Below are 56,178 nucleotides of genomic sequence, written 5' to 3' on the forward strand. Positions count from 1 at the left end.
GGGGTGGCGCTGGTGACCGGCTGCACGGCCACCGGCGGGGACGGCGACCCCGCGCCCGCCCCGCCGTCGTGGACGCGCGCCGGCACGATCGACCTCGACACGACCGTCAACGCCGACGTCCGCCCGCACGACCTCGCGGCCGACCCGACCGGCGGTGTCGTCGCCCTCGTCGGCAGCTCCGACCGCAGCTGGCTGGTGCACCTCGGCGACGACGGGTCGACGGTCCGCCGGGAGATCCCCGCGGCCGGCCCCGACGCCGAGGTGGCGGTGACCCCCGACGGCACCGCGGTCGTCGCCGGCATCCGGGACGGCGTGCTCACCGTGCTCACCGTGCCCCCCGGCGACGCCGAGCCGACCCCCACCACCGTCGCGACGGCGGCGACCCGCAGCACGCTCGCCCTCTCCCCCGACGGCGGCACCCTGGTCGCCGCGCTCCCCGCGGAGGCCGGCCCGGCCGAGCTGGTCGCCGTGGACGTCGCGACCGGGCAGGTCGCCGCCCGGACCGCGGCCGACGTCTCCCCCACCCACCTCGTGACCGGCGCCGACGGCCTCACCGCGCTCGCGGTGCGCGACGGGCAGCCGGTGCTGGCCCGGTTCACCGCCGACCTGCGCCCGGCGGGCGACCCCGTCGTCCTCCCCGGGGCGCCGGCGGCCCCGGCCGGGCTGGCCCTGACCGCGGACGGTCGCGCGGTGGCCAGCGTCGCCGGGCCGACCTCCGGCCGGCTGGTCGTCGTCGACGGGGCCGAGGTGACCACGGAGGTGGAACTGAGCGGCACCGAGGACTCCGGGCTCGACCTGGCCGTCGACGCCGACGGCCGGTACGCCTACGTGCCGCTGGCCGCCTACCAGGTGGAGCCCGGCATCGTCACCGTGGACCTGGCGACCGGCGAGCGGATCGGCCGCACCGTGCTGTGCCCCGGCGCCGGCAGCCTCGGCGCGATCGCCGCGTCGGGCGACACGCTGGTCGCCACCGGCGTCTGCCTCGGCAGCGGCCTGACGACGACCGCCTTCCTGCTGCGCTGACCGGGTGCGTCGCGGGGTCAGCCGGTGGCGACGCTGGAGTTCCAGATGTCGATGGCCCACCTCCAGCTGCCGTCCCCCAGCCGCCGGTGGAGGACGACGTACTTCCCGCGGTCGATCGTCTCGTCCCCGGCTCGCAGCTCGTAGCGGCCCTCCTCCACGGCGAGGTCGCCGGACTCCTCGAGCGACACGGTCTCCAAGGTCCCGCCGGTGACCCCCTGGTCGATCGCGCCGCGCCAGAAGTGCTCGATGCCGGCTCCGGTCTGCGGCTCGGCGCCCGGGGGCAGCAGTCGCGCGTCCGGCGTGTAGACCGACGCCATCGCCGCGGCGTCCCCCCTCTCCAGCGCCTGGACGAAGGTGGCGACGGTGGCGTCGACGTCACCGCGGGCCGTGCCGGTGCTCACCGTGTCACTGCGGGTCATGGCGACCTCCCCTGGTCGGTGGCGCCCAGGGTCGGGCGCTGCCGGAGGTCCGGGCAACGTGCTGGGCCGCGGCAACGCGCCGGGCGGCCGGCACCGGCACGCTCCGCGACCGCTGCCTCACGAGGTGGTCCCCGCGCCGGAGGCCGCCGGCGGGCGCGCACCCGTCCCGGGGTCCTCGTGCTCTGCGTGCGGGGGGCACGGGGAGCGGGGAGGCGACGTGCCGGCTCTCGGGCAGGGAGGATCGGGCGTCGTGACGGGGACGACGGCGGGCACGCCGCTGCGCAACTGGGCCGGCAACCACACCTACGCCGCGCGGGTGGTGCACCGGCCGGCCACCCTCGAGCAGGTGCAGGAGCTGGTGGCCGGCGCCGGGCGGATCGGCGTCCTGGGTTCCCGGCACTCGTTCACCGCGATCGCCGACTCCACCGAGCTGCTCAGCCTGGAGCCGCTCGCCGACGGGACCGGCTACCCGGCCGACGTCGTCGTCGACCCCGGCGCCGGCACCGTCTCGCTGGGTGGTGGGGTCACCTACGGGCGGCTGGCCGAGGCGCTGGCACCGCACGGCGTCGCGCTGCACAACCTCGCCTCGCTGCCGCACATCTCCGTCGCGGGCGCGGTCGCCACGGCCACGCACGGCTCCGGCGTCGGCAACGGCAACCTGGCCACCGCGGTGGCCGCGCTGGAGCTGGTCACCTCCGACGGCGCGGTGCGGCACGCCCGGCGCGGGGACGCCGACTTCGACGGCCTGGTCGTCGGTCTCGGGGCGCTCGGCGTGGTCACCCGGCTCACCCTCGACGTCGAGCCCGCCTACGAGGTCCGGCAGCGGGTCTACGAGGGCCTGTCGTGGGAGACGCTGCAGGCCGACCCGGACGCCGTCCTGTCCTGCGGCTACAGCGTCAGCCTGTTCACCACCTGGGGCCGCGACGTCGACCTGCTCTGGGTCAAGTCCCGCACCGACGAGCCCGACCCCGGGGACGGCGAGCTGTTCGGGGCCACCCCCGCCCCCGTCGACCGGCACCCCATCCCCGCGCTCGACCCCGCACCGTGCACCCCGCAGCTCGGCGTGCCCGGCCCCTGGTCGGACCGGCTGCCGCACTTCCGGACGGGCTTCACCCCCAGCGCCGGGGACGAGCTGCAGTCGGAGTACCTCGTGCCGCGCCGGCACGCCGCGGCCGCGCTGGAGGCGGTGCGCCCGCTGGCCCCCCGCATCCGGCCGCTGCTGCAGGTGTGCGAGATCCGCGCGGTGGCCGCCGACCGGCTCTGGCTGAGCACCGCCCACGGCGAGCCGGCGCTGGCGCTGCACTTCACCTGGCGGCCCCGGGAGGACGACGTCCGCGCGCTGCTGGCGGACCTGGAGGCGGCCCTCGAGCCGTTCGGCCCGCGCCCGCACTGGGGCAAGCTGTTCCGCGCCGGCGCCGCCGAGCTCAGCGCCCGCTACCCGCGGCACGCCGACTTCGTCGCCCTCGCCGAGCGGCTCGACCCGCGCGGTGCCTTCCGCAACGACTGGCTGGAGGAGCACGTCCTGGGCTGATCACCCTCGGTCGGGGGCGCCGGCCCCCCTCTTGGCGGTGATCATGGGCTTCCGGCCGGCCGCCGCGGCGTGTCGGCCCGTGTCGCGTGCCAGAACCCCATGATCACCACGGGGGGCCGGAGGTCCGGGGGCCGGGGGCCGGGCTGCGGGTCGGTGCTGCGGGTCGGTGCTGCGGCCCTGCGCCGCCGCCCCTTCCGCCGGGCCCGGCCACCCGCCAGGCTGGGCACGTGCCGGACGCCCCGGCCGTGGACCGCACGGCCCTCGACCGCACGGCCCTGGACGACACGGCCCTGGACGACACGGCCCTGGACGGCATGGCCCTCGCACTGCGCCTTGCGACGGCGGCCTCGTCGGCGGCGACGCCCGAGACCGCCGCCGGCGACGTGCTGGGAGAGCTGTGCGGCCTGCCGGAGGTCGTGGCTGCCGCGCTGGCCACCCGCGAACCGCTCTCCGGCCGGTCCACGGCGCTGGCCTGCTCCGGCTACCCGGCGCCGGTGCTGGCGCACCTCACCGGCCCGGGGTTCCTGGTGGCCGACGTCGGTTACCGCCTGCTGGTCACCGACCCCGGCCGCCGCGCGCGCGGATGGCGGGACGTCGACGGCTACACGGCCACCCCGTCGGTCCGGGAGGTGTTCTCCCCCGCCGGTTACTGCGGCGGCGCGACCGCCCGGCTGGTCACCACCGACGGCCGCTGGACCGGCGACCTGCACGTCAGCACGACCACCGACGGAGCGCCCGGCCCCGACGTCGTCGCGGCGATGCACCACGCGGCCCCCGCGCTGGCGGCCGCGGTGGACGCCACCCGCCGGTTCAGCGCGCTCGCCGCCGCCCTCGCGCCGGACGAGGCGGCGTCCGTGGTCACCCCCGACGGGCGGCTGGTGCCCCTCCCGGGCCGTCCGCCGCTGCTGCCCGACGACCCCGCCCTGCTCGCCGCCGTCGTGAGCCGGCGCGGGGAGGGAGCCTGGTGCTGGCACGGCCCGGCGGGCTGGACCCGCATCCGGCTGGTGGCGGTCGCCGGCGGCATCCTCGTCGTCGGCCGGCCCTGCGACCCGCCGCACGGTCTGTCGGCCCGGGAGCTCGAGGTCCTCACGCTGCTGGCCGAGGGGCTGTCCAACCACGCGCTCGCCCGCCGGCTGGGCATCAGCGAGCGGACCGCCGCCCACCACGTCGAGCACGTGCTGGCCAAGTGCGGAGCCCCCAGCCGCGCCGCGGCAGCGGTACGGGCGGTCCAGGAGGGCTGGCGGCTGCTGCCGGGGCGGTGACTCGACCGGCGGTGACCGGCCGGCCCCGGTGCGCGGGCCGGCCGGTCACCGGCGCCGTCAGGCCCCGGGCACCCCGTCGACGAGCGGGCGCAGCGCGTCCACGACGTCCTTCTGGTGCGGCTGCAGGTCCATGCCGCCGATCGCCGACAGGAAGTCCAGGAACGGGTCCTCGACCTCGGTCCGGACGCCGCTGAGCTGCTCGATCGTGGCCAGTCCGCAGAAGGGCACGTAGGCCGCGCTGTAGCCGCCCTCGTGCACGATCAGCAGCCGGCCGCCGGCCGTCTCGGCCGCCACGTCGCCGATCATCCGGGTCATCTCCCGGTAGGCGCCGGAGTGCAGCATCTGCCGGCCCAGCGGGTCCAGCGCACTGCTGTCGAACCCGGAGGCCACGAACACGAAGTCCGGGGCGAAGCGCCGCAGCGCCGGGAGCACGACCGTCTCCATGGCGTAGAGGTAGCCGCCGACACCCGTGCCCGGGGGCAGTGGGACGTTGATGTTCGCGCCGGCCCCCACCCCCTCCCCGGTCTCCTCGGCGGCGCCGCTCTCGTGCGGGTAGTAGGAGTCCTGGTGCAGGGAGACGGTCAGGACGTCGGCGTCCCCGTAGAACGCCTGCTGGGTGCCGTTGCCGTGGTGGACGTCCCAATCCACGACCGCGATGCGCCGGACGCCGTGCGCCGCCTGCAGGTGGCGGGCGGCGATGGCCACGTTGCCGAACATGCAGAAGCCGCGGCCGCGGTCGCGCTCGGCGTGGTGGCCGGGTGGGCGGGTGAGCGCGTAGGCGTTGTCGACCGTGCGGGTGTGGACCGCCTCGGCCGCGACGATCGCGCCGCCGGCGGCCAGCACGGCGATCTCGTAGCCGCCCGGCCCGAAGGGCACCAGCTCCCCGGCGTCCCCGCCGCCGGAGTCGGACATCGCCTTCATGGCGTGCACGTACGCCTCGTCGTGCACCCGGCAGAGCTCCTCGACCGTGGCCGGGCGGGCGTCGAGCCACTGCAGCTGCTTGGACAGCCCGGAGGCGTCGAGCAGGTTCTTCAGCCGGCGCTTGGTGCGCGGGTTCTCCGCGTGCTCGTCGGGCTCGATCCAGCCGCCGGCGGGGATGAACGCCCCGGCCGAACGCGTGTCCCACCACATGTACCGCTCGTCCCACAGTGCCCCGGTCGCCATCGCCGTCCTCCCTCACGGATGCCTGGTGCCGGTAGGCAACCGCGCGGCGGCGCCCGGGCTCAATGGGCGCTTCTGCCCATCGGCACGGACGTCGGCCCGGCCCTCTCGCGGGTGATCATGGGGATGTGACCGCCCGCCGCGGCGTGTCGGCCCGTGTCGCGTGCCAGAACCCCATGATCACCACGGGGGGCCGGAGGTCCGCGCCGGCGACCCGTAGCGGTGCCGGGGACGGCTCGGCTCGCCGTCCCCGGCAGTCGACCAGCGACCTCACCGGCCCGCACCTGCGTCGTTGCTAGCGTGCTGGGCATGGCTGTCGACCCCCGCGGTGCCGATCTCAAGCGCTACCTCCAGGAGGACCCGGGCGGTCCGGTCGTGATGCTCAACCTGCTGCGGTTCGCCGAGGGCGGCCGGGAGTCCTACGCGCGGTACGCGAAGGCCCTCTCCGAGACGTTCCTGCCGCGCTACGGCGGGGAGGTGCTCTACGCCGGGGACGGCGGTACCCCGCTGGTCGCCGAGCAGGGGCAGGACTGGGACGCCGTGCTGCTGGTCCGCTACCCCTCGCGCGAGGCGTTCAGCCGGATGGTGGCCGACCCCGAGTACCAGCAGGTCACCCACCTGCGCACCGAGGCGCTCACCGAGGCCGTGCTGCAACCGACCCGTTCCTGGTAGGTGCCGCCCGGGGTCGGCCGGCGAGGACCGAACGGGCGGCCGCGGTGAGCGGGGTCAGCGCGGGCGCCACCCCGGGTCGCGGCCGGTGAGCCCGAGCAGCCGGGCCAGCGGCGGGGCGTCGTCGGGCACGGGCACCGGCGGGCCGAACAGGCCGGGCTGCGGGTCGGCGGCGGACTCGGCCGCGAACGGCAGGCACGCCTGCACCGCGGCCGGGTCGGGGTCGTAGGGCTGCCCGGTGGCGACGGCGAGGTCCCAGCCGTGCACCAGCACCTCGTCGAGGGCCACGAGCCCGGCCACCGCGCCGGGCATCTCCACCCCGCCGGCCGCGGTCTGCCCATCCCAGGCCGCGGGGTCGCGCCAGGCCGCCGCCAGCGCGTCGAGCCGCGCGGGGACCTCGTCGCGCCAGTCCGGGGGCAGGGCCGCGGCGTCCGCCCTGGGCCCGCCCTCGGCCGGCCGCTTCCCCGCGGCGAGCCGGAAGGCCACGGCCAGCCCCGCCAGGTGGTCGAGCAGCCCCGCCACGGACGTGCCCGCGCAGGGCGTCGGGCCAGTCAGCTGGTCCTCGCGCACACCGGCCACGACGCGGGCCACGGAGGCCGCCGTCGGGCCGAGGTCGATCGTCGTCTCCACGGCAGGGCAGACCCCCGCCGGCCCGGGAAGTGAGTGCTGACCGACCGTCTTCGTATGATGACGGTCCGCACACAGGGGAGAGCGCAGCACCATGTCCGAGTACCAGCCGGACCCGTGGGCCGACGCGCGCGTGCCCGGGCCGGCCGACGCGCGCGGGCGCTGGGCGACCGGCGTCCGCGGGCGCTGGGCGGCCGACCCCCGGCAGCAGCCCTGGGTCCCCGCACCCCCGCCGGGTGGCGACGCCGTCCCCGGCGACCCGGAGCGGCGCGGCCGGCGCGGGCGCCGCGGGCTGCGGCTGCTCGCCCGCACCCTCGCCGCCGTCCTCGTGCTGCAGGCCCTGGTGGTCCTCGCGCTGCGCTGGGTGGACCCGCCGACGACGGCCTTCATGGCGGCCAACCCGGGCGGCGCCGTCCAGCAGTCCGTCCCGGTCGAGCACGTGTCGCGCAACTTCCTGGCCGCGGTGATCGCCCACGAGGACCAGCCGCTGCCCTACCGCTCCGGCGCCTTCGAGTGGGACCGGCTGGTCGAGCGGGCGCAGGCCCACCTCTCCGGCCAGGAGGACCCGCACGGCTCCACCATCCCGCAGCAGGTGGCCAAGAACCTCTTCCTCACCCAGGGCATGAGCGCCTGGCGCAAGGCGGTCGAGGCCGGGCTGGCCGCGGAGCTGGCCCTCGCGCTCGACGACCGCCGGATGCTCGAGCTCTACGTCAACTACGCCCAGTTCGGGCCCACCCTCTACGGGGTCTGCGCGGCCAGCTGGTACTACTTCGACACCCCGCCGTCCGACCTGCCGGTCGACGACGCGGTGCGGCTGGTCGGCCTGCTCCCCTCGCCCGGGCACGTGCAGCGCGCACCCGGCGGCGGGATGGACTTCGAGGTGGCCGACGGCATGGGCTGGCTGTCCCGCTCACACGTGGTCAACGCCCAGAACCGGGTGCCGCGGCACATCGCGGCGCGCGGTTTCCAGCCGGTCGAGGACGCCGGCATCACGGGGCTGGCCGCCGACCAGCCGGCCGCCGCCGACGACTGCTCGCAGCGGCCGCAGGCGGTCGCCGACCTCATCGCCGCCGAGGGCACCGCCTGACGGCACCGCCCGGGGGTCAGTACCGCTCGCCGCCGGCCGCCGGCGGCGGACCGGCGCAGCGGAACCGGCCGGGTGCGGTCCCGGCGCGGACCTCGGCCAGCAGCCCGCGCAGGAAGTCCTGGTAGGCCGCGGGCAGGTCCAGCGCGCGGGCGGCGGTGACCATCCGCTGCAGGTAGTCCGGCCGCGGCACCTGCTCGACCGGCGCCGGCTCGACGACGACGTAGGTGAGCGCCTCCCCCGCCCCGCTGCCGGCCCGCACCGGCACGACCGCCCGGCGGTACCAGCCGTGCGCCACGCCCTCCTTGGCGTCGAGGAAGGCCAGCGCAGCCTCGTCCACCTCCAGCAGCTCGCCCCAGACCGTGCAGCCGGCGGCCGGGACGACGTCGGCCGCGCCGGCCTGCCAGCGCAGCGACGCGCGGCCGAAGCGCAGCCGGTGGCCGGGCACCGCCGCCGCACCCAGGCTGCGCACGCCGGGCAGGCCCCGCAGCGCCGGGTTGGCCATGTTGCTGCCGTAGGCCAGGTAGCGCCCCGGCGCGCGCACGGTCCTCCGGCCCATCGCCGCACCCCCTCCCCGGTGCCCCTCCTCCCTGCCCCGGCCGGCACGGGGGGACACACCGGCGGGTCAGCCCTGCCCGCGGCGCACCTGGTCCGGCGTGCACCCGAACGCGGTGCGGAAGCCGCGGCCGAAGGTGGCGGTGTCGCCGAACCCCCAGGCGTGCGCGACCGCGGCGACCGTGGCCGCCGTCCCCCGCCGCGCGAGCTCGCGGCGCGCCCCCTCCAGCCGCAGCCGGCGCACGTAGCCGGCCGGGGTGGTGCCGCGGGCGGCGCACAGGGCGTAGAGCGAGCGCTCGGAGACGTAGGCCGCCGCGGCGATCGAGGCCGGGGTGAGATCCGCGTCGCGCAGGTGGGCGGCGACGTGCGCGACCACGCGCGCCCAGGCGGCGTCGTCCGGCGGCGGTGGGGTGAGCGCCCCGGCCAGCAGGTCGACCAGGGCGTCGGCCAGCGACCCGCCGAGCCGCGCGTCGAGGGTGCCGGCGGCGCCCAGCGCCGTCCCCACCAGGCCGGCCAGCAGGGCGGCGGCGGCCGGGTCGAGCAGGCCGTCCGGGACGTCCTCGGGGAGCCGGGACGCCGGGACCAGCAGGGTCCACTTGTGCAGCCGCCCGGGCACGTGGAAGCGCGCCGGCCGGTCCGCCCGCCACACCAGCGCCGCCCCGGCCGGGACGACGACCCGCCTCTCCCCCAGCTGCACCAGCTCGCTGCCCTCGCGGACGAGCAGCACCCCCACCCGGTCGCCGTCGGTGGCGGCGAGCTGGGCGCGGCCGCGGGAGCCCGCGCACGGCCCGCACCGGCAGTCGACGAGGGCGAGGTCGCCGACCCGGTAGCGGGCCAGCTCCACCGGCCCCGGCGCCGGCTCACCCGGGGTGAGCGACCAGGGCAGGTGGGTCTCGCTGACCGCGGCGCGGAAGGCCTCGACCCGCTCGGCGGCCGGTACGTCGGCGGGGCTCCAGCGCTCGGCGACCAGTGGCATGGGGACCTCCCGCCGCGGAGCCAACCCCGCGGGGTGGCGGCGGGCAAGGGGTGCGGGCACCGCCGCACGTCGTGCGGGGATCGCCGCGACCGGCCGGTGCCCGCACGGCGACGGTCGGGGCATGCGAGAGGACATCGAGTTCGCGACCGAGGACGGCGTCACCCTGCGCGGGTGGCACTACCCGGCGGAGGGGGTGGACGGCCCGGCCCCGCTGGTCGTCATGGCCCACGGCTTCTCCGCCGTCAAGGAGATGCACCTGGACGACTTCGCGGCGCGCTTCGCCGCCGGCGGCCTGGGCGTGCTGGTCTACGACAACCGGAACCTCGGTGCCTCGGACGGGACCCCGCGCGGCGAGATCGACCCGTGGCAGCAGGTCCGGGACTACCGGGACGCGATCACCTGGGCGCAGGGGCAGCCGTGGTGCGACGCCGGCCGCATCGGCATCTGGGGGTCGAGCTACAGCGGGGGGCACGTGCTCGTCGTGGCGGCGATCGACCGGCGGGTGCGCTGCGTGGTGTCCCAGGTGCCGCTGGTCAGCGGCCTGGCCAACGCCCGCCGGCTCATCCGCGCGGACGTCTTCGCCGAGCTCCGGCAGATGTTCGACGCCGACCGCGTGGCCCGGTACGCCGGCGGTGACCCGGCGATGATCCAGGTGGCGTGGGAGAAGGAGCCCGACGAGCCCTGCGCGCTGCCCACCGCGGACACCCACGACTTCTTCCTCGGCCCGATCCTGGACCGGGCGCCGTCCTGGCGGAACGAGGTCACGCTGCGCTCGGTGGAGATGTTCGTCGAGTACGAGCCGGGGGCCTACATCGCCGACATCGCCCCGACGCCGCTGATGGTGGTGGTCGCGGCGCAGGACCACCTCACCGTCGCCGACCTGACGCTCGAGTACTTCGAGCGGGCCCGCCACCCCAAGGAGCTGCTGGTGCTGCCGGTCGGCCACTTCGAGGCCTACGTGGACGGGGCGTTCGAGCGGTCCGCGCCGGCGCAGCTGGCCTGGTTCCGGCAGCACCTGGCCTGAGGACGCCGATCCCCCGGCCGGACCCGTCGTCCACAGCCCCGGCGGGCCTGTGGACGACGGCGGCCGAGGTCCGCGCGGGCTGCCACGGTGGCCGCCATGTCGATGCCCGCGCTCACCGCCGTCCCCGTCCGCTCCGGCCTGGCCCTCACCCGCCGCTGGGTCGCCCTGCTCGCACCGCCGGTCTTCGGCGCGCGCAGCCTGTGGCTGACCTGGTTCGGCACCGACGACCGGCAGCTGCCCGTCGTCGTCCCGGTCGACGACCTGCCCGACCTGCCCGAGCCGCCGCTGCTCACCGGGCTGCTCGACCTGCACACCGGCGTCACGGCCGACTCCGCCGGCGGGCCCTGCCTGCTGGCGATGGCGCTCTGCCGCCCGGGCGACCCCGCTCCCACGGCCGACGACGAGCGGTGGGCCACCGCGCTGCGGGAGGTGCTCGACGGCGCGGTGCCCTGGAGCCTGCACCTGGCCGCCGGTGGCCGGGTCCGGCCGCTGGTGGAGGCCGCGCACCTGCCCCCGCTGAGCGGGTGCGCCCTGACCGCGGGGACCTGACGGCGCGGGGACCTCCGCCCCTGGTCCGGCATCCCCCGCGCGGCGAGCGTGAGCCACCCCACACCCGCCACGGAGGTGCCCCGTGTACCTGACCCAGGGCCTGCACCGCGCGGTGCAGCAGCGACCCGACGCGCCCGCGACGATCGACGGCTCGCGCACCCGCACCCACGCGGAGTCGGTGGACCGGATCGCCCGGCTCGCCGGGGCGCTGCGCGGCCTCGGGGTCGAGGACGGCGCCCGGGCGGCGGTGCTGGCCCTGAACTCCGACCGCTACCACGAGTGGCTCGCCGCGACGCTGTGGGCGGGCGGGGTGGTCGTCCCCGTGAACTTCCGCTGGAGCGTCCCGGAGATCGCCGACTCGCTCGACGAGGTCGGCGCCACGGTGCTCGCGGTCGACGACCTGTTCGCGCCGATGGTGCCGGCGCTGCGGCAGACCGTCCCCGGGCTGGCGCACGTCGTCCACCTCGGTGACGGCGCGACCCCCGAGGGCACCCGCCCCGTCGAGGAGCTGCTGGGCGGGTCCGGGCCGGTGGAGGACGCCCGGCGCGGCGGCGAGGACCTGGCCGGTGTCTTCTACACCGGCGGGACGACGGGCCGCTCCAAGGGCGTCATGCTCAGCCATCGCAACCTGCTCACCGCGATCATGGGCGGGCTGGCCATCTCGGAGCCGGTGGAGACCAGCGTGTACCTGCACGCCGCGCCGATGTTCCACCTCGCCGACTTCAGCATGTGGGTGACCGAGGTCGTGGCCGGCGGCACCCACGTCATGATCCCGGCGTTCGACCCGGTCGCGGTGATGCAGGCCGTCCAGGCGCACGGCGTCACCGACCTGCTGCTCGTCCCGACGATGGTCCAGCTCGTCGTGGACCACCCCGCGCTCGACGAGCACGACCTGACCAGCGTGCGGCGCGTGCTCTACGGGGCCTCACCCATGTCCGAGGCGCTGCTCGGCCGGGCGATGAAGGCCCTGCCGAACGCCCGGTTCCTGCAGGCCTACGGGATGACCGAGCTGGCCCCCTCGGCGACCCTGCTGACGCCGACCGACCACGAGCACCCCGTGCACCGCCGCTCCGTGGGCCGGGCCGCCCCGCACACCGAGGTGCGCATCGTCGGACCCGACGACCGGGAGCTGCCGCGCGGCGAGGTCGGGGAGATCGTCGTCAGCGGCGGCAACGTGATGCTCGGCTACTGGCACCGCCCCGAGCAGACCGCCGAGGCGCTGCGCGGCGGCTGGATGCACACCGGGGACGCCGGCTGGATGGACGACGAGGGCTACGTGTACCTCACCGACCGGATCAAGGACATGATCATCTCGGGCGGGGAGAACGTGTACTCGGTGGAGGTGGAGAGCGTGCTGGCCCAACACCCGTCGGTGGCCACCTGCGCGGTGATCGGGGTGCCGGACGAGACGTGGGGCGAGCGCGTGCACGCCGTCGTCGTCCCGGTGCCCGGTGCGACCCCCACGCTGCAGGAGCTGCACGACTTCTGCACCGAGCGGATCGCCGGCTACAAGGTGCCCCGGTCGGTGGAGGTCGTCGACGGGTTGCCCCTGTCGGCGGCCGGCAAGGTGCTCAAGCGCGAGCTGCGCCGGCCCTACTGGGAGGGGCACGAGCGGGCCGTGCACTGAGGCGACCGCCGGCGGCACCGTTCCGCGGCGCGGGCGCGGCGGGCCCCTGGGGTCCCACCCCGGGGCCTACGTCTGTGAGTGCTGTGGCACTCACAGACGTAGGCGACCGGACCCCTCCCACCACCGGCGGCGCACGGCCCCGTGGCTCAGGCCGGCACGCGGACCAGCCCGGCGCCCACCGCGGACGCCGCCGCGGCCGCGCGGTTGCCGACGCCGAGCTTGGTCAGCAGGTGCTCGACGTGGGTGGCCACCGTCCGCTCGGTGACGCCCAGCGCCCGGGCCGCCATCCGGTTGGTCGCCCCGAGCGCCAGCTCGCAGAGCACCTCCAGCTCGCGCACCGACAGGCCGCCGGGCGACGGGGCGGGCCCGTGCTCGACCACCACCCAGCGACCGGCCGGGCGGGCCTCCACGGCCAGCAGCGCCGATCCGCGCAGCACCAGCAGGTGCCGGCCCAGCCGGGACGGCCAGCCGGCCGGGTGCAGCAACCCGGCCAGCGCGCCGGTGAGCAGTTCCGGGCGGGCGGACGGCGACAGCGCGAGCAGCCGCCCGTCGTCCGGCGCCCACGCCAGCACGCCGGCCGCCCCGTCGGAGGACGGCAGCGCCAGCCCGCCGAGCGGGTCGACCAGGCTCACCAGGTCCTCGCGCAGCACCCGCAGCCAGCCGACCGCCTCGTCGTCCACACCCCCGCCGAGGGTGCTGGCGTGCAGGCAACCGACGTACCGGCCGCCGGTGGTGAGGCACAGGCTCACGCCGTCGGTGAACCGCAGCGGCGTGATGACCCGCTCGAACATCGGCCCGCGCCGGCCCGCCGGGGGGATGTCGCGCACCCGGAGCGGGCGGCCGGAGTCGCGGACCGCCGGGAACAGCGGGTCCTCGTGGAAGGCCGACTCCATCGCGGCCAGCGCGTCGTCGACGTAGCCGGTGCTGGCCAGGGTCTCGTGCCGGCCGCGCAGCGGGTCCCAGCGCGCCACCGCGGCCGCGCAGGTCGACAGCGCACCGAGGGCGTCGAGGACGGCGGCGGCCCGGTCGGTCTCCGGCAGGTCGTCGCCGGCGGCCACCGCCTCCGCGGCGTCGCGCACCGCGAGCGCGGCCGCGAGCCGACCGTCGGTGCGGACCCCGCCCATCCGGGCAGCCTGGCACGCCCCCGGCCCCGCCGGAAGCCTCCCGCCGTCCGCAGTTCGACCGATGCGCGGCGCGCGCCGGTGCGGCCAGCATCCCCGGCAACGCGCGGGCACCGGCGCCCGCACCCGAGAGCGAGGGAGCCACCGCTCGTGGACATCTCCGACTACACCCAGCACGACGCCACCGCCCTGGCCGAGCTGGTCCGCAGCGGCCAGGTCTCGGCCCCGGAGGTGCACGCCGCCGCCCGGGCGGCCGTCGCGCAGGTCGACCCGCAGCTGAACGCGCTGGTCGGCGAGCCGTTCGACAAGCCCCTCGACGCCGACCTCAGCGGCCCGTTCGGCGGCGTCCCGTTCGCGATCAAGGACCTCGTGCTGCACGCCGAGGGGATCCCGCAGCGGGCCGGCTCCCGGCTGCTCGGCCCCGGCGTCCCCTACCCGTACGACACCGCGCTGATGGCCCGCTTCCGCGCCGCCGGGCTGGCCGCGATCGGGGTCACCGCCACCCCGGAGTTCGGCTTCAACGCCAGCACCGAGTCGGTCGCCACCGGGCCGACCCGCAACCCCTGGGACACCGCCCGCTCCCCCGGCGGGTCCAGCGGCGGCTCGGCGGCGCTCGTCGCCGCGCGGGCCCTGCCGGTCGCGCACGCCAACGACGGCGGCGGCTCGATCCGCATCCCGGCCGCCGCCTGCGGGCTCGTGGGTCTCAAGCCCAGCCGCGGCCGGGTCACCGTCGCCCCCGACTACAGCGACCCGCTGCTCGGCCTGGGCGTGGAGTTCGCGGTCACCCGCAGCGTCCGGGACGCGGCCGGGCTGCTCGACGCCGTCCACGGCTCCGAGCCCGGCGACCGCTACCTGCTGCCCGCGCCGGCCACCAGCTTCGCCGATGCCGCCCGCCCGCCGGCGGGGCGGCTGCGGGTCGCGGTGTCCACCGCCGCGCCCAACGGCGCGCCGGTCGACGAGGCCTGCCGGGCCGCCGTGGCCGCGGCCGCGCGCGCCCTGGAGGCGGCCGGGCACACCGTCGAGGAGGCCGCGCCCGGGTTCGACGTCGAGGCGTTCGACGCGGCCAACCTCGTAGCCTGGACCAGCTTCCTGGCCGACGGCGCCTACGGGGCCGCCGCCGCGCTCGGCGTCGACCTCGGCCCCGACCTGCTCGAGCACACCACCCTGGCCTGCGCCGAGCACGGCCGGACGCTCTCCGCGCTCGACCTGTACGCCGCCGACCGGGTGTTCAACCAGACCACCCGCACCCTCGCCCGCTTCCTCACCGGCTACGACGTCTGGCTCACGCCGACCACCGCCGCTCCCAACACCGAGATCGGCCACCTGCACGCCGACGACACCTCCCTGGACGCCCGCGGCTGGTACGACAAGATCTTCACCTTCGCGCCGTTCACCGCGTGGTCCAACGTCACCGGCACCCCGGCGGTCTCGGTGCCCGGCCCGGCGTCGCCCGAGGGCTGGCCGGTCGGGGTCCAGGTGGTCGGCCGCTACGCCGGCGAGGAGACGCTGCTCGGCGTCGCCGCCCTGCTCGAGGAGGCGCTGCCCTGGGCCGACCGCCGTCCGGCGGTGGTCGCCGGCTGAGAACGCGGGCCCGACCCCGCGGTGATCATGGGGATTCGTCCCGCGCTCGCGGCGCGCCGGCCCGTGTCGCCGGACATACGCCCATGATCACGAACGCGGCGGCGGACGCGGGGAGCGGGCCGGCGCGCCCCGCTCCGCTGAGCAGGGCGGACGCGCAGACCCCGGGGGCGCACCGCTCCGGGGCGCCGCGGAGGGTCTACCGTCCCGCGGGTGCACGACGGAGGACTGAGGGACACGGGCGGGGTGCGCCCGACGGCCGCGGAGGTCGAGGAGGCGGTCGCGCTGGCCGCCGACCTCGTCGACGCCTGGGGCAGCTGGGGCCCCAACATGACCCCGGACGCCACCCGGGTGGCGTTCATCTCCGACCGCTCCGGCGTCCCGCAGCTCTACATCCAGGACATCGTGCTCGACGGACCGCAGCCGCCGGCCCGGCACGTGCCGCTCTCCGACGACCCGGTGCTCGAGGTCCGGTGGGCGGCCGACAGCCGCTGGCTGGCCTGCGAGGTGGCCACCGACGGCGGGGTGCGGACGGCGGTGTGGGTGGTCCGCCCCGACGGCAGCGAGGCCCGCCGCATCGCCGGTGACGCCGGCGAGCACGCCGAGCTGGGCCCCTGGACCCGCAGCGGGCACCGCTTCGTCGTCACGTTCCCGGGCGCCACGCCGGGCAGCCCGACCACCTCCTACCTGGCCGACCCGGCGACCGGCCGGCTGGACTGGCTGGCCGAGGGCGACCACATCCACGTCCTGGACGTGTCGCTGGAGGAGCGGTTCCTGGTCATCCGGGACGGCGAGCGCGGCCAGCAGTTCGTCGTCGTCGTCGACCGGCTCACCGACGAGGACTTCAGCGCCCTGCCCGCGGGCGCCACCGGCTCCACCGACGTCGCGCTCATCCGCCCCGCCCCCGACGACCACAGCGGGCCGGTGTACGTCTACCTCGCCTCGGACGTCGGCCTGCCCCGGCGCCAGCTCCTCGGCCTGCCGTTCGGCCCCAACGGCTACCGGGGCGAGGCGCGCACACTGGCCGCCCGCGACGACGCGGAGCTGGAGTGGGTGGACGCCGACGACGCCGGCCGGCTGCTGCTGCTGGTGTGGAACGTGGCCGGCTCCAACGAGCTGGAGCTGTTCGACACCGCCACCCGGGAGCGCACGCCGATCCCCGGGCTGCCCGGGCTGGTGGCCTCCGACCCGGTGCTCAGCCGCGACGGCAGCAGCGTGGTGCTGGGCGTGCAGGGCCCGCTGCGCCCGCGTGAGCTGTGGCACCTGGACACCGCCACCCACCACTGGACCCGCGTCACCGCGGCGCCCGACCTGCCCGCCCGGCTGCTCGTCGTCCCGACGCTGGAGACCTTCACCGGGGTCGACGGGCTGCCGCTCACCGGCTGGCTGTACCGGGCGGCGCACACCCCGGGCCCGGCGGTGGTCTACCTGCACGGCGGGCCGGAGGCGCAGGAGCGCCCGATGTTCTCCCCCCAGCACCAGGCGCTGGCCGCCGCCGGGCTGACGGTGTTCGCGCCGAACATCCGCGGCTCGTCGGGCTTCGGGCGGGAGTTCGTGCACGCCGACGACCTCTACCAGCGCTACGCGGCCTTCGACGACGTCTGCTCCGCGGCCCAGCACCTGGTCGACGCCGGCATCGCCGACCGCGGCCGGATCGCGGTCACCGGCCGCTCCTACGGCGGCTACCTCACCCTCGCCATGCTGGCCTTCTTCCCGGGGACCTTCGCCGCGGGCATCGACGTCTGCGGGATGAGCGACCTGATGACGTTCTTCCGCGACAGCGAGCCGTGGATCGCCTCGGTCGCGGTCTCCAAGTACGGCCACCCGGAACGGGACCGCGCGCTGCTCGAGCACATCTCCCCGCTGGCCTCGGCCGACCGGATCGACGTCCCGCTCATGGTGGTGCACGGCGAGCACGACACCAACGTGCCGATCGGCGAGGCCCTCCAGGTCGTGGACGCGCTGCGCGCCCTGGGCCGGCCGGTGGAGTACCTGGAGCTGCCCGGCGAGGGGCACGACTACCGCCGCGCGGACTCCCGGCGGCGGCTGTACGGCCGGATGGTCCGGTTCCTCGCCGAGCACCTGTCCGGGCCGTGCGAGCGGACCGCGGAGCCGGCCGCGTGAGCGGCGGGGCGGGCGGGGACGCCTACGACCTCGACCGGTTCCTCCGCGCCCAGGACGGCGGGGTGCACGAGCAGGCGGTCGCGGAGCTGCGCGCCGGCGCCAAGCGCGGCCACTGGATGTGGTTCGTCTTCCCGCAGGTCGCGGGGCTGGGGCGCAGTGCCACCGCACAGCACTTCGCGATCAGCGGCCTGGACGAGGCGCGGGCCTACCTGGCCCACCCCGTGCTCGGCCCGCGGCTGGAGGAGGCCGCGCGGGCGCTGCTCGCCGTCCGCGGGCGCACCGCCGAGCAGGTGCTGGGGCCGGTCGACGCGCTCAAGCTGCGCTCGTCGATGACGCTGTTCGCCGCGGCCGGCCCCGGGCGGGCCGTCTTCGGCGAGGTGCTCGACCGCTTCTACGCCGGGGAGCCCGACACCGCCACCACGGCGCGGATCCGACTGTGAGCCGCGGCACCCCCTGCCGCGCATGCGGTCGGGGCGCCCCGGGCAGAGTGGGGGCATGGGCGAGGACAACTCCGGGTCGGGCTACGTCACCGGCGGCGACTACGAGCGGGACCAGAGCTACCTGACCGACCGCATCACCGCGGACGGGTCGGGGAACTGGCCCGTGGAGGCCGGGCGCTACCGGCTGGTCGTGGCCCGCGCCTGCCCGTGGGCCAACCGGGCCGTGGTGGTGCGCCGGCTGCTCGGGCTGGAGGACGCGCTCTCCATGGGCCTGTGCGGCCCGACCCACGACGAGCGCAGCTGGACCTTCGACCTCGACCCCGGCGGCCGGGACCCGGTGCTGGGCTACGAGCGGCTGCAGGAGGCCTTCCTCGCCCGCGACCCCGGCTACCCCAAGGGCATCACGGTGCCGACGGTCGTCGACGTCCCCTCGGGGCAGGCGGTCACCAACGACTTCGCGCAGATGACCCTCGACTTCTCCACCGAGTGGACGGCCTTCCACCGCGACGGCGCCCCCGACCTCTACCCCGAGGAACTGCGCGACGAGATGGACGACGTCATGCAGCGGGTCTACACCGAGGTCAACAACGGCGTGTACCGGTGCGGGTTCGCCGGCTCCCAGGAGGCCTACGACCGAGCCTTCGACCGGCTGTTCACCGCCCTGGACTGGCTGTCGGAGCGCCTGGCCGACCGGCGGTACCTGATGGGCGAGACGATCACCGAGGCCGACGTCCGGCTGTTCACGACCCTGGCCCGCTTCGACGCCGTCTACCACGGCCACTTCAAGTGCAACCGGCAGAAGCTGACCGAGATGCCGGTGCTGTGGGCCTACGCCCGCGACCTGTTCCAGACCCCCGGGTTCGGCGACACCATCGACTTCCCGCAGATCAAGGAGCACTACTACGTCGTCCACGCCGACATCAACCCGACGCAGGTCGTGCCGCAGGGTCCGGACACCTCGGTGTGGCTGACCCCGCACGGCCGCGAGGAGCTCGGCGGGTCCCCGTTCGGCGACGGCACCCCGCCCGGGCCGCCGCCGGAGGACGAGCGGGTGCCGGCCGGCTCCGGCCCCGGCGGGGTCGAGCACCGCTGAGCCGCACCCGACCGGCGCTCGCCGCCGCGGCGACCGCCCTGCTGCTGCCCGCCTGCTCCTCCGACGGCGCCCCCGACCCCGGGCCCGGCACCGCCTCGCGCAGCGTGGTCCTGGTCGTCGGGGACGGGATGGGTCCCGCGCACCGGGAGGCGGCCCGGCTGGCCCTGGCCGGCACCGACGGCGAGCTGGCCATGGGCTCGCTGCCCGTGGCCGGGCTGCAGACCACGATCCCGGCCGACCCCTCCTCGACGGTCACCGACTCGGCGGCCGCCGCCACCGCCTGGGCCACCGGGGAGAAGACCGCCAACGGCTCGCTCGCCGTCGGCCCCGACGGCGAGCGGTTGACCCCGCTCGGCCGGGAGGCGGCGGAGGCCGGGCTGGCCACCGGCCTGGTCACCACGTCGGCGGTCACCGACGCCACCCCGGCGGCGTTCTTCAGCTCCGTGGCCGACCGGGAGGACCAGGACGACGTCGCCGAGCAGTACCTGACCGCGGCCGGCCCGTCGGTCGTCCTCGGCGGCGGCGCCGGCGTCTGGGACGACGGCCTGCTCGACCGCGCCCGCGCCGACGGCGCCACGGCGGTCACCGACGCCGACCGGCTGGCCTCCGCCGAGGGCGACCGGCTGCTCGGGCTGTTCGCCGAGGGGCCGCTGCACGCAGCGCCGGACCCGGAGGTGTCGCTGGCCGAGCTGACCCGCGTGGCCCTGGACCGGCTCTCCGCCGACCCGGACGGCTTCTTCCTCGTCGTGGAGGAGGAGCAGGTGGACGAGGCGGGGCACGCCAACGACGACGACGCGCTGCTGACGGCCATGGCGTCCCTCGACGAGGCGGTGGAGGTCGCGCGGGAGCACGCCGAGGACCACCCGGGCACGCTGCTGGTCGTCACCGGCGACCACGAGACCGGTGGCCTGGCCGTGGAGGACGCCGACCCCGGTGCGGACGACGCGATCCCGGTCGCCGGCGACGACGACCGGGCCGTCGACCTCGACTGGAGCACCGAGTCGCACACCGCGGCGCCGACCCCCGTCACCGCCACCGGCCCCGGCAGCGAGCAGCTGTCCGGCACGTACCCGAACACCCACCTGCACGAGGTCATGCGGGAGGTCCTGCTCGGTTGAGCCCGGCCAGGGGCACCGCTCCCCGGGGGTGGTCACGACCTCGTCGGGGAACCGTCACGCGGCCGCCACCGCCGCAGGCCGGCGCAGGGGTATGCAGGGTAAGCCCGTGGACGAGGAGGTCCTCCGTGCGCCGCACCCTCTCCGCCGTCTCCGCCCTGCTGCTCGCGCTGGGCGTGACCGCAGCGCTCGCCCCGGCCGCCGCCGCGACGACCTGCCCGGTCGTCCACTGGGGCTCGCTGCCGGAGGTGACCGGCGACCTGGCGGCCGAGCCGGTCGCCGACGTCCGCACCGGCCGGCACCCGTGCTTCGACCGGGTGGTGTTCGACATCGGCGGGCCCGGGCCGCACGCCTGGGACGTGCGCTACGTCGACGTCGTGCACCAGGCGGGCTCGGGCTTCCCGCACCCGGTGGCCGGCGGGGCCGTGCTGTCGGTGCGGCTCGGGCACCCGGTGCACGACTGGTCGGCCGGCGGCCTGCTGGTGTTCGACGAGCCGGTCGGCCCGGTCGCCGACGTCCGCGGCTACGACACGCTGCGCGCCGTCGACCACGTCGGGTCGTTCGAGGGCCAGACGCAGTTCGCCGTCGGTGTCCGCGCCCGGCTGCCGATGCGGGTCTTCGCCCTCGACGGCCCCGGCGCGGCGTCGCGGATCGTCCTCGACGTGGCCCACCGCTGGCACGCCTGGTGAGATCGCCGGGCCGCGCCGGGCGCCACCGTCGCCGGGCGCCGCTCAGACGATGCGGATCCGCAGCCGGCGGAACCCGCGGCCCTTGTTCTCCATCTTGGTGACCTCCACCCGGCCGACCATCGACGTCGACGCCACGTGGGTGCCGCCGTCCGCCTGGGTGTCGAGGCCGACGATGTCGACGATCCGCACCACCTCGATGTCGGGCGGCAGCAGGTTGGTCGCCGTCCGGATGATGTCGGGGATCGCGAACGCCTCCTCCCGCGGCAGGTTCGCGACCTCGATGCGGCGGTCGGCGGCGATCTCGGCGTTCACCGCCTCGGCGACCCGCTCCGTGAAGTCGGCCGGCACCTCGGCCAGGTCGAAGTCCATGCGGGCGGTCAGCGGCTCCATCCCGCCCCCGGTGACCAGCGCCCCGAAGTCGCGGAAGACCACCCCGGTGAGCACGTGCAGCCCGGAGTGGGTGCGCATGAGCGCGGTGCGCCGCTCGTCGTCGAGCGCCCCGCGGACCGCCGTGCCCGGCGGCGGCACGGGATCCCCCTCGACCGGGACCAGGTACAGCTCGTCGCCCTTCCGGGTGCCGGCGATCCGGGTGCGGACGCCGCCCCACAGCAGCACCCCCTCGTCCGGCGGCTGGCCGCCCCCACCCGGGTAGAAGGCGCTGCGGTCGAGCACGATCCCCTGCTCCGGGTCGGCGGCGACCACGGTCGCGTCCCACTCCCGCAGGGTGGCGTCGGCGAGGTCGAGGCGGTGGGTGTGGCCGTGCCGGTCGCTGTCGTGGATCACGCCGGGCATGCTGCCCCGCCTCCCGGGGGAACACCACACCGCGCACGAGGCCTTCGGCTACCTGGCCGAGCGGTACGGCCTCCGGCAGATCGGCATCGCCGGGGTGGACCCGGGCGTGGAGCCGACGCCGGCGCGGCTGCGGGAGGCGGTCGGCGTCGTCCGGGAGGCCGGCGTCCGCACCGTGTTCTTCGAGACCGCCACGGCACCGGCGGTGGCCCGCACCCTCGCCGAGGAGACCGGCGCCGGCACCGACGTGCTGCACCCCGTCGAGCAGGTCGCCGCGGGCGAGGACTACCTCGGGCTGATGCGGGAGAACCTCGACGCCCTGCGCCGCGGGCTGGCCTGCGGCTGAGCCGGGCGCCGGGGGATTGCCCGGCGCCCCGCGGCCGAGGACCCTGTGCCCCGCGGCGGACGCCGCGGGGGCGCCGCCGCGGCTCGAGAGGAGTGGTGGCATGTACGCCCGCTCGAACACCATCCAGGGGGACCCAGCGTCGGTGGACGCCGGGATCGCCTACGTCCGCGACGAGGTGATGCCCCTGCTGACGGGGATGGAGGGCTGCATCGGCCTGTCGATGCTCGCCGACCGGGAGACCGGCCGGTGCATCGTCACCTCCGCCTGGCGCGACGAGGCGGCGATGCACGCCAGCGCCGAGGGCGTCCGCGAGTCGCGCCGGCGCGCGGCCGAGGTCTTCGGCGGCACCCCCGAGGTGCGGGAGTGGGAGATCGCGATGCTGCACCGGGCGCACGAGGCCCCCGAGGGCGCGTGCACGCGGGTGACCTGGACCCGCTTCGAGCCGGAGCGCGCCGACGAGATCCTCGACGTGACGCGGACGGCGGTGCTGCCGCGCCTGGAGGAGTACCCCGGCTTCCGCAGCGCCAGCACCCTGGTCAGCCGCGGCGAGGGCATGGGGGTGACGACGGTGACCTTCATCGACCGGGCCGCGATGGAGGCCACCCGCGAGCAGGCGCGGGCCATACGGGACGACCTGGCGACGAAGCTGCACATGGCGGTCACCGACGTCGGCGAGTTCGAGCTGGTCCTCGCGCACCTCCGGGTGCCGGAGACCGTCTGAACCGGCGTCCCGGGGGCGACCGGCGGGCCGCCCCCGGGCTCACACCACCCGGGTGAGCGCGGGCCAGAGGTCGTCGGGGCCGCCGGTCAGCAGCGCGACGCCGAGGACCTCGGCCCAGGTGCGCTCGTTGCCGCCCTCGTCGCGCCAGGACCACAGCCGGCGGGTGAGGTGGTGCAGCCGGTGCTCCTGGGTGAAGCCGATCGCGCCGTGCACCTGGTGGGCCAGCGCGGCGACGGTGGAGGCGGCGGCGCCGGCGCGCACCTTGGCGGCGGCGGCGGCCGCCACCGGGTCGGCGCCGCGGTCGAGCGCCTGCACGGCGGCGTCGACCAGGGCCGCGGTGGCGGTGACCTCCCCGGCCATGACCGCGGCGTGGGTCTGGATGGCCTGGAACTTCCCGAGCGGGCGGCCGAACTGCTGCCGCTCGCCGGCGTAGGTCACCGTCCAGGCCAGCACCTGCTCGGCGGCGGCGGAGATCTGCACCGCCCGGGCCAGCGCCAGCCGCGCCCGCACCTGCGCGGCCGCCGCCGGGGGCAGCAGCGCCGCGGCCGCCGGGGTCCCGCCCAGCACCAACGAGCCGCGCGGCTCCCCGGCCAGGTTGCGGGCCTCGGTGGTGGCCAGCCCGGAGGTGTCGACCAGGGCCAGCACCTCGCCCTCGATGCCGGCCGGCGCGGCGGCCAGCACCGCGACGTGCCGGGCCACCCCGGCCCAGGGCACCTCGGCGGCGGTGCCGGTCAGCGTCCAGCGGCCCGGGCCGTCGCCGTCGTCGACCGGCTCGGCGTGCACCACCCCGCCGGTGGCCACCGTCAGCGGCTCGGCCGGGTCGGGCAGCTCCAGCCCGGCGGCCAGCAGCGCGGGGGCGGCCACCAGGAGGTGCTCGGCCACCGGCACCGCGGCCGCCCCGGCGGCCAGGGTCGCGGTGATCGCCACCGCGTCCCCGGTCTCGCCCCCGGAGCCGCCGGCCTCCTCCGGGACGCCCACCCCGGTCAGCCCGGCGGCGGCCAGGTCCGCCCACAGCGGGGCGTCCCAGGCGGTCCCGGCGTCGAGCACGAACGGCTCGTGCGCGCCCAGGATGTCGCGGACGGTCTCGACGACCAGGTCCCGGTCACTCGCCGTCGTCGTCACCGCAGCCCCAGCCCGCGCGCCACGATCCCCTTGAGGATCTCGTTGGTCCCACCCCGCAGCGTGTACCCGGGCGCGTGCAGCTGCGCCTCGGCCAGCGCCCGCCCCAGCGGGTCCGGGCTGTCCAGCGACGCCGGCACGTCCACCACCCCGCGGATCTCGGCGACCACGTCCGCCTCGAACGTGGTGCCGACGTCCTTGACCAGCGCCGCCGGCACGTCGGGCAGCTCGCCCCGGTCCAGCGCCGCGGCGATCCGCAGCGACAGCTGCCGCAGCGCCAGCAACCGCGCCGAGAGCCGGCCCAGGCAGGCCAGCGCGGCGGCGTCCCCCGCGTCGGCGACCCGCCGGGCGAACTCGGCCAGCAGCGGGTAGGTCGACAGGAACCGCTCCGGACCGGACCGCTCGAAGGCCAGTTCCGCGGTCACCTGGTGCCAGCCGGCGCCCTCCTCCCCCAGCAGCATGTCGCCCGGGACCAGCACGTCGTCGAAGACCACCTCGTTGAAGTGGTGCCCGCCGTCGAGGATGCGGATCGGGTTGATGGCGATCCCCGGGCTGGACAGGTCGACCAGCAGCTGCGAGAGCCCCTGGTGCCGGCCCCGCGGCCCCTCCCCCGGCGGGCCGGTGCGCACGAGCACGATCGCGTAGTGGCTGTGGTGGGCGTTGCTCGTCCACACCTTCGCCCCGTTGACCACCCAGTCCCCGCCGTCGGTGCGGGTCGCCTTCGTGCGGATGCTGGCCAGGTCCGAGCCCGAGTCCGGCTCGGACATGCCGATCACGAAGAAGCACTCCCCGGCCGCGATCCGCGGCAGGATCGCCCGCCGCTGCTCCTCGGTCCCGTAGCGGAGCAGGTTGGGCCCCGACTGCCGGTCGGCGATCCAGTGCGCCGCCACCGGGGCGCCGGCGGCCAGCAACTCCTCGGTCACCGCGTACCGCTCCATCGCGGTGCGCTCGTGCCCGCCGTACTCCTCCGGCCAGGTCATCCCCAGCCAGCCCCGCTCCCCCAGCCTCCGGGAGAACGCCGGGTCGACCCCCGACAACCACGTGTCCACGTGCGTGGTGAAGGTGCCGGCGTCCCGCTCGGCCGCCAGGAACTCCCGCACCTCCGCCCGCACGTTCTCCGCCGCCTCCGAGGACGGGGCGGGGGCCAGGGTGAGCGAGCTGGTCATGCGTGCGACTCCCCAGGTGCGACCGGTGCCTCCAGCGTCGTTTGTACAGGGCCCCGGGGGCGGGCGCGGCGCGGGGTCAGTCGGGGGGTGGCCGCTCGGGCTCCCCGGCGGTGAGCGCGCGCAGCTCGGTGACCACCTCGCCGGCGACGGTGGCCAGGGAGGCCACCGCACCGGAGACCAGGCGGCGCACCCCGGCGCCGTCGAGGCCGACGAGGGCACCGAGGCCCGCGGCGACGTCGAGCCCGGGCAGGGCCGGCAGGCCCGCCCCGCCGGCCGCCGAGCGACGGTCCTCGGCGAGCTCGGGGGACCAGCGCATGGCGTCGGAGGACACCGAGAGGTCGCCGGTGGCGCCGTCGATGGCCACGGTCACCGGGTCGGTCACCGGGGCGGCCCCCGGGTCGGCGACCGGGTCGGTCGGACGTGGCGCCGGACGTGACATGACCGCCTCCCGCCGCTCGAGCGTGCGTGGCGCCATCGTCGCGCGGGACCCGGGCGCGCGCCAGGGGCGGGCGTCAGCCCGTCAGCCGGGTGACGGCGAGGAGGGCGACGTCGTCCTGCCGCTGCCCGCCGGCCAGCTCGGCCAGCAGGCGGTCGCACAGCTCGTCGGCCCCCGCACCGGCGGACCGGGCCGCCGCCGCCAGCAGCAGCGCCAGGCCCGCGTCGAGGTCGACGCCGCGGCGTTCGACGAGCCCGTCGGTGTAGAGCAGGAGCGTGGCCCCGAGCGGCAGGACGCCGGACCACTCCTCGGCCCGGGCCGCCGGTGCGCCCAGCATCCGGCCGGGGTGCACCGGCAGCAGCTCCGCGTGGCCACCGGTCACCACCACCGGTGGCGGGTGCCCGGCCGAGACCACCCGCAGCCGCCCCGAGCCCGGCTCGAGGGAGGCGAACAGCGCCGTGGCCATGCGCTGCAGGCCGAGCAGCGACCAGCCCGCCTGCAGCCTCTGCAGCAGCGCACCGGGCGCGGGCCGGTCGGCCAGGTGCGCCCGGTAGACGCTGCGCAGCTGGCCCATGACCGCGGCGGCGGTGATGTCGTGGCCGACGACGTCGCCCACCGCGAGCGCCACCTCCCCCTCGGAGAGCGGCACGACGTCGTAGAAGTCGCCGCCGACGTCGGCGCCCCGCCCGGCGGCGAGGTAGCGCACCGCGACCGCCAGCCCGGGGACCGGCGGCGGGGCGGGCGGCAGCAGGTTGGCCTGCAGGGTGTGCGAGGTGCCCGCCTCGAGCTCGAAGCGCTGGGCGCGGTCCAGCGTCTGGGCCACCTGCAGCGCCAGCTGCTCGGCCACCTCGACGTCGGCCGGGCGGAACGGGCCGCGGCTGCGCCCGGTGCCGAGGGTCAGCACGCCCAGCACCCGGCCGTCGGCGACCAGCGGCACGGCGAGCAGGTCGGCGAGCCCGAGCGCGCCGGCGATCTCCCGGTGCCGGTCGTCGGTCGCGATCCGGGCCAGCCAGTCGTCGGTCACCTCCCGGACCCACACGGTCCGGCCCCACCGCAGCGCCTCCGCGGTCGGGTGCCCCCCGCGGCGGCGCGGGAGGTGCCGCTCCCCCAGCTCGGCCACCGGCCCGGCCAGCGCCGGGTCGGCGTGCCGGGCCACCGGGCGGGTCAGCCCGTGCTCGGTGGTGAGGTCGACGACGCAGAGGTCGGCCAGCCGGGGGACGACGAGGTCCGCGAGCCGCTCGGCGCTCTCGGCGACGCCCGGGGCCTGCGCCAGCAGGCGGGCGGACTCCAGGAGGAACGCCGAGCGGGCCGCGTGCCGCACGGTCTCCTCGTGCAGGCGCACCCGGACCAGCGTCTGCGCGGCCTGCCGGCCCAGCGTCGCGAGCAGCTCCTCGTCGGCCCGCGGCAGCTCGCCGCGCGTCCCCGGCTCGGTCAGGTCGACCAGCTCGGTGTCCCCCGCCGCGCCGAGCACGAGCACGAGGACCCCGAGGTGCGCGGTGTCCGCCCCCACCGGAACCAGCACCAGCGACTCCTGCCCGGCCGCGGTCAACCGCTCGGCCAGGCCGGGCCAGACCGCGCGCAGGCCGGCCCCCAGGCGCACGGTGTGCACCGCGCCGTCGCGCACGAGCTCGGCGCCGGCCGCCGCGCCGGCCATCTCGGCGAGCCAGTCCGCCGGCAGCCCAGCGGAGGCCACCAGCTCGACCGCGGGCACCGGCCGCGGCTCGCCGTGCTCCTCCTCCCGCCGCACCGCCTCCCCGCGCTCCCCGGCCAGCCACAGCGCCGCCCCGCTCGCCCCGACCGCCTCCCGGCTGCGGGACACCAGCACCTCGGCCACCTGGCGCGCCGAGGTCGCCGCGGCGAGCTCGGACACGACGTGCTGCACCGTGCGGGACCGCGCCTCGGACTCCGCGGCGACCCGCTGGGCGTCGAGCAGCGCCCGCTCGTACCGCCGCCGCGAGGTCGCCTCGAAGACGGTGGCGCGGACCAGCACCGGCGCGCCCGAGCGGTCGCGGACCTCGACGGCGTTGACCAGGCACGGCAACGGGGTGCCGTCGGCGCGGACGACGTCGAGGGCGACCTCCCGCACGGCCCCCTGCATGCGCAGCAGCGGGGCCATGTGGGTCTCGTAGAACACCTGCCCGCCGACGCCGAGCAGCTCGGGGAAGCGCCGCCCGAGCACCGTCGCGGCCGGCCGGCCCAGCCACTCGCAGAAGGTGCGGTTGACCTTCACCAGCCGCCCGTCGGGGGTGGCGGAGAAGTAGCCGCAGGGCGCGTTCTCGTACAGCTCGGCGGGGTCGTCGTCGAGGAGCCGGTCGAGCTCCGGCGGCCGGTCGGCCGGGGAGCCCGCGGGAGGCGGGGCCACGGCTCAGCGAGCGCCGAGGAAGGCCCGGATCGCGGCGGTCGTCTCCTCGGGCGCGGACAGGTTCGGGCAGTGGCCGGTGGCCGCCAGCTGGGTGAACACGCTGCCCGGCACGTGCTCGTGCACGTAGCGGCCGACCACCTCGGGGGCGATGGTGTCCTCGCTGCACTGCAGCACCAGGGTGGGGACGGCGACGCCCGGCAGGTCGGCCCGGTTGTCGGACAGGAACGTGACCCGGGCGAACCGGCGGGCGATCTCGGGGTCGGTGCGGCAGAAGCTGTTGGTGAGCTCGGCGGCCAGCTCGGGCCGGTCGGGGTTGCCCATGATGACCGGGGCCATGGCCGCCGACCAGCCCAGGTGGTTGCTGTCCAGGCTCTCCAGCAGCGCGGCGACGTCGGCCCGGCTGAAGCCGCCCGCGTAGCCCTCGTCGTCGACGTAGCGGGGGCTCGGCCCCACCATGACGAGCGCCCCGATGGCGTCCGGGGCCTGCTGGGCCGCCAGCACCCCGATCATCGCGCTCACCGAGTGGCCGACGAACACCGCGTCGGCCAGCCCCAGCTCGCGGCAGATCTCGACGACGTCGGCGGCGTAGCCGCGCAGCGAGCCGTACCGGTCGGGGTCGTAGGCCGACAGGTCCGACCCGCCGGCGCCGACGTGGTCGAACAGGACCACCCGGTGGTCGGCCTCGAACTCGGGCGCGACGAAGCGCCACATCGACTGGTCGCAACCGAACCCGTGCGCGAAGACCATCGGCCGCGCCCCGGCGACCCCGCTCTCGCGGACCCGGTTGCGCTCCCGCACGCTCACCCGTCGAAAATATCCGGACGCTGCCGTCCTGTCTGCCCCGTCGCGGCCGCCGCCGGAGGGGCGTGCCCGGGCCCGGTCGGCCGCTCTCAGTAGCGGGACGTGCCGCAGTCCGCGCAGCGCTTGCGCGGCGGGCGGGTCTCCCGCCGGCAGTTCGGGCAGGTCCACGCGGTCCGGTCGATGCGGGGGCGGCGGGGCCGCCGGGTGGTCGGCCGGCCGCTGGTCGCGGTGCTCATCAGGTCCTCCTCGAAAGGGTGCGCCCCCGACGCTAGGGAGGGCACGTGTCACCGGGGTGACCTGCACGTTGCCGTCCGGGTCGGGCGGTGTGACCTCACCTGCAGGGGCCCGGCCCGACCGCCCGGCGGCGATGAGTCCCGCTCCCCGGGGCGGTCATCCCTGCATGCCCGCGACGTTCGTGCTCGTCCCCGGTGCCGGTGGCCAGGCCTGGTACTGGCACCGGCTGGTGCCCGCGCTCGAGCGCCGCGGGCACACCGCCGTCGCCGTCGACCTGCCCGCCGAGGACGACGCGGCCGGTCTCGACGCGTACGCGGCGGTGGTCGCCGACGCCGCCCGGGGCCGGGACCGCCCGGTCGTGGTCGTCGCCCAGTCGATGGGCGGGCTGTCCGCGCCGCTGGCCTGCGCGCGGGTCCCGGTCGACCGGCTGGTGCTGCTCAACGCGATGGTGCCGCGCCCGGGCGAGACCGGGGGCGAGTGGTGGGCGGCCACCGGGCACGAGGCGGCCCGGGCCGCGGCGGCGGCCGCGGCCGGGTGGCCGTACGACCCCGCGGACCCCGACGGGGACCTCGACGACGCCTTCCTGCACGACGTCCCGCCCGAGGTGGTCGCGACCGCGCCGGGGCCGGTGGCGCAGTCGGGCACCCCGTTCACCGAGCCGTGGCCCCTGGCCGCGTGGCCGGCCGTGCCGACCCGGGTGCTCGCCGGCCGCGACGACCGCTTCTTCCCGCCGGCCTTCCAGCGGGCGGTCGCCGCCGAGCGGCTCGGCCTCGACGTCGAGGAGGTCCCCGGCGGCCACCTGGCGGCGCTGAGCCGGCCGGCCGAGCTGGCCGACGCGCTGGTCGCGGGGCCCGGGGTCAGCCGGAGCGGCTGACCCGCCCACCGGGAATGCCGGGGCACCATGGGCGTTCCTGTCTTCCCGCAGACGAACGCCCACGCGAGGAGCCCCGTGCCGCCGACCGCACCGACGACGCAGCCCGAGGTCGCCGCCCACCCCGAGCTCGCCGACGAGCAGCAGTACGTGTCCGACCTCTACACCCGGCTGGACGCCGCCCGCGCCCTGGCCACCGAGCGGCTGCGCCAGGCCATCTCCTGGCCGGCCGTCGACCCGCAGGCCCTGCACGAGCGGGACGCCACCGTGCGCTTCCAGACCGAGCGGGTCACCGCGCTGGACGCGGCCGAGGCCGGGCTGTGCGTCGGCCGGATCGACCGCACCGAGGACGGCCCGCTCTACATCGGCCGGATCGGGCTGGCCGCCGACGACAACGGCGGCGACCCGGCGCTGGTCGACTGGCGGGCGCCGGCCGCCCGGCCGTTCTACACCGCCACCCCGGTGCACCCGCTCGGGGTCAGCCGGCGCCGGCACATCCGCACCCGCGGGCGCCGGGTCGTGCGCCTCGACGACGAGGTGCTCACCGGCGGGGTGATCGACGGCCGGGTCGGCTCCGGCCTCACCGGCGAGGCGGCGCTGGTGTCCGCCCTGGACACCGCGCGCACCGGCCGCATGACCGACATCGTGCGCACCATCCAGGCCGAGCAGGACGCCGTGATCCGCGCCGACGACCGGGGCGTGCTCGTCGTCCAGGGCGGGCCCGGCACCGGCAAGACCGCCGTGGCGCTGCACCGCGCCGCCTACCTGCTCTACACCCACCGGGAGCGGCTGGCCCGCCGCGGGCTGCTGGTCGTGGGCCCCACCCCGACGTTCCTGCGCTACATCGCCGACGTGCTGCCCTCCCTCGGCGAGACCGGCGTGCTGCTCGCCGGCCTGGGCCAGCTGCGCCCGGGCCTGGACGCCCGCGGCACCGAGTCGCCGGCGAGCGCCGCGGTCAAGGGCCGGCTGGAGATGGTGCAGGTGCTGGAGCGGGCCGTGGCCGACCGGCAGGTGGTCCCCGACGCCCCGCGCGAGGTGGTCGTCGACGGCTTCCCCCTGCGGCTGCGCCCGATCGACGTCCGCCGCGCCGGCACCGCCGCCCGCAAGGCCGAGCGGCTGCACAACCTGGCCCGGCCCGAGTTCGCCCGCCGCGTCGTCGACACGCTCACCGCGCGCTACGCCGAGCGGATCGGGACGGGAATCGAGGGCGGCGCGTCGCTGTTCGACCGCGGCGACCTCGCCGCGCTGCGCCGCGAGGTCGCCGAGGCCCACGCCGTCCGGGCCCTGCTCCAGGAGCTGTGGCCGGTCCTCACCCCCGAGCGGCTGCTCGCCGACCTCTACGCCGACCCCGCGCGCGTCGCCCGCGCCACCCCGGGCTGGGACGACGGCACGCGTGCGCTCCTGCACCGTCCCCGCGGCCGCGGGTGGACGCCGGCCGACGTCCCGCTGCTCGAGGAGGCCGAGGAGCTGCTCGGCTTCGACGACAGCGCGCAGCGGGCCCGCGCCGAGCGGGACCGGCGGCGCCGGCTGGCCGAGGCGCAGGAGACCCTCGACGTGCTGCACGGGTCGCGCTCGATCGACCTGGAGGACGAGCACCTCGAGGCCGAGGTGCTCAGCGCCGGTGACCTCATCGGGGCCGAGGAGCTCGCCGAGCGGCAGCGGGCGGTGGACACCCGGACGACGGCCGAGCGGGCGGCGGCCGACCGCACCTGGACCTTCGGCCACGTGGTGGTCGACGAGGCCCAGGAGCTCTCGCCGATGGCCTGGCGGCTGCTGGTGCGCCGCTGCCCGACCCGGTCGATGACCGCGGTGGGCGACCTGGCGCAGACCGGGACGGCGGCCGGGGCGGGCGACTGGGGGGAGGCGCTGCGCCCGCACGTCGGTGACGCCTGGCGGCTGGCCGAGCTGACCGTCAACTACCGGACGCCGGCCGAGATGATGGACGTCGCGGCCGACGTGCTGGCCGCCGCCGGCACCGGCGCGACCGCCCCCCGCTCGGTGCGCCCGGCCACCACCGCGCCGTGGGCCGAGACGGTCGGCGAGGAGCACCTCGCCGGGCGCGCCGCCGAGGTCGCGGCCGGGTTCGCCGGGCAGGAGGGGACGGTCGCGGTCATCGCGCCCGCCGCGCGGACCGGCGAGCTCACCGCGGCCCTGGCCGGCCGGCTCCCGCGGGTGTCGGCCGGCGCCGACGCCGACTCCTCGCTCGGTCCGGTGGTGCTGAGCCCCGCCGAGGCCAAGGGCCTGGAGTTCGACTCGGTGCTGGTCGTCGACCCGCAGGGGGTCCTCGACGAGGGCCCGCGCGGGCACAACGACCTCTACGTGGCGCTCACCCGCGCCACCCAGCGGCTCGGCGTCCTGGCCCCCGGCGACCTGCCCGCGGAGCTGGCCCGGCTGCGCTGACCGGGCGGCGCCGGAGCGCGGCCGGCGTCGCGCGCCGGCGGCGGGCCCTCAGCGCCGGCGCGCGACGCCCTCGTGCACGGCCACCACCGCGAGCCCGAGCAGCAGGCCGAGGGCGCCGAGGCCGACCAGCCCGGCGTTGACCGCGGTGTTGTCGAGCTCCGCCCAGACGATGCCGACCGCCAGCGCGAGCAGGCCCGCCACCCCGAACAGCGGGGCCAGCCACCTCGTCGTCTCCACCCGGGCCTCCCCACGTCGCCGACCGGCACCGATCAGAGCACGGCCCGCCGCCGTCCCCGACCGGCTCCGGCGCGCCCGTGACGCACCGCGACGACGTCAGCCGGTGCCGTGCACGCGCAGCACCACGCGGTCGGCCGGGAGCGCCGGGATCCGCCGCAGCGAGATCGTGAGGTCCTGCTCGGGGACGTCGGCGCGCAGCCGGGCCAGCCGGGCCCCGAGGGCCGACAGCAGCGCCACGGTGATCTGCTCGCCCGGGCAGCGGTGGCCGGTGCGGGGGTCCCCGGCTCCCTGCGGGACCAGCTCCCACGGGTCGATCTCGCGGTCGAGGAACCGCTCGGGGCGGAAGGCGGAGGGGTCCTCCCACAGCTCCCGGTCGTGGTCGGTGTCGTAGAGGTCGACGAGCACCATCGCGTGGGCCGGGACGCGGACGCCGTCGAACTCCACGGCCCGCGGGGCGCGGCCGCCGATGAAGGGTGCGAACGGGTAGAAGCGGCGCAGCTCGTGGGCGAAGGCCTCGGCGTAGGCCGGGTCGCCGGCGGCCAGCCGCTCGCGCACGCCCGGCCAGTGCAGCAGCGCGTGCGCCGCGAAGGCCACGAACCAGCTCACCGCCACGGTCGGGCGGACGACGTTGAGCACCTCGACGGCGGCCACCCGCGGGTCGAGCTGCTCGCCCGAGGCGTCGCGGTGCCGCGCGACCGCGTCGACGACCGACCCCGCCGGCACCGCGCGCCGCCCGCCGCGGACGTCGGCGACCAGGTGCGCCAGCTCGGCCTCGCGGCGGTTGCGGGCCCGTCGCGCCCGCCAGTGCCGCGGGCCGCCGGTGGCGAAGCCGTCGACCATGGCGGTGAGGTCCCGGGCCATCGCCGGCACCCCGTCGTCCTCGAGCGGCACCCCGGCCCAGCCGCACACCCCCCGGGTGAGCACGCGGGCCGCCTCGTCGAACAGGACGACCGACCCCTGCCGCGCCCACCCCGGCACCGCGTCGTCCCAGGCCGCGGTGACCCGCTCCACCAGCGGCACGAGCGCGGGACGGCCGGGGGTGTCGTCCACGAGCAGGTCGACGAACAGCTGCTTGCGCACCCGGTGCTCGGGACCGTCGAGGGTGTGCACCGCGCCCTTGCCGAAGAGGGTCGCCTGCACCGGCTCCGGGATGGCGTGCGCGCGGCGCACGTGGTCCTCGTCGTAGACGAACCGCGCCCCCTCCGGGCCCTCGACGGCCAGCACGGGCAGCCCCAGGAGCCGGCCGCGCACCGTCCGGCGCCCGTCCTGCCGGCGGCGTTCGGGAAGCCACCCGTACCCGCGGCGGGCGAGGGCGAGGGAGTCGTCCATCCGGGGCAGGCGCATGCCCCGGGGTCTGCCCCGGCCCCCACGGGCCCATGCCTCAGCCGGGCCGCTGCTCCTGCACGCGGTCGTCGCGGGGCTGCGTCGCGCCGTCGGCCGGCGACCGCCCGCGGGTGCGCGACCCCAGCCGGCGCAGCAGCGCCGCGACCTCGGCCGTCGCCGAGGTCGTGACCCGCTCGGGCAGGTCCCGCTCGACCGCGGCCAGGCGGTCGGCCAGCGTCCGCTCCTCCTCGCCGAGCAGCCCGCGGTAGGCCGGGTCCAGGAGGTAGCCGGTGGGCGGGGTGGACAGGCAGCCGATGAGGTCGAGCAGCACCTCCAGCAGCCGGGCGGCCTCGGCCGGGCTGGTGCCGGCCGACGTCATCGCCACGGTGTGCACATCGCGCTCCCACAGCCGGGCGCGGGCCGGGTCCTCGCGCAGCGCGAGCACGGTGCCGCTGCGCCGCCGGGGCGCGGCACCGGGGGCCTGCACCGCGGTGCGCACCTGGTGGGCGATGCGGATCAGGTCGTCGTCCTGCAGGGAGGTGCCGACGAACAGGACGTGCCGGGTGAGCAGCAGCGAGTGCAGGACGCCGGCCAGCGCGGCGCGCGAGTCGCCGAAGGCCAGGTACTCCTCCCGGGTCAGGACGACGCTCTCCGGGTGGGCGGCGTCGCCGTGCAGCTTGAGCAGCCAGGGCCGGCCGGGCTCGGCCTCGTCGAAGGGCAGCACGGTGAGCTCGCGGCCGATGTCCCCGGCGGCGAGCTCCACGAGCGGGTCGTAGTTGGTGGTCACGTACTCCTGCACCGGCAGGTCGGCGAGCAGCGCGTGGGCCAGGGCGTAGCGGGCCGGGCCGAACCGCTCCTGCACGTAGGCCTGCAGCCGCTCGGCGCCGAGCTCGCGGGCCAGCAGGGCGGCGGCGTCCTGGGCCGGCAGGCCGTCCAGCCCGGCCCGCAGCCCGGCGTCCAGGCCGCTCCGCCCGGCCAGCTCGTCGAGCAGCTGCTCCCAGGTGGGCAGGCCGGCGGCGGCGCTCACCCCCGCGCCGGCGAAGACGGCGAGCTGGCCGCGGCGGGCGCGCTCCCCCAGGTCGGCCGCCACGGCGCGCAGCGGGTCGGGCAGCGCCCAGTTGGCGTCCTCGCCGCGGCGCACCCGCTGCGCCGCGGCCAGGTCGCTGGGCCCGCGCAGCACGAGGGCGATGTCGAGGCCGTGCCGCTCGGCGGCCTCCCGCAGCACCGGGATCAGCCGGGCCAGCAGGGTGCCCCGCTGCCCTGCCGCCCCGCCCCAGCCGGTGCCCAGCGCGGGCAGCGCGACCAGCCGCCGCGCGCGCCCGTTCACGGGCCGCTCCACCGGCCGCCGGGCGACGGCGTCGAGGGCCTCGCGGGTGCCGTCGAGCAGCCACGGCAGCGCGTCCCCGTCGTCGACCAGCCCGTCGTCGACGGTGTCGACGAGCCACACCTGCGGCGAGGGCCCTCCGGGCGCGCGGAGCACCCGCTCGGGGCCCGACCAGCCCAGCCGCAGGCAGAGGCCGCCGTCGTCCTCGGTGGCGACGAGGTCCTCCGGCAGCAGCTCCCGCCATCCGGCGGTGACCCGCAGCGAGCGGTCGGTGGGCACCAGGACGTCGTCGCACACCAGCCGACGGAGGTCGGCACCGACCGCGAACACGTGCCCCGCCACGGAGCCGGGCGTACCCGCCGCGCCCGCGGCGGGAACCGCGTCCCGGAGCGGGGTCGAGCGGCCGGTGACCCGGGTGCTCGGCCGACCGTGCGGGTCAGGCGCGGGGCAGGCAGCCCCCGGCGCCGCACGCGCAGCCGGCACAGGCGGCCGGCCGGGGCGCGGGGGCCGGCTGGTCGGGCACGGCCCGGCGGGTCGCCCCGCCGACGAGCAGGACGACCCCGAGCAGCGCGGCGACGAGGGCGGCGACCACGGTGGCCCCGCCGGTCGCCCGCTCCCACCCGCTGCCCAGCCAGGCGGCGGCGAGCAGGCCGGTGACCAGCGCGCACCAGACCAGCGCCGCCTGACCGCCCCGCCGGGCCTCGCCGCCGCGGCGGAGCAGGGCCAGCGCGCCGGCGAGCAGCCCGGCCGGCACCGCGACGAGCAGGACCCCGGCCGACAGCGGCTCGGAGAGCGCGGCGACGGCCAGGGCGGCGAGCCCGCCGGCGACCGCGGTCGCGCCCGCGGGCGACCGGCCGCCGGCCCGCGCGCCGGCGGCCCCCACGGCCAGGCCCGCGGCGGCGAGCAGCACGCGGGCGCCCCCGGACCAGGCGACCCCCGCGACGGCGAGGCCCAGCAGCAGCAGGCCGGCCGCGATCGACGCGGTCCGGCCGGTCGCGGCCGGGGAGCGGCCGGCGCGGGCGGTCGCCGGGGCGGTCGTCGTCGAGGCGTGTCCCACGGCGACCAGTGTCCCCCACCGCGGCGGTCACCCCGCGGGCGCCCGGCGGGCGGCCGCCCCGAGGCCTCCACCGACCAGGGCGGGGCGCTGCGCCTGCCGGCCCGGTCCCCGGGCGGCGACCGCAGGTCGTCCGCGGCGTGCTCGCCTGGCCCGGCGGGCAGCTGCTGGTGGTCACCGTCGGCCTGGTGGTCGCCGGAATCGGCGTCTACCACGTCCGGAAGGGGCTGCGGTCGCGGTTCCTCGGCGAGATCGACCTCTCCTCCTACCCCCGGCCGCTGCGCACGCTGGTCCACCGCTGGAGCCAACTGGGCTTCGCGCTGAAGGGGGTGGCCCTGGTGCTCGTCGGCACCGTGATGGCGTGGGCGGCGGCGGGCTTCGACCCCGAGCAGGCCACCGGGCTCGACGGCGCGCTGCGCGCGGTCGCGATGGGGCCCTACGGCGCGTGGGGGCTCACCGCCGTCGCCGTCGGGCTCCGGCTCGTTCGCCGTGTACTGCCTGGCCAGGGCCCGGCACCCGGTCGGCTGACCGGCCGCCGTCCGACCCGGCGGAGGCGCCGCCGCTGTGCCACGCTGATCATCGGGGTCGAGAGGGAGGACGGCGGGATGAGCGGGCACGGGACGACGGGCCGGGCCGCCGGCGCGGCCGGCCGCGCCGGGGACAGCGACGCGCTGGAGAACCTCGCGCGGGTGGGGCTGGTGGCCTACGGGGTGGTGCACCTGCTCATCGCCTGGCTGGCCCTCCAGCTGGCCTGGGGCGGGGGCAGCCAGGAGCAGGCCGACCAGGCCGGCGCGCTGGCCGTCCTCGCCGAGCAGCCGCTGGGCACCCCCCTGCTGTGGGTGCTGGGCATCGGCCTGGTCGCCCTGGCCGCCTGGCAGCTCGCCGAGGTGCTGCGCTGGCGCGGCGCGCTGTCCTCCTCCGGGGACGCGCGGAAGAAGGCCGTCGGCAAGATCGTGAAGTCGGTGGCCCGGGCCGTCGTCTACGCCGCCCTGGCGGTCACCGCCCTGCGCTACGCGACCGGCGGCGGCTCCTCGGGCTCCTCGCAGCAGCAGCAGGTCTCCGGCGTGTTCGGCTGGCCGGGCGGGCGCTGGCTGGTCGCCATCGCCGGGCTGGTCGTCATCGGCGTCGGCGTCCACCACGTGGTCAAGGGCGTCACGAAGAAGTTCCTCGAGCAGATCGAGCTGTCCCGGGCCTCCGCCGGCACCCGGCGGGTGGTGACCCGGCTCGGCCAGGTCGGCTACCCGGCCAAGGGCGTGGCCCTCGGCGTGGTCGGCGGTCTCTTCGTGTGGGCCGCGATCACCTTCGACCCGGCCAAGGCCTCGGGCCTGGGGGGTGCGATGCGCACGCTGCTGGAGGCCCCGTTCGGGCAGGTCCTGCTCACGCTCGTCGCCCTGGGCATCGCCGCCTTCGGCGCGTTCGTCCTGGCCCGGGCCCGCTACCCCGAGCGGACCTGACCTGCCGGCCTCCCCCGGGCGGGCCGCCCAGCCGCTGGTCGACCGCCTGCACCGGGCGGTCGAGCACGCCCGCGAGGTCACCGACCACCCGGTGCTCGAGCACGTCGCGCGGGCCGGGCTGGTCGCCTACGGCCTCATGCACTTCCTCATCGCCTACCTGGCGCTGCAGCTGGCCTGGGGCGTGCCCGCCGCCGACGCCGACCAGACCGGGGCGCTCAAGGCGCTGCACGGGGCCCCGGCCGGCCCGGTCCTGCTGTGGGTCGTGGGGCTGGGCATGCTCGCCCTGGCAGTGTGGCAGGCCGGCGAGGTGCTGCTGTGGTGGCGCGGCCTGCTCGACGCCGACCACCGCGCGCGCACCTGCTTCGTCTGCGCCAAGTGCCTGGCCAAGGCGGCCGTGTACGCCGTCCTCGGGGCCACCGCGCTGCTGTTCGCCGTGGGCGTCACCTACCAGGCCGACGAGCGCCTGCAGCACCTCACCGACGAGACCCTGGAGGTCCCCGGCGGCGCGGCCATGGTGGGGGCGGTCGCCGTCGCGGTGGTGGGCGTCGGGGCCTACACGCTGGTCCGCGGCCTCACCGGCGGCTTCATGCGGGACATCGACCTGCCCGCCGCACCGGACCGCTGGGAGCCGCTCATCGAGGGCCTCGGCCGGGTCGGCCACGTCGCGAAGGGCATCGCCTTCGGCCTCGTCGGGGTGCTGCTGTTCCAGGCGGCCGTCACCGAGGACGTGTCGACCGCGACCGGCCTGGACGGCGCCCTGACCACCATCGGCTCGGCCGGCGCCGGGCCGTGGCTGCTGACGGCGGTCGCGGCCGGTTTCGCCGCGTACGGGGTCTACGCCCTGGCCCGCGCCCGCTACCCCGACCGGGACCCGTCCTCGTGACCCGGCGGACCCGCGGCAGCCGCTGGCAGGCGGTCCGCGCCACGGTGACCGGGTCGCTGTGGCCGATCCCCACCATGGCCGTCACGGCGGCGGTGGGCCTGGGCATCGGCCTGACCGAGCTGGACCAGGCCCTGGCGTTCGGGGACAACCCGGCGCAGTTCGTGTTCACCGGCGGGCCGTCGGCGGCGCGAACGGTCCTCTCGGCGATCGCCTCGTCGCTGATCTCGGTGACCACGCTCCTGTTCTCGCTCACCATCGTCACCCTGCAGCTGGCCAGCAGCCAGTACTCCCCCCGGCTGCTGCAGACCTTCGTCCGCGACCGCGTCGTGCAGATCTGCCTGGGCGTGCTGCTGGGCACCTTCGTCTACGCCCTCGCGGTGCTGCGCACCGTGCGCTCGGCGGACGAGGCGCAGGGCTCGTCGTTCGTCCCCCGCATCTCGGTGACCGTCGCCTTCGTCCTCGCGCTCGCCTCCGTCGCCGCGCTGGTGACGTTCCTCAGCCACCAGACCCGGCAGCTGCGGGTCGAGACGATGATGCGCGACGTGCACGCCGAGGCCTCGCCCACGGTGCGGCGCATCGACCGCGAGCTCGACGAGGACGACCAGCCCGACGAGGACCTCCCGCCGGTGCCCGAGCGCGCCCGCCCGGTCTGCGCCCGGCACAGCGGCTTCTACGTGCAGCTCGCCGAGGCGCCGCTGCTGGAGGCGCTGGCCGGCTCCGGCGCCTCGCTGCAGCTGGCGGTCCGCCCCGGCGACCCGGTCATCGAGGGCACGCCGGTGGGCTGGGCCTGGACCGACGCCCCGGGCACCGAGGTGCCCGTCGAGGACCTCGAGGCCGCCCTGGGGCGCCATCTCACCCTCGCGTACGAGCGCTACGACCTCGGCGACCCCAGCTACGGGCTGCGCAAGCTGGTCGACATCGCGGCGCGGGCGCTGTCCCCGGGCATCAACGACCCGACGACCGCGGTGCACGCGCTGTCGCACGTCTCCGCCCTGCTCGGGCAGGCCACCGCGCGCGACACCCGGCACCGCCGGGTCAGCGACGAGACCGGCCGGGAGCGGCTGCAGATCGCCTCGTGGGACTTCCCCGCGTTGATGGACCTCGCCCTCACCCAGCCCCGCCTCTACGGCAGCGAGGACCCCACCGTCGTCGCCCGGCTCTTCGCCCTGCTGGCCGAGGTGGCCTGGCGGGCGCGGACGCCGCGGCAGCGCGCCGCCGTGCTCACCCAGCGCGACGCCCTCGCCGGGCAGTGCGCGGCCGACCCGCCCACCGGCCGCACCGCCGCGGACGTGCGGCGGTGGGCCGGTGCGGTGGACGCCGCCCTGGCCGGCCGGTGGGAGCCCCTGTTGGGGCGCTGAGCGGAGTGGATCCCGGAAGGACCCCCTGCTCCCCACCACTCGCACGCTCGCGGCGGGCCCCCTGCAGGGGGCCACGCCGACGGATCCACTCCGCTCAGCCCCGTCCGCTAGCCGCGCGGGCCGCCCGCGACGTAGAGCACCTGCCCGGAGACGAACCCGGCCCCCTCGCTCACCAGGAACGAGACGGTGTGCGCGATGTCCTCGGGCTGCCCGGCGCGGGCGACCGGGATCCCCGCGGCCCGCTCGGCGACGTACTCGTCCCAGTCCCGGCCGAGCCGCGCGGCGGTGGCCCGGGTCATCTCGGTGACGATGAAACCCGGCGCCACGGCGTTGGCGGTGACCCCGTACTTCCCGAGCTCGACGGCGAGGGTCTTGGTGAACCCCTGCAGCCCGGCCTTCGCCGTGGCGTAGTTGGCCTGGCCGCGGTTGCCCAGCGCCGAGGTGCTCGACAGGGTGACCACGCGCCCCCAGTGCGCCTCGACCATGTGCGCCTGCACGGCCCGGGTCATGAGGAACGACCCGCGCAGGTGCACGTGCATGACGAGGTCCCAGTCGGCGTCGGTCATGCGGAACAGCAGGTTGTCCCGGGTGACGCCGGCGTTGTTGACCAGCACGAGCGGCGGCCCGAGCTCGGCGGCGATCCGTGCGACCGCGGCGCTCACCTGGTCGGCGTCACCGACGTCGGCGCCCACGCCGAGCGCCCGCCCGCCGGCCTGCTCGATCCCGGCCACGGTGCCGGCGGTGTCCTCCTCGCGCAGGTCGAGCACCGCGACCGCGAAGCCGTCGGCGGCCAGCCGCCGGGCGGTGGCCGCGCCGATGCCCCGGGCGGCGCCGGTGACGACGGCGACGCGCTGCGGGCCGCCCGCGACGGCCTCGCTCACGCGCCCACCCGCTCGAACAGCGCGGCCAGGCCCTGCCCGCCGCCGATGCACATCGTCTCCAGCCCGTAGCGGGCGTCGCGCCGGACCATCTCGCGGGCCAGCGTGGCCAGGATCCGCCCGCCGGTGGCGCCCACCGGGTGGCCGAGGGAGATGCCCGAGCCGTTGACGTTCATCCGGTCGAAGTCGCCGGGGGTGAAGCCCCACTCGCGGGTCACTGCGAGGACCTGCGACGCGAAGGCCTCGTTGAGCTCGATGAGGTCGACGTCCTCGAGCGCGACCCCGGCCTGGTCGAGGGCCTTGGCCGTGGCCGGCACCGGGCCGATGCCCATGGTGCGCGGCGGCACGCCGCCGATGCCCCAGGACACCAGCCGCACCAGCGGGCGCAGCCCCAGCTCGGCGGCCCGCTCGGGGGAGGTGACCACGCAGACGGCGGCGCCGTCGTTCTGGCCGGAGGCGTTGCCCGCGGTGACGGTGGCCTCGGCGTCGTCCCTGCCCATGATCGGCCGGAGCTTGGCGAGGGTCTCCACCGTCGAGTCGGGGCGGATGTGCTCGTCGCGGTCGACGACCGTCTCACCCTTCCGGGACGTCACGGTCACCGGCACGATCTCGTCGGCGAAGCGCCCCTCGTCGGTGGCCGCGGCGGCCCGCTGGTGACTGCGGACGGCGTACTCGTCCTGCTCCTCCCGAGGGATGCGGTACTCGCGGCGCAGGTTCTCGGCGGTCTCCAGCATCCCGCCCGGGACCGGGTGGTGCTGCCCGCCGGCGGTGACCCGGCCGCGGGCCAGGCCGTCCTGCAGCAGTACGCCGGGCCCGGCCTTGACCCCCCAGCGCATGGCGTGCGTGTAGAACGGCGCGTTGCTCATCGACTCCGCGCCCCCGGCGAGGACCAGCTCGGAGGCGCCGGAGCTCACCTGCATGGCCGCGTAGAGCACCGCCTGCAGGCCGGAGCCGCAGCGCCGGTCGACCTGCAGCCCGGAGGCGGTCACCGGCAGGCCGGCGTCGAGGGCGGCGACCCGGCCCAGCGCGGGGGCCTCCATCGTGGGGTAGCAGTGCCCGAGCAGGACGTCGTCCACCGACTCCGGCGGCAGGCCGGTGCGCTCCATGAGCGCCCGGATCACCGTGGACGCGAGGTCCTGGACCGGCACGTCCCGCAGGGACCCCCCGAAGCCCCCCACCGGGGTCCGCAGGGGCTCGCAGATGACCGCATCTCGCACGGGGATCCTCCTCCTGTAGTCCACGACGAACAGGGCGAGTGTGCCCCGCGGCGGCACGGCGCGCGGCGGCACCCTCCCCCCGGGAGCGGGCGCGCGGGCCGCGGAGTCCCTAAGGTCCCCCCGTGGCCTGGCGGAGAGCGGTGTTCACCCTGTTCGCGGTCGCCGCCGGCACCAACGTGCCGACCCCGCTGCTCCTGGTCTACCAGGAGCGCCTGGGGCTGTCCGCCGAGGTGCTGACCGCGCTGTTCGGGTGCTACGCGGCCGGCCTGGTCCCCGCCCTCTTCCTCGCCGGCCCGCTGTCGGACCGGCTGGGCCGGCGCCGGGTGGCGATCCCCGGGGTGGCGCTCGCCGGGCTGGCGTCGCTGGCCTTCGCCCTCGCCGGCGACTCGCTGGGCTTGCTCTTCGCCGCCCGCTTCGCGCAGGGCGTGGTCAGCGGCGTGGTCTTCAGCGTCGGCAGCGCCTGGGTCGGCGAGCTGTCCCTGTCGGCCGGGGACGGCGCGGGCGGGCGCCGGGCGGCGGTCGCGATGACGGCCGGCTTCTCGCTCGGCCCGCTCACCAGCGGGCTGCTCGGCGAGTTCGGCCCCGCCCCGACCGTGCTGCCCTACCTGCTGCACGCCGCACTGGTGGGGGTCGCCCTGGCCGTGGCCGTGCGGCTGCCCGAGACGGTGCCCGCCGCCCCGCGGCGCAGCCGGGTGCCGGACGCACCACCGGCGCCGCTCCTGCCCCCCGGCAGCGCCGTCCTGGCGCTCACGGTCGTGGCGCCGGTCGCGGTGTGCGTCTACGCCTTCCCCTCCTCGGTGATCTCCGCGGTGCCGCTGCTCGGGGAGCTGCCGGCCGGCGGGGTCGCGGTCACCGGCGTGCTCGCCGGGATCACCCTCGGGGCCGGGACGCTCGTCGCCGGCCTGCAGGGCCGGCTGGGCGCGTGGACGGCGGTCACCGGCGCCGCCCTGGGGGCCGTGGGCTTCGGCGCGGCCGCGCTGTTCGTGGCCACCGGCGCCTGGCCGTGGCTGCTGGCCGCCGCTCCCCTGCTCGGCTCCGGCGGTGGGCTCTGCCTGGCGGCCGGGCTCACCGCCGTCGGGCGGCTGGCGGCGCCGACCCGGCGCGGCGAGCTGACCTCGGTCTTCCTCGCCTGCGCGTACCTGGGGTTCGCCGTGCCGTTCCTCATGGCGATCGCGGCGCGGGCGACGTCCCCCGCCGTCCCGCTCGAGGCGGCCGCCGTCCTCACCGCCGCCCTCGCCGTGCGGCTGGTCCCGGTGGCCCGCCGCCGGGGCCTGTAGGACGCGGACGGCGCCCCCTCCCGGGTGGGAGGGGGCGCCGTCACGGCCTCGTCCCCGGGACCCGCGGCGCGCGGAGCGTGTCGCGGGGTGGGACGAGGTCCTCTTTCAGTCGGCCTCGGAGGCGAGGTCCTCGGCCAGCTCACCCTGGAAGGACTCCTGGGCGACGACGGCGGCGCCGGGCACGTCGGCGGACGGCCGGAGGATGAAGCTCTCCAGGCTGGGCGACTGGCCCTCCTCGAACCCGCGGATGTCGACGAGCAGGCCGCCGGTGTCGACCTCCTCGAGCTCGCTGAAGGCCTGGTACACGCCCTCGCGGGTCAGGTCGCCGTTCTCGCAGGCCGTGTCGAGCACCTGCTTCATGACCTCACCCATGCCGTACCCGTAGATCACGCCCTGGCTGGGGTTGGCGATGTCCGGGTTGCTCTCCTGGAACCGGGCCAGCAGGTCGGGGTGGGCGTCCCAGGCCGCGAACGGCGCCGCGACGTACAGGTTGTCCTGCAGCGGCTGCGCGGCCGGGCCGTCCATCAGGCCGGGCGCGAACACCGGGTTGTTGCCCAGGATCGGCACGTTGAGGCCCTGGGACTGGGCGGCCACCGCCACCGACGCCGTCTGGGCCGGCGCCACGGTGAGGACGATGGCGTTGACGCCGGCCGCGTTGAACTGGCTGACGATGGCGCTCATGTCCTGCTCCTGCGTGGTGATCTGTGCCTCGATGAGGTTCAGACCGCGCGCCTCGGCGACCGCCTGGCTGCCCTCCAACCCGTTGGCGCCGTACTCGCCCTCGAAGTAGATGTGGCCGACCGTGTCGCCGTCGGCGAGCAGGCCCTGGTCGAACAGGTACTGGTAGCCGTTGGCGATCTCGACGTCGTAGGTGGCGCCGAGGACCCCGGTGCCCGGGATCAGCGTCAGCGTCTCCGACCAGGCGGAGGGGAAGTTGACGATCTGGTCGGCCTCGTACTCCGGGGCCAGGGCGGTGTTGATCGGCGAGCCGATCGTCTGCTGCATGGCAAGGACGCTGTCCTGCATGCCGGCGTAGAGCTGCACGCCGTTCTGCGGGACGTAGCCGGTGTCCTGGACCTCCAGCTGGACGTCGTAGGTGTCGCAGACCTGGTTGTCCTCCCAGAACAGCCGGTTGGCCTGGGTGATGTCGTTGCCCAGCGCGGCGAACACGCCCGTGAGGTCGGTGAGCACGCCGAGGGTGATGGTGTTGCCCTCGACGCCGACGTCGGTGGCGACGTCGCCGGCCTCACCCCCGCCGCCACCGCCCCCGTCGTCCTCGGCTCGCGTGCCGCAGCCGGTGGCGACCACCGCGAGGGCGGTCAGGGCGGTGGCGGTGCGGAGTGCTCTACGTCGCGTCATGCTGGGTCGCTCCCTTGGGCTGGGCGTTCGGACACGTTGGTGCTCTGGCCAGACGTGCTGGACCGGTCGAGGGGTGGTCGGGTCGTCTTGCCGCCGGGTCGGTGTCGACGTCGGCGGAAGCGCTGGGCGAACCCGGCCAGGCCGGCGGGCTCGAACATGATGACGAGGATGATCGCCAGGCCGTAGAGGTAGCGGGCGGCCTCGCCGGCGGCGAGGCCGCCGCCGGCCCCGCCGACCAGCGGGAGGATGTCGGCGTAGCGCTGGAAGACCAGCGGCAGCCCGGCGACGAAGATCGCGCCGAGCGCCGCGCCGCCGACCGAGCCCAGCCCGCCGAGCACGATCATCGCCAGGTACTGGATCGAGACGAACAGGCCGAAGGACTCGGGCGCGATGCTGCCGATGCTCAGCGCGTACATCACCCCGGAGAGGCCGGCGTACATGGAGCTCACGAGGAACGCCCGCGCCTTGTACGCCTGGACGTTGACGCCCATGACCGAGGCGGCGACCTCGCTGTCCCGCAGCGTCTCCAGCGCCCGGCCCGGGCGGCTGCGCAGGATGTTGCGGGCCACCACGAAGGCGCCGAGGGCGAGGACCAGCCCCAGGTACCAGAGCCGCTCGGCCTCCCGGTACGGCACGCCGAGGACGGAGAACTCCGGGTCGGCGCTGCCGAAGCTGAAGCCGAAGAGGGTGAAGTCCGGGACCGAGCGCCCGTTGAAGCCACCGGTCACCGACGTCCAGCTGTTCAGGACGTGCTGTCCGATGAACACCAGCCCGAGCGAGGCGACACCGAGGTAGATGCCGCGCAGCCGGCCGGCGATCGGGCTGAAGATCAGGCCCGCGAGGCCGGTGATGAGGACCGCCAGGACCATGCCGACGATCGGTGGCCACCCGAGGCCGGAGACGGTGGTGTCGCCGAAGCCGCCCTCCGTGCCCGAGAGGTACGTGTAGCTGACGGCCCCGACGGCGAGGAAGAACCCGTGCGCGAGCGACAGCTGCCCGGTGTTGCCCACCAGCAGGTTCAGCCCGATGGCGCCGACGATGGCGCCGGCGACGGCGAAGCCGGTGCGCAGCCAGAAGGCGTCGAAGTACAGCGGGAACACCAGCAGGAAGAGCAGCACGACGCCGATCAGCACCGGCTTGACGAAGGACTGCCAGGTGCGGCCCGGGCGGCCCGCCGCGGACCCGGCCGGTTCGCGGGTGGCCCCGGGCGCGAGGGTCTGCTCAGACACGGGTCAGCTCCTTCGTGCCGAAGAGGCCGGACGGGCGCACGAGGAGGACCAGCAGCATGACGATGTACGGGACGACGCTGCCGAAACCGCGCCCGAGGAACAGCATCTCGTCCTGGTAGCCGGCGGCCATCGTCTCGGCGACGCCGATGAGCAGCCCGCCGACGAGAGCGCCGCCGGTGGAGTCCAGGCCGCCGAGGATGGCCGCCGGGAACGCCGCCAGCGCCACGGTGTACACCGCCGGGCTGACCCCCGGGGTGGGTGACCCGACGAGGAACAGCGCCGCCACGGCGGCCAGCGCGCCGGCCACGACCCAGGCCAGCGCGGAGACCTGCCCCTGGCGGATGCCCATGAGCGCGGCCGTCTCGCCGTCCTCGGCGGAGGCGCGCATCGCCACGCCCCAGCTCGAGTACTTGAAGGCCAGGAAGAACAAGCCGATGAGGACGGCGGCGACCAGCATGGCCACGCCCCGGTTGACGCTGATGCCGACACCGCCGGCGCGGATGAAGTCACCCGCCCACGGGTGCGGCACGTTGAGGATGTCGGAGCCGATCCGGCGGATCAGGTCGGTGAGGATGATGATGTCGACGCCGATGGTGACGATCGCCAGGCTGATCACCGGGGCACCGCGCAGCTGGTTGATGATCAGCCGCTCGATGATCAGCGCGGCGACCGCGGTCACCACGATCCCGAGCAGGGCGGCGCCGACGAAGCCGAGGTCGTCCGCGGTCACCGCGATGGTGTAGGCGCCCAGCAGCAGCAGCGACCCGTGGGCGAAGTTCACCACCTCGCTGGCCTTGAAGATGATCACGAAGCCGAGCGCGATGAGCGCGTAGATCGTCCCGAGCGAGATGCCGTTGACGAGCAGGGAGAGGAACTGGGTCACGAGGGCGTCCCGGGCGTGTCGGAGGGGTGGGTGGCGGTGGCCCCGGAGCTCGAGCCGGGGGCGGGACCACCGGGGGCCCCGTGGTGGGCGGTGAAGGACCCGGCCGGCGTCTCGTCCTCGCCGGAACCGAGGTAGGCGCGGATCACCTCGGGGTCGGCCTGGACCTCGGCGGGGGTGCCGTCGGCGATGCGGCGGCCGAAGTCGAGCACCGTGACCCGGTCGGCCAGCGACATGACCATGCCCATGTCGTGCTCGACGAGGATGATCGAGATCCCGAGCGCCGAGCGGATCTCCCGGATCGCCTCGGCCATCCGGTCGGTCTCCTCGGCGTTCATGCCGGCCACCGGCTCGTCGAGCAGCAGCAGCCGCGGCTCGGTGCACAGCGCGCGGGCCACCTCGACCCGCTTCTGGTCGCCGTAGGAGAGCACCCCGACCGGGGTGTGCAGCTTGGGCCCGAGCTCGAGGAAGTCGGCGATCTCGGCCACCCGCTCGCCGTGCCGGCGGCCCTCCCGCGTCGCGCGGGGCAGCCGCAGCCCGGCGGCGACGAAGCCGGCCTTGGTCAGGTGGTGCCGGCCGAGCATGAGGTTCTCGGCCACGCTCTGGGTGGGTGACAGGGCGATGTTCTGGAACGCCCGGGCCACCCCGATCCCGGCGATCTTGTAGGGCCGCATCGTGTCGAGCCGGTGCTCGCCGAAGCGGACCTCGCCCTCCGAGGCCTTATAGACCCCGGAGAGGACGTTGAACATCGTCGACTTGCCCGCCCCGTTCGGGCCGATGATGGCGTGGATGGTGCCGGGCGCGACGCCGAACGAGACCCCGGAGAGCGCCTGGATGGCGCCGAACCGGACGGTGACGTCGCGGACCTCGAGCGGCGGGACGTCGCTGCGCACCTGGTCCTGGTGCACCTCGGCGGTCATGCCGTCCACCGCGAGAGGGTCTTGCGGGGCCCGGTGGTCAGGCGCTCCTCCTGCGGCGTCTCGCTCCCGTGGCCCAGGTACAGGCGCTGCACCTCGTCGGTCTGGGACAGCTCGCGGGCGTCCCCGGACAGCGACACCTCCCCGACGTCGAGCACGTAGGCCAGGTCGGCGACGCCGAGGGCCATCGTGGCGTTCTGCTCGACGAGCAGCACCGAGGTCCCCTGCCGGTTGATCTCGGCGATGACCTCGCCGATCTGCCCGATGATGCGGGGCGCCAGACCGAGGGAGGGCTCGTCGAGCAGCAGCAGCTTCGGGCTGGTCATGAGCGCCCGGCCGATCGCCAGCATCTGCTGCTCGCCACCGGAGAGCAGCCCGCCGCGCTGGGAGCCGCGCTCCTTGAGCACCGGGAACAGGTCGTGCACCCGCTGCAGCGCCTTGGCCTTCGCGGCCTTGTCCCGGCTGCTCAGCCCGCCGGCCCGGAGGTTCTCCTCGACGCTCAGGCGGCTGAAGATGCGCCGCCCCTCGGGCACCTGGACCACGCCGAGGCGGACGATCTTCCCGGGGTCGCGGCGCACCAGGTCGACGTCGTCGAGGCGCACGGTGCCCTCCTCGACCCGCCCCCGGTGCAGCGAGAGCGTCCCGGAGATGGTGCGCAGCAGCGTGGACTTGCCCGCGCCGTTGCTCCCGAGGACGGCGACCACCTTGCCGTCGGGGACCTCCATGGTCACGCCCCGGACCGCCTGGACGGCACCGCCGTAGGTCACCCGCAGGGAGTCGATCCTCAGCACGGAGCAGCCACCCACCCGCACTGGTTGCACGTGGCAACGGATTGTGAGCCAGAACACATGAGCGGTGACTGTAGAGGGCGATCCGCGCTCTGGGGCAACGCCCGGCCCGGTTGTGACCAGCAGGTTATGGAGACCTGCCACCCGTCCGGGTGAGACGCCGAGGTCTCGGTGGGCCGGGTCGCTGCCCCGGCCGGACCGGGGACGGCCCCGCCGGCCGGCCCGGGACGCGGACCGGCCCCGTCACCTGCGGTGACGGGGCCGGGTGGGGGTGGACGGGGTCAGGCGGCGCTGCCCGTCCCCGGGTCGACGCGCTCGACGGACAGGAGGTCCCACAGCCCGGTGATCTGCAGCGGCCGGATGACGGCGCTGCCGGACGCGAGGACCCGGAGCTGCAGCCCCCGCTCGGTCGCGCGCCGGTGGGCGGAGGCCAGGACGCAGAGGCCGGCGGAGTCGAGGAAGCTCACCGCGTCGAGGTCGACGACGACCTGGCGGGGAGCCCGGTCCAGCGCCTCGTCGAGCGCGGCGCGCAGGGCGGGGGCCGTCGAGGAGTCCACCTCGCCGGCGACGGTCAGGTGCAGGGCGGTGTCGTTCCCGGAGACGGCGACCGACACCAGGTCGTCGCCGGGGATGGAGGAGGTCACGGTCACGGAACGCCTCTCAGCGGAGAGCGCGAACCCGAACGGAGAACCCCGGCGGTACCGGGGCGCGGCGCGGAGTCCGGCAGTGGTGCACGGCTGACCTGTTGAACCGCTGACTGCGACGGTAGGGACTCAGCCCCCCTGCCCGCAAGGGCCCCAGCGGACCCCCGGCCCACCTGCAACCCAGTCGTCACACGCCCCGAGCCCGCGACGGATACTGGACGCGTGCAGCGAGGACTCGTGGTCGGCGGCGTCGCCTGGGCGCTCGGCTCGGCGCTGGCGTTCCTCCTCCTCGACCCGATCCTCGCCGCGTTCCTCGCGATCACCGGCCTGTGCACCTGGGTGGTGGCCCTGCTCGCCCGGGACTGGGACCGGCACTCCTCCTTCGAGGAGCGCGAGCTCTCCCGTGCCCGCCGCCGCGCCGCGCAGCGCGAGCGGAGCCGGGGGGCCCGCGAGCGGGACCGCGCCCGGTGGGAGGCCCACCAGCGGCGCAGGAGCGGGCCGACGGGCGGGTAGCCGACACCGCCGGGGCGACGGCCGGAGCGGCCCCGGGGCAACGGCCGGAAATCCGGTCGACGTGGACGGCGCGGGGTCCCTACGGTCCTGCCATGCGCTCCTGAGCACGCCACCGCGTCGCGCCGCGGGTCGAGCCCTGCTCCCCGCCGTCCCCTCCCCGCCCGGTGCCCGGGCGCCCCTGCCCTCCGGCTGCCGTCGCGCAGCCCTGCGCTCCTCAGGAGGCCGGCATGCCACGTCGCGCGTCCCGTCCGCCCCGTCCCGGCCGCTCCCCGGGCGGCCCCGTCCCCGACGCGGCCGCCGCCGCCCGCGCGACCCTCCCCGAGGCCGAGGTGGCCGCCTTCGACCGCCTCGCCCGCTCGGTCCCGGCGGCCCGCGCGGGATCCCTCACCGCCGAGCAGTGGCTGTCGCTGCACCGCGCCCGCCGGGCGGGCGGGGGCCGCGGGTCCGGCGGCCGGCCGGGGCGCGGGAGCGGCCGGCCCTCGCCGCACGGCCACGCACCCGGTGCGCTGGCCGCCCCGCGCTGGCAGTAGGCCGGCCCGCCCCCCGGGGGAGGCGCCGTCGGCTCACGGGCAGACGGCGTCCTCGGCGGCCAGTTCGTCGGAACGGCCGGGCTCGGCGAAGGCCTCGGCCAGGGCCTGCCGGCGTCCCCACGCCCCGGCCCGCCAGGCCAGCGCCCGCCCCAGGGCGCCGGGGGTGCCGTCGACGTGGTCGACACCGTCCCCCGGCCACCAGCCGACCGGCCGGCCGCCGGCCCGCAGCGGCGCGTGCACCGCGACCTCCCCCGCGGGCAGGTCGGTGCCGAGCCGCGCCGCGGCCAGCGCCGCACCCGGCAGCTCCGCCCACGGCTGCCGCCGCACCGGGGTGCTCTCCACCTCCGCCCGGACGACCTCGGAGGCCGGCGGCAGGTCCAGGAGGTCGGCGACCGCGGCCGGGGCGCCGCCCGCCGGGACGAGGGGCCGGTCGACCAACGGGTGCAGCCACGGCACGTCCAGCACCACCGCGTCGTCGGCCGGCACCACCCGGGCCGGCGCCACCCGGACCCGCTCCGGCGGGTCGACGTCCACCCCGTCCAGCGCGGCGGCCAGCCGGGCGTACACGCCCGCCAGCACCTCGGGGCGCACGGTGCGGCGCGGGTCGCCGAGCCGGTCGAGCAGGTCGAGGGCGCCCTCGACGTCGGCGAGCACGTCGGCCACCGAGGCCGGCGGGCGGAGCAGGTCCAGCAGCCGGTCCCCGGCCCGCGCCACGTCGTACAGCCCCTGCAGCTCCCGCGCCGCGGGGTGGCGCAGCCGGCCGGGGCGCCGCCCGTCGAGGACCGGGTGGGTCAGCAGCCACCAGCGCAGGTACCCCGGCACCCGGACGCCCCCCACGTCGACGTCCGCCCACGCCGCGGCCGGCAGCCCGGCCAGCAGCGCCGGCGCACCGCGCCAGTCGGCGACGAGGTCCAGGTCGCGGACCGCGGTGAGCACCGGCCACACCGGCGGCGGGGCGTCCGGCGGCAGCCGGTCGAGCACCGCGTCCGCCCACTCCCCGGCGCCGTCGACGTCGAGGTCGTCCGGGTCCTCGGCGGTGACCAGGGCGAAGCCGTCGAGCACGCCGACGGCGCGCAGCACGGCGGGGTCGCCCACCAGCGGGGAGCCGGTGTCCAGCGTCCCGAGCGCCCCCGGGGCGAGGACGGCGCCGAGGGGCGAGCCCGGCAGCACGAGCTCGCCGGCCGGCGCCCACCCGCCCTCGGCGTCCGGGAGCGCCAGGTCGGCCAGCCAGGGCAGCTCGCCGGGCTCGGTGCCGGCCGCGGCGACCAGCGCGAGCACCGCGCCGGCGAGGGCCCCCGGGTCGGCCGCGGCGTCGTCGACGGCGTCCAGGGACGCCGCCACGGCCGCGCGGACCGCGGGGTCGGCGAGCACCCCGGCCGCGGTCGCCGGCCGGGCACCCAGGCGCTCGAGCAGCCGGCGGGCCGCCGCGGGGGCGACCGCCCCGGGCTCGGCCAGCCGCAGGCCGAGCGGCGCCAGCCGGTCGACCGGGAGGCCCGGGTCGGGCAGCAGCACCCCGGCCGGCCCGTGCGCCGTGCGGCCGTCGGCCAGGGGCACCGGCAGGGCGGCCAGCTCCTCCCGGTCGGCGCCGTCCAGCGCGGCGTAGAGCGCGGCCCACCAGGCGGGCGGGCGGGCCAGGCCGCGGACCGCCTCCACCACCTCGGCGGTGCCGACCCGGCGCACCCCCAGCGCGGCCAGCGCCGGGGCGTCGCCGCGGCCCGACCAGCCGGCCGGCAGCAGCCCCGGGACCGCGTCGACGAGCGCGGCCACCCGCTCGGGGCTCGGCTCGGCGAGGGCGGCGGCGCGCCCGGGCGCCTGGCGCGCGCCGGGGTGCCCGGCCACCGGCAGCCACGCCGTGGACCGCAGCCGGTCGAGCACCGCCGTCCCGAGGGCCGCGTCGAGCGGGGCACCGGCCAGCCCGACCCGGGGGACGAGGGCGAGGACGGCGGGGTCCGGGCCGAGCCCGGCGACGAGCGCGGCGTAGCCGTCGGCGGCCTCGGCGACCAGGGCGTCGGTGACCGGGCCGGGCAGCACGTGCCGACGGTCGGGACCGAGCGGGAAGGGTGCCACCAGGCGGGCGGGGAGGGTGAGCGGCTCGTCGCTGGGCGTGGGGGCGTGCACCTGCTGGGGCAGCGGGAGCGGCGCCGGCCGGCCGTCGTCGTCCAGCGGCACCGCCCAGGTCACCGCGAAGCCGCGGCGCGCCCGCTCCTCCACCGGACGGTCGGCCAGCAGCGCGGCCGGCAGCTCGCCGGAGCGCCGGGCGCACCGCCAGGTGCTCGTCCGCCCGTCGTCGGTGAGGTCGACCGCGTCACCCCGCTCCCGGGCCGCCAGGGTGCGCACCACCCCGTCGACGACGACCTCGACCGCCGCCAGCCCCGGCAGGGCCAGCAGCAGCTCGGCGGTCAGCTCCCCGAGCGCGGCGCGGACCGCGGCGCGCGAGCCGGCCCGCAGCGGCAGCACCACCTCGGTGGCGAACCCCTCCGGCGGGGAGCCCGCCGCCGGCCAGGGCAGCCGCAGCACCGGTACCGCGCCCTCGCGCCGGGCGAGCTCGCCGGCCAGCGCGGGCACCGCGGCGACCTCCTGGCGGGTGCGCGCGGCGCTGAAGGCCACCCCGCCGGTCGTGGAGTGCACGACCGGGGCGTCGGTGACCGCCAGGACGGCGGCGAACCCGACACCGAAGCGGCCGACGGTGCCCGCTCCGTCACGCTTGGCCGACGCCCGCAGCGTCGCCAGGCCCGCGACGCCGCCGGCGTCCAGCGGGGCCCCGGTGTTGGCCGCCCGCAGCAGCTCCCCGCCCGCCCCGTCACCGGCCAGCTCCAGGCGCAGCCGCCCGGGCTGCCCCGCCTGCGCGGCCGCGTCCGCGGCGTTCTGCGCCAGCTCGACCAGCAGCCGGTCCCGGTAGCCGCCGCGCACGAGGTCCTCCTCGGCGTTGGCGTCCTCGCGGAACCGGGCCGGCGAGTCGGCCCAGGCGGCCAGCGCCCGGCGGCGCAGCCCGGCGGTGTCGAAGGGGTCGGGCACGCGCGACAGCATCCCAAGGACGCGCCGTTCGGGCGCGTGGAACACCCGGCCCCGCGGGTACCGGGTGCGCCGTGAGCGAGATCGACGTCTCCAGGTACCGGCTCAACGCGCTCCCGGACGAGAACTCCGACGAGGACTGGGACGACGACCGGGAGCTGTTCGGCCCGGACGGGCAGCGGGTCGACACCTGGAAGGAGGGCTACCCCTACGACGAGCGGCTGCACCGCCGCGAGTACGAGATCGAGAAGCGGCGGCTGCAGATCCAGCTGCTCCGCCTGCAGTACTGGGTGAAGGAGAACGGCGAGCGGCTCGTCGTCCTGTTCGAGGGCCGGGACGCCGCGGGCAAGGGCGGCACGATCAAGCGCTTCACCGAGCACCTCAACCCGCGCGGCCTCCGGGTGGTGGCACTGGACAAGCCCTCCGAGCGCGAGCAGACCCAGTGGTACTTCCAGCGCTACGTCGGGCACCTGCCGGCGGCCGGGGAGATCGTCCTGTTCGACCGCTCCTGGTACAACCGCGCCGGCGTGGAGCGGGTGATGGGCTACGCCACCCACGAGCAGTACGAGCAGTTCATGCGGCAGGCGCCGGAGTTCGAGCGGATGCTGGTCGACAGCGGCATCCGGCTGGTCAAGTTCTGGTTCTCGGTGTCCCGCCGGGAGCAGCGGACGCGGTTCATCGTGCGCCACATCGACCCGGTCCGGCAGTGGAAGCTCTCCCCCACCGACCTGGCCTCGCTCGACAGGTGGGACGACTACACCGCGGCCAAGGAGGCGATGTTCGCCGCCACGGACACCGAGTGGGCGCCCTGGACGGTGATCAAGAGCAACGACAAGAAGCGGGCCCGGCTGGAGGCGCTGCGCCACGTGCTGTGCCGGATGCCCTACGACGACAAGGACGAGTCCGTGGTCGGCCGACCCGACCCGCTCGTCGTGGTGGCCGCCGCCGACGTGCTGGAGTCCGACCGGGCGGCGCTGGAGCGCGAGGACCTGCTCCCGGCCGGCTGAGGCAGCGTCCGCCCCCCGGGGCGGCGTCCGGCCCCCCGAGGCGGCGTCCGGCCCGACTGGGGCGGCGTTCCGCCCGCCACAGGTGGCGGGGGCTACGGTTCCGCCATGTCGAACGCGGGCCCCGGCGCGCCCCCCGACGCGGAGCCGCCGGCCGGGTCGGCACCGGGACCCGCCCCGGCGTCGGCGACCTCGGTGGACAACGCCCTCCGGCTCCTCCAGCTGGTCGGGGAGCGCCAGGCGCTGCGCGTGGCCGAGGCCGCCGACCTGCTGGGGGTGGCCCGCTCCACCGCGCACCGGCTGCTCACCGCCCTCCGCCGGCGCGGCTTCGTCGTCCAGGACCGGCCCAACGGCGCCTACCGGCCCGGGCCGGCCCTCTACGAGGTCGGCCTGGCGGTGGCCGGCCGCGTCGACGTCCGGCGGCTGGCCCGGCCCGTGCTCGAGCAGCTGCGCGAGGAGACGCAGGAGACGGCGAGCCTGGCGGTGCTGGAGGGGCCCACGATCCGCTTCGTCGACGGCGTGGAGAGCACCCGCTCGGTGCGCGTCGGCAACCGGGTGGGCGTCGTCCGCCCGGCGCACGCGACCGCCGTCGGGAAGGCCGTGCTCGCCGCGCTCCCGGAGGAGGAGCTGGCCCGTCTCTACCCGGCCGGCCGGCTCCCCCCGGCCGCCACGGCGGCCGCCATCGGCGACCTCGGCACCCTGCGCGCGGAGCTGGCCCGGGTGCGCACCCGCGGCTACGCGGTCAACTGGGAGGAGAGCGCCGACGGCATGTGCGCGGTGGGCGTCGCGCTGCGCACCCCGCTCGGCCACCCCCGCGCCGCGCTGGGGATCGCGGCGCCGATCAGCCGGGTGCGGGACGTGGCGGGCATCGAGGCCCTCGCGCCCGTACTCCTGCGCGGCGCCGACCTGGTGCACCGCCGGCTGCAGGAAGGCGGCTGAGGGGATTCGACTCTGCGAAACCTTCTCGGATACCTGGTCCGTCCAGCGGAACGCTGGTTAGGGTTTCCGGGACGGGTGACGCCGGCCACACGGTGCCCCGCAGCGAGAGGAGACCCCATGACCACCCGGTCCCGACCTGCCGCCGCCCTCACCGCGGCGGCGCTGCTCCTGACCTCCTGCGGTGGCTCCGACACCGCGTCCGGGGACGGCGGCGGGGAGGAGGGCGGGCTGACGACGGTCACCGTCGCCGACACCGCGGGCGCGCCGCTGGTCTTCCTGACCTACGGCGAGCAGGAGGGGCACTTCGAGGACGCCGGCCTGGACCTGGAGATCACCGCGTCGGCCGGTGGCGCCACCGTCATCCCGCAGCTGGTCGGCGGCGACCTCGACGTCGCCGGGTCCAACGTCGTGTCGGTGCTCATCGCGGTCGGCGAGGGCCTGCCGCTGCGCATGGTCGCCGGCGGCACGAGCACCTCGCAGGACCCGGAGCAGGACTTCTCGGCGCTCATGGTGCGCGCGGACAGCCCGGTCACCGACATCAGCCAGCTCGAGGGCCAGCGGGTCGCGGTCAACACCCTGCGCAACATCAACGACATCGTGCTCGGCTCGATGCTCGAGGACGCCGGCCTCGAGTACGACAGCGTCGAGTTCGTCGAGCTGCCCTTCCCCGACATGGCGGCGGCGGTGCTGGCCGGGGACGTGGCGGCGGCCGCGGTGATCGAGCCGTTCGTCACCGCGGCCGAGGACCAGGGCCTGCGGATCATCGGCCGCCCGTACAGCGACCTGCGCCCGGGGCTGCAGATCGGCACCTACGTGATGAGCGCGCAGGCGGTCCAGGAGCGCCCGGAGGTCGCCGAGGCCTTCCTGGCCGGCGTCGAGGCCACCGCGGCGGCCATCGAGGCGGACCCGGAGGCCTTCCGCGCCGCCATCCCGGAGATCAGCGACATCCCGGAAGAGGTCGCGCAGGACGTGCGGATCAACCGCTGGCAGGGCGGCACCGACGTGGAGTCGCTGGAGCTGATCCAGGAGCTGATGCTCCGCTACGGCCTGATCGAGGAGCCCGTCGACCTCGACGAGGTCGTGGTCGGATGACCGGCCGGCGGATCCGCACCCGGGTCGCCGTCGTCGGCGGGGGGCCGGTCGGGACGGCGCTGGCCATCGCGCTCGGGCAGGCCGGCGTCGGGTGCGCGGTGGTGGAGCGCCGCGCCGAGCCCCAGCCGGTCCCGAAGGGGCAGAACCTGACCCAGCGGACGATGGAGCTGATGCGGGCCTGGGGGGCCGAGGACCGCGTCCGCGCCGGGCGCACCACCTCCCGGGAGCACGAGGTCGGCGGCGTCACCACCTACGGCACCCTGCTCGGGGAGTACGCCTACGAGTGGCACCGGCGGGCCGCCGTCCGGCCGTTCTACGCCGCGGACAACGAGCGCCTCCCGCAGTACAACACCG

At 77.0% G+C, this 56,178-nt stretch carries 54 protein-coding genes (2 of these 54 running past the window's edge); 28 read left to right on the forward strand and 26 right to left on the reverse strand.

What is annotated here, in order from left to right:
- A protein-coding gene (locus D0Z06_RS12390; protein ID WP_117377738.1) for a hypothetical protein crosses the window boundary here: on the forward strand, positions 1-1,023 show its 3' portion. It extends 51 nt beyond the left edge of the window; 1,023 of the gene's 1,074 nt are visible here — the last part of the coding sequence; its start codon lies beyond the left edge, outside the window; its stop codon occupies positions 1,021-1,023.
- A gap of 17 nt (positions 1,024-1,040) precedes the next feature.
- On the opposite strand, the gene D0Z06_RS12395 is transcribed toward D0Z06_RS12390, so the two are convergent.
- Positions 1,041-1,442 (reverse strand): YybH family protein, encoded by a 402-nt coding sequence (locus D0Z06_RS12395; protein WP_117377740.1) that lies wholly within the window; start codon positions 1,440-1,442, stop codon positions 1,041-1,043.
- A gap of 250 nt (positions 1,443-1,692) precedes the next feature.
- On the opposite strand from D0Z06_RS12395, the gene D0Z06_RS12400 reads away from it, so the two are divergent.
- Complete coding sequence (locus D0Z06_RS12400; RefSeq protein WP_233517632.1) at positions 1,693-2,973, forward strand: D-arabinono-1,4-lactone oxidase; 1,281 nt, start codon at positions 1,693-1,695, stop codon at positions 2,971-2,973.
- A gap of 227 nt (positions 2,974-3,200) precedes the next feature.
- Entirely contained in the window at positions 3,201-4,235 is a 1,035-nt protein-coding gene (locus tag D0Z06_RS12405) for a helix-turn-helix domain-containing protein (protein WP_147332042.1), read from the forward strand.
- Positions 4,236-4,292: 57 nt separating this feature from the next.
- Here D0Z06_RS12405 and D0Z06_RS12410 read toward each other — a convergent pair whose 3' ends face one another.
- The gene (locus D0Z06_RS12410) at positions 4,293-5,399 is read right to left on the reverse strand and encodes a class II histone deacetylase (RefSeq protein ID WP_117377743.1); all 1,107 of its coding nucleotides are present in this window, start codon (positions 5,397-5,399) and stop codon (positions 4,293-4,295) included.
- A 306-nt stretch (positions 5,400-5,705) separates the two neighbouring features.
- Here D0Z06_RS12410 and D0Z06_RS12415 point away from each other — a divergent pair, with 306 nt between their 5' ends.
- Complete coding sequence (locus D0Z06_RS12415) at positions 5,706-6,068, forward strand: DUF1330 domain-containing protein (protein ID WP_117377811.1); 363 nt, start codon at positions 5,706-5,708, stop codon at positions 6,066-6,068.
- Positions 6,069-6,122: 54 nt separating this feature from the next.
- Here D0Z06_RS12415 and D0Z06_RS12420 read toward each other — a convergent pair whose 3' ends face one another.
- Positions 6,123-6,695, reverse strand: coding sequence for a TIGR03086 family metal-binding protein (locus D0Z06_RS12420; protein WP_117377744.1), 573 nt, complete (start codon positions 6,693-6,695; stop codon positions 6,123-6,125).
- Positions 6,696-6,786: 91 nt separating this feature from the next.
- On the opposite strand from D0Z06_RS12420, the gene D0Z06_RS12425 reads away from it, so the two are divergent.
- Positions 6,787-7,779, forward strand: a complete 993-nt coding sequence (locus D0Z06_RS12425) for a transglycosylase domain-containing protein (RefSeq protein ID WP_233517633.1) — start codon at positions 6,787-6,789, stop codon at positions 7,777-7,779.
- Positions 7,780-7,795: 16 nt separating this feature from the next.
- Here D0Z06_RS12425 and D0Z06_RS12430 read toward each other — a convergent pair whose 3' ends face one another.
- Both D0Z06_RS12430 and D0Z06_RS12435 read right to left on the reverse strand, forming a co-directional pair.
- Positions 7,796-8,335, reverse strand: coding sequence for a gamma-glutamylcyclotransferase family protein (locus D0Z06_RS12430; RefSeq protein ID WP_117377745.1), 540 nt, complete (start codon positions 8,333-8,335; stop codon positions 7,796-7,798).
- Positions 8,336-8,401: 66 nt separating this feature from the next.
- A complete protein-coding gene (locus D0Z06_RS12435; protein ID WP_158579971.1) occupies positions 8,402-9,307 on the reverse strand; it encodes a helix-turn-helix domain-containing protein in 906 nt (301 codons plus the stop codon).
- Between the two features lie 121 nt (positions 9,308-9,428).
- Between D0Z06_RS12435 and D0Z06_RS12440 the strand changes: the two genes are divergently transcribed.
- The 3 genes from D0Z06_RS12440 (at position 9,429) to D0Z06_RS12450 (ending at position 12,507) form a co-directional block, all read left to right on the forward strand.
- Positions 9,429-10,331, forward strand: a complete 903-nt coding sequence (locus D0Z06_RS12440; protein WP_117377747.1) for an alpha/beta hydrolase — start codon at positions 9,429-9,431, stop codon at positions 10,329-10,331.
- 96 nt (positions 10,332-10,427) lie between these two features.
- Positions 10,428-10,880 (forward strand): hypothetical protein, encoded by a 453-nt coding sequence (locus D0Z06_RS12445; RefSeq protein ID WP_117377813.1) that lies wholly within the window; start codon positions 10,428-10,430, stop codon positions 10,878-10,880.
- 82 nt (positions 10,881-10,962) lie between these two features.
- Entirely contained in the window at positions 10,963-12,507 is a 1,545-nt protein-coding gene (locus tag D0Z06_RS12450; protein ID WP_117377748.1) for an acyl-CoA synthetase, read from the forward strand.
- 146 nt (positions 12,508-12,653) lie between these two features.
- Here the strand turns inward: D0Z06_RS12450 and D0Z06_RS25815 are convergent, their stop codons facing one another.
- The gene (locus D0Z06_RS25815; protein WP_199522282.1) at positions 12,654-13,631 is read right to left on the reverse strand and encodes a helix-turn-helix transcriptional regulator; all 978 of its coding nucleotides are present in this window, start codon (positions 13,629-13,631) and stop codon (positions 12,654-12,656) included.
- A 147-nt stretch (positions 13,632-13,778) separates the two neighbouring features.
- Between D0Z06_RS25815 and D0Z06_RS12460 the strand changes: the two genes are divergently transcribed.
- The 6 genes from D0Z06_RS12460 to D0Z06_RS12485 all read left to right on the forward strand — a co-directional run bounded on the left by D0Z06_RS12460 (position 13,779) and on the right by D0Z06_RS12485 (position 20,667).
- Entirely contained in the window at positions 13,779-15,209 is a 1,431-nt protein-coding gene (locus D0Z06_RS12460) for an amidase (RefSeq protein ID WP_117377749.1), read from the forward strand.
- A gap of 210 nt (positions 15,210-15,419) precedes the next feature.
- The gene (locus D0Z06_RS12465) at positions 15,420-17,330 is read left to right on the forward strand and encodes a S9 family peptidase (RefSeq protein WP_233517634.1); all 1,911 of its coding nucleotides are present in this window, start codon (positions 15,420-15,422) and stop codon (positions 17,328-17,330) included.
- A complete protein-coding gene (locus D0Z06_RS12470; protein ID WP_117377751.1) occupies positions 17,327-17,770 on the forward strand; it encodes a DUF1810 domain-containing protein in 444 nt (147 codons plus the stop codon). Before D0Z06_RS12465 ends, D0Z06_RS12470 begins: the two co-directional genes overlap by 4 nt.
- Before the next feature lie 55 nt (positions 17,771-17,825).
- Complete coding sequence (locus tag D0Z06_RS12475) at positions 17,826-18,863, forward strand: glutathione S-transferase family protein (RefSeq protein WP_117377752.1); 1,038 nt, start codon at positions 17,826-17,828, stop codon at positions 18,861-18,863.
- A 104-nt stretch (positions 18,864-18,967) separates the two neighbouring features.
- On the forward strand, positions 18,968-19,981 hold the full coding sequence (locus D0Z06_RS12480; RefSeq protein ID WP_233517635.1) for an alkaline phosphatase: 1,014 nt from the start codon (positions 18,968-18,970) through the stop codon (positions 19,979-19,981).
- Between the two features lie 125 nt (positions 19,982-20,106).
- Positions 20,107-20,667 (forward strand): AMIN-like domain-containing (lipo)protein, encoded by a 561-nt coding sequence (locus D0Z06_RS12485; protein ID WP_117377753.1) that lies wholly within the window; start codon positions 20,107-20,109, stop codon positions 20,665-20,667.
- 42 nt (positions 20,668-20,709) lie between these two features.
- On the opposite strand, the gene D0Z06_RS12490 is transcribed toward D0Z06_RS12485, so the two are convergent.
- On the reverse strand, positions 20,710-21,450 hold the full coding sequence (locus D0Z06_RS12490; protein WP_199522283.1) for an alanyl-tRNA editing protein: 741 nt from the start codon (positions 21,448-21,450) through the stop codon (positions 20,710-20,712).
- 7 nt (positions 21,451-21,457) lie between these two features.
- Here D0Z06_RS12490 and D0Z06_RS12495 point away from each other — a divergent pair, with 7 nt between their 5' ends.
- Both D0Z06_RS12495 and D0Z06_RS12500 read left to right on the forward strand, forming a co-directional pair.
- Complete coding sequence (locus D0Z06_RS12495) at positions 21,458-21,802, forward strand: metal ABC transporter solute-binding protein, Zn/Mn family (RefSeq protein ID WP_117377816.1); 345 nt, start codon at positions 21,458-21,460, stop codon at positions 21,800-21,802.
- Positions 21,803-21,902: 100 nt separating this feature from the next.
- Positions 21,903-22,523 carry an antibiotic biosynthesis monooxygenase gene (locus tag D0Z06_RS12500; protein ID WP_117377755.1) on the forward strand — a complete coding sequence of 207 codons (621 nt, stop codon included), beginning with the start codon at positions 21,903-21,905 and terminating at the stop codon, positions 22,521-22,523.
- A gap of 39 nt (positions 22,524-22,562) precedes the next feature.
- Here the strand turns inward: D0Z06_RS12500 and D0Z06_RS12505 are convergent, their stop codons facing one another.
- From D0Z06_RS12505 to D0Z06_RS25360, 6 genes are all read right to left on the reverse strand, one after another.
- A complete protein-coding gene (locus D0Z06_RS12505) occupies positions 22,563-23,645 on the reverse strand; it encodes an acyl-CoA dehydrogenase family protein (RefSeq protein ID WP_117377756.1) in 1,083 nt (360 codons plus the stop codon).
- Complete coding sequence (locus D0Z06_RS12510; protein WP_117377757.1) at positions 23,642-24,808, reverse strand: acyl-CoA dehydrogenase family protein; 1,167 nt, start codon at positions 24,806-24,808, stop codon at positions 23,642-23,644. Before D0Z06_RS12510 ends, D0Z06_RS12505 begins: the two co-directional genes overlap by 4 nt.
- 76 nt (positions 24,809-24,884) lie before the next feature.
- Positions 24,885-25,247 (reverse strand): hypothetical protein, encoded by a 363-nt coding sequence (locus D0Z06_RS12515; protein WP_233517636.1) that lies wholly within the window; start codon positions 25,245-25,247, stop codon positions 24,885-24,887.
- Positions 25,248-25,320: 73 nt separating this feature from the next.
- Positions 25,321-27,606 carry a SpoIIE family protein phosphatase gene (locus D0Z06_RS12520; protein ID WP_117377758.1) on the reverse strand — a complete coding sequence of 762 codons (2,286 nt, stop codon included), beginning with the start codon at positions 27,604-27,606 and terminating at the stop codon, positions 25,321-25,323.
- 3 nt (positions 27,607-27,609) lie between these two features.
- Entirely contained in the window at positions 27,610-28,410 is an 801-nt protein-coding gene (locus D0Z06_RS12525; RefSeq protein WP_233517637.1) for an alpha/beta fold hydrolase, read from the reverse strand.
- Positions 28,411-28,496: 86 nt separating this feature from the next.
- Positions 28,497-28,643, reverse strand: a complete 147-nt coding sequence (locus tag D0Z06_RS25360; protein WP_158579972.1) for a hypothetical protein — start codon at positions 28,641-28,643, stop codon at positions 28,497-28,499.
- Positions 28,644-28,807: 164 nt separating this feature from the next.
- Here D0Z06_RS25360 and D0Z06_RS12530 point away from each other — a divergent pair, with 164 nt between their 5' ends.
- Both D0Z06_RS12530 and D0Z06_RS12535 read left to right on the forward strand, forming a co-directional pair.
- Complete coding sequence (locus D0Z06_RS12530) at positions 28,808-29,515, forward strand: alpha/beta fold hydrolase (RefSeq protein ID WP_117377759.1); 708 nt, start codon at positions 28,808-28,810, stop codon at positions 29,513-29,515.
- A 75-nt stretch (positions 29,516-29,590) separates the two neighbouring features.
- A complete protein-coding gene (locus D0Z06_RS12535) occupies positions 29,591-31,912 on the forward strand; it encodes a HelD family protein (protein ID WP_233517638.1) in 2,322 nt (773 codons plus the stop codon).
- A gap of 48 nt (positions 31,913-31,960) precedes the next feature.
- On the opposite strand, the gene D0Z06_RS12540 is transcribed toward D0Z06_RS12535, so the two are convergent.
- From D0Z06_RS12540 to D0Z06_RS12555, 4 genes are all read right to left on the reverse strand, one after another.
- Positions 31,961-32,149: a hypothetical protein gene (locus D0Z06_RS12540; RefSeq protein WP_117377761.1), complete on the reverse strand. Its 189-nt coding sequence runs from the start codon at positions 32,147-32,149 to the stop codon at positions 31,961-31,963.
- 96 nt (positions 32,150-32,245) lie between these two features.
- Positions 32,246-33,493 (reverse strand): cytochrome P450, encoded by a 1,248-nt coding sequence (locus D0Z06_RS12545; RefSeq protein ID WP_117377762.1) that lies wholly within the window; start codon positions 33,491-33,493, stop codon positions 32,246-32,248.
- Positions 33,494-33,530: 37 nt separating this feature from the next.
- Complete coding sequence (locus D0Z06_RS12550; RefSeq protein ID WP_117377819.1) at positions 33,531-35,138, reverse strand: SIR2 family NAD-dependent protein deacylase; 1,608 nt, start codon at positions 35,136-35,138, stop codon at positions 33,531-33,533.
- Positions 35,139-35,232: 94 nt separating this feature from the next.
- A complete protein-coding gene (locus tag D0Z06_RS12555; RefSeq protein WP_117377763.1) occupies positions 35,233-35,853 on the reverse strand; it encodes a hypothetical protein in 621 nt (206 codons plus the stop codon).
- Between the two features lie 137 nt (positions 35,854-35,990).
- Here D0Z06_RS12555 and D0Z06_RS12560 point away from each other — a divergent pair, with 137 nt between their 5' ends.
- The 3 genes from D0Z06_RS12560 to D0Z06_RS12570 all read left to right on the forward strand — a co-directional run bounded on the left by D0Z06_RS12560 (position 35,991) and on the right by D0Z06_RS12570 (position 39,545).
- A complete protein-coding gene (locus D0Z06_RS12560) occupies positions 35,991-37,304 on the forward strand; it encodes a DUF1206 domain-containing protein (protein WP_158579973.1) in 1,314 nt (437 codons plus the stop codon).
- A 91-nt stretch (positions 37,305-37,395) separates the two neighbouring features.
- On the forward strand, positions 37,396-38,187 hold the full coding sequence (locus D0Z06_RS12565; RefSeq protein ID WP_233517639.1) for a DUF1206 domain-containing protein: 792 nt from the start codon (positions 37,396-37,398) through the stop codon (positions 38,185-38,187).
- On the forward strand, positions 38,184-39,545 hold the full coding sequence (locus tag D0Z06_RS12570) for a DUF2254 domain-containing protein (RefSeq protein WP_117377765.1): 1,362 nt from the start codon (positions 38,184-38,186) through the stop codon (positions 39,543-39,545). Before D0Z06_RS12565 ends, D0Z06_RS12570 begins: the two co-directional genes overlap by 4 nt.
- A gap of 107 nt (positions 39,546-39,652) precedes the next feature.
- Here D0Z06_RS12570 and fabG read toward each other — a convergent pair whose 3' ends face one another.
- Together fabG and D0Z06_RS12580 are read right to left on the reverse strand one after the other, a co-directional pair.
- Complete coding sequence (gene fabG, locus D0Z06_RS12575) at positions 39,653-40,426, reverse strand: 3-oxoacyl-ACP reductase FabG (protein WP_117377766.1); 774 nt, start codon at positions 40,424-40,426, stop codon at positions 39,653-39,655.
- Complete coding sequence (locus D0Z06_RS12580; RefSeq protein ID WP_117377767.1) at positions 40,423-41,640, reverse strand: acetyl-CoA C-acetyltransferase; 1,218 nt, start codon at positions 41,638-41,640, stop codon at positions 40,423-40,425. The genes fabG and D0Z06_RS12580 overlap by 4 nt, the downstream gene beginning before the upstream one ends.
- Positions 41,641-41,762: 122 nt before the next feature.
- On the opposite strand from D0Z06_RS12580, the gene D0Z06_RS12585 reads away from it, so the two are divergent.
- Positions 41,763-42,917, forward strand: a complete 1,155-nt coding sequence (locus D0Z06_RS12585; protein ID WP_199522284.1) for an MFS transporter — start codon at positions 41,763-41,765, stop codon at positions 42,915-42,917.
- 105 nt (positions 42,918-43,022) lie between these two features.
- Here the strand turns inward: D0Z06_RS12585 and D0Z06_RS12590 are convergent, their stop codons facing one another.
- From D0Z06_RS12590 to D0Z06_RS12615, 6 genes are all read right to left on the reverse strand, one after another.
- Positions 43,023-44,276, reverse strand: coding sequence for an ABC transporter substrate-binding protein (locus tag D0Z06_RS12590; RefSeq protein ID WP_117377769.1), 1,254 nt, complete (start codon positions 44,274-44,276; stop codon positions 43,023-43,025).
- Complete coding sequence (locus D0Z06_RS12595; protein WP_117377770.1) at positions 44,273-45,505, reverse strand: branched-chain amino acid ABC transporter permease; 1,233 nt, start codon at positions 45,503-45,505, stop codon at positions 44,273-44,275. Before D0Z06_RS12595 ends, D0Z06_RS12590 begins: the two co-directional genes overlap by 4 nt.
- Complete coding sequence (locus tag D0Z06_RS12600) at positions 45,498-46,388, reverse strand: branched-chain amino acid ABC transporter permease (RefSeq protein WP_117377771.1); 891 nt, start codon at positions 46,386-46,388, stop codon at positions 45,498-45,500. Before D0Z06_RS12600 ends, D0Z06_RS12595 begins: the two co-directional genes overlap by 8 nt.
- Positions 46,385-47,305 carry an ABC transporter ATP-binding protein gene (locus D0Z06_RS12605; RefSeq protein ID WP_117377772.1) on the reverse strand — a complete coding sequence of 307 codons (921 nt, stop codon included), beginning with the start codon at positions 47,303-47,305 and terminating at the stop codon, positions 46,385-46,387. The genes D0Z06_RS12600 and D0Z06_RS12605 overlap by 4 nt, the downstream gene beginning before the upstream one ends.
- Positions 47,302-48,093 carry an ABC transporter ATP-binding protein gene (locus D0Z06_RS12610; protein WP_117377821.1) on the reverse strand — a complete coding sequence of 264 codons (792 nt, stop codon included), beginning with the start codon at positions 48,091-48,093 and terminating at the stop codon, positions 47,302-47,304. The genes D0Z06_RS12605 and D0Z06_RS12610 overlap by 4 nt, the downstream gene beginning before the upstream one ends.
- Before the next feature lie 278 nt (positions 48,094-48,371).
- Complete coding sequence (locus tag D0Z06_RS12615; RefSeq protein ID WP_117377773.1) at positions 48,372-48,740, reverse strand: STAS domain-containing protein; 369 nt, start codon at positions 48,738-48,740, stop codon at positions 48,372-48,374.
- A 216-nt stretch (positions 48,741-48,956) separates the two neighbouring features.
- Between D0Z06_RS12615 and D0Z06_RS12620 the strand changes: the two genes are divergently transcribed.
- Both D0Z06_RS12620 and D0Z06_RS12625 read left to right on the forward strand, forming a co-directional pair.
- The gene (locus D0Z06_RS12620; protein WP_147332043.1) at positions 48,957-49,247 is read left to right on the forward strand and encodes a hypothetical protein; all 291 of its coding nucleotides are present in this window, start codon (positions 48,957-48,959) and stop codon (positions 49,245-49,247) included.
- 227 nt (positions 49,248-49,474) lie between these two features.
- The gene (locus D0Z06_RS12625) at positions 49,475-49,777 is read left to right on the forward strand and encodes a hypothetical protein (RefSeq protein WP_117377775.1); all 303 of its coding nucleotides are present in this window, start codon (positions 49,475-49,477) and stop codon (positions 49,775-49,777) included.
- A 33-nt stretch (positions 49,778-49,810) separates the two neighbouring features.
- Here D0Z06_RS12625 and D0Z06_RS12630 read toward each other — a convergent pair whose 3' ends face one another.
- Positions 49,811-52,792, reverse strand: a complete 2,982-nt coding sequence (locus D0Z06_RS12630; protein ID WP_233517640.1) for a sacsin N-terminal ATP-binding-like domain-containing protein — start codon at positions 52,790-52,792, stop codon at positions 49,811-49,813.
- Positions 52,793-52,863: 71 nt separating this feature from the next.
- Between D0Z06_RS12630 and ppk2 the strand changes: the two genes are divergently transcribed.
- The 4 genes from ppk2 to D0Z06_RS12650 all read left to right on the forward strand — a co-directional run.
- Positions 52,864-53,796: a polyphosphate kinase 2 gene (gene ppk2 / locus D0Z06_RS12635; protein WP_117377777.1), complete on the forward strand. Its 933-nt coding sequence runs from the start codon at positions 52,864-52,866 to the stop codon at positions 53,794-53,796.
- 105 nt (positions 53,797-53,901) lie between these two features.
- Positions 53,902-54,732, forward strand: coding sequence for an IclR family transcriptional regulator (locus D0Z06_RS12640; protein ID WP_117377778.1), 831 nt, complete (start codon positions 53,902-53,904; stop codon positions 54,730-54,732).
- 117 nt (positions 54,733-54,849) lie between these two features.
- A complete protein-coding gene (locus D0Z06_RS12645; protein ID WP_117377779.1) occupies positions 54,850-55,824 on the forward strand; it encodes an ABC transporter substrate-binding protein in 975 nt (324 codons plus the stop codon).
- Positions 55,821-56,178, forward strand: partial view of an FAD-dependent monooxygenase gene (locus D0Z06_RS12650; protein WP_117377780.1) — the 5' portion only. 1,217 nt of this gene lie beyond the right edge of the window; the window shows 358 of its 1,575 coding nt (coding positions 1-358); it begins with the start codon at positions 55,821-55,823; its stop codon lies beyond the right edge, outside the window. Before D0Z06_RS12645 ends, D0Z06_RS12650 begins: the two co-directional genes overlap by 4 nt.

It is taken from the genome of Geodermatophilus marinus (assembly GCF_003428645.1).
Taxonomy (GTDB): domain Bacteria; phylum Actinomycetota; class Actinomycetes; order Mycobacteriales; family Geodermatophilaceae; genus Geodermatophilus.

Bases quoted from the DNA above. Each gene is read 5' to 3' on its own strand.
- D0Z06_RS12395 (WP_117377740.1), bottom strand. From the start codon at position 1,442: ATGACCCGCAGTGACACGGTGAGCACCGGCACGGCCCGCGGTGACGTC.
- D0Z06_RS12410 (WP_117377743.1), bottom strand. From the start codon at position 5,399: ATGGCGACCGGGGCACTGTGGGACGAGCGGTACATGTGGTGGGACACG.
- D0Z06_RS12415 (WP_117377811.1), top strand. From the start codon at position 5,706: ATGGCTGTCGACCCCCGCGGTGCCGATCTCAAGCGCTACCTCCAGGAG.
- D0Z06_RS12425 (WP_233517633.1), top strand. From the start codon at position 6,787: ATGTCCGAGTACCAGCCGGACCCGTGGGCCGACGCGCGCGTGCCCGGG.
- D0Z06_RS12430 (WP_117377745.1), bottom strand. From the start codon at position 8,335: ATGGGCCGGAGGACCGTGCGCGCGCCGGGGCGCTACCTGGCCTACGGC.
- D0Z06_RS12435 (WP_158579971.1), bottom strand. From the start codon at position 9,307: ATGCCACTGGTCGCCGAGCGCTGGAGCCCCGCCGACGTACCGGCCGCC.
- D0Z06_RS12440 (WP_117377747.1), top strand. From the start codon at position 9,429: ATGCGAGAGGACATCGAGTTCGCGACCGAGGACGGCGTCACCCTGCGC.
- D0Z06_RS12445 (WP_117377813.1), top strand. From the start codon at position 10,428: ATGTCGATGCCCGCGCTCACCGCCGTCCCCGTCCGCTCCGGCCTGGCC.
- D0Z06_RS25815 (WP_199522282.1), bottom strand. From the start codon at position 13,631: ATGGGCGGGGTCCGCACCGACGGTCGGCTCGCGGCCGCGCTCGCGGTG.
- D0Z06_RS12475 (WP_117377752.1), top strand. From the start codon at position 17,826: ATGGGCGAGGACAACTCCGGGTCGGGCTACGTCACCGGCGGCGACTAC.
- D0Z06_RS12495 (WP_117377816.1), top strand. From the start codon at position 21,458: ATGCTGCCCCGCCTCCCGGGGGAACACCACACCGCGCACGAGGCCTTC.
- D0Z06_RS12500 (WP_117377755.1), top strand. From the start codon at position 21,903: ATGTACGCCCGCTCGAACACCATCCAGGGGGACCCAGCGTCGGTGGAC.
- D0Z06_RS12510 (WP_117377757.1), bottom strand. From the start codon at position 24,808: ATGACCAGCTCGCTCACCCTGGCCCCCGCCCCGTCCTCGGAGGCGGCG.
- D0Z06_RS12515 (WP_233517636.1), bottom strand. From the start codon at position 25,247: ATGTCACGTCCGGCGCCACGTCCGACCGACCCGGTCGCCGACCCGGGG.
- D0Z06_RS25360 (WP_158579972.1), bottom strand. From the start codon at position 28,643: ATGAGCACCGCGACCAGCGGCCGGCCGACCACCCGGCGGCCCCGCCGC.
- D0Z06_RS12530 (WP_117377759.1), top strand. From the start codon at position 28,808: ATGCCCGCGACGTTCGTGCTCGTCCCCGGTGCCGGTGGCCAGGCCTGG.
- D0Z06_RS12545 (WP_117377762.1), bottom strand. From the start codon at position 33,493: ATGCGCCTGCCCCGGATGGACGACTCCCTCGCCCTCGCCCGCCGCGGG.
- D0Z06_RS12590 (WP_117377769.1), bottom strand. From the start codon at position 44,276: ATGACGCGACGTAGAGCACTCCGCACCGCCACCGCCCTGACCGCCCTC.
- D0Z06_RS12605 (WP_117377772.1), bottom strand. From the start codon at position 47,305: ATGACCGCCGAGGTGCACCAGGACCAGGTGCGCAGCGACGTCCCGCCG.
- D0Z06_RS12625 (WP_117377775.1), top strand. From the start codon at position 49,475: ATGCCACGTCGCGCGTCCCGTCCGCCCCGTCCCGGCCGCTCCCCGGGC.
- D0Z06_RS12640 (WP_117377778.1), top strand. From the start codon at position 53,902: ATGTCGAACGCGGGCCCCGGCGCGCCCCCCGACGCGGAGCCGCCGGCC.
- D0Z06_RS12645 (WP_117377779.1), top strand. From the start codon at position 54,850: ATGACCACCCGGTCCCGACCTGCCGCCGCCCTCACCGCGGCGGCGCTG.